The organism is Roseburia sp. OM02-15, from assembly GCF_003481835.1.
In the GTDB taxonomy this organism is placed as follows: Bacteria; Bacillota; Clostridia; order Lachnospirales; family Lachnospiraceae; genus Eubacterium_I; species Eubacterium_I ramulus_A.
On sequence record NZ_QULX01000013.1, the window covers coordinates 1 to 57,671 of the forward strand.

The 57,671-nt window shown below is 42.9% G+C and carries 46 protein-coding genes and 2 tRNA genes (1 of these 48 running past the window's edge); 9 read left to right on the forward strand and 39 right to left on the reverse strand.

Going from position 1 to position 57,671, the window contains the following annotated elements; translation table 11 throughout:
* Window positions 1-180 precede the first annotated feature (180 nt).
* The 10 genes from DXB15_RS17440 to DXB15_RS11845 all read right to left on the reverse strand — a co-directional run bounded on the left by DXB15_RS17440 (window position 181) and on the right by DXB15_RS11845 (window position 11,400).
* Entirely contained in the window at window positions 181-306 is a 126-nt protein-coding gene (locus DXB15_RS17440; protein WP_256385919.1) for a hypothetical protein, read from the reverse strand.
* 128 nt (window positions 307-434) lie between these two features.
* Window positions 435-1,931, reverse strand: coding sequence for a sodium:solute symporter family protein (locus DXB15_RS11805; protein ID WP_109214384.1), 1,497 nt, complete (start codon window positions 1,929-1,931; stop codon window positions 435-437).
* 117 nt (window positions 1,932-2,048) lie between these two features.
* Window positions 2,049-2,648, reverse strand: coding sequence for a nuclear transport factor 2 family protein (locus tag DXB15_RS11810; protein ID WP_109214385.1), 600 nt, complete (start codon window positions 2,646-2,648; stop codon window positions 2,049-2,051).
* A gap of 12 nt (window positions 2,649-2,660) precedes the next feature.
* On the reverse strand, window positions 2,661-3,875 hold the full coding sequence (locus DXB15_RS11815; protein WP_118703055.1) for an MFS transporter: 1,215 nt from the start codon (window positions 3,873-3,875) through the stop codon (window positions 2,661-2,663).
* Window positions 3,876-3,903: 28 nt separating this feature from the next.
* Window positions 3,904-5,094 (reverse strand): MFS transporter, encoded by a 1,191-nt coding sequence (locus DXB15_RS11820; RefSeq protein WP_181369241.1) that lies wholly within the window; start codon window positions 5,092-5,094, stop codon window positions 3,904-3,906.
* Between the two features lie 170 nt (window positions 5,095-5,264).
* Complete coding sequence (locus DXB15_RS11825; RefSeq protein WP_158582261.1) at window positions 5,265-5,984, reverse strand: cupin domain-containing protein; 720 nt, start codon at window positions 5,982-5,984, stop codon at window positions 5,265-5,267.
* A 67-nt stretch (window positions 5,985-6,051) separates the two neighbouring features.
* The gene (locus DXB15_RS11830; protein ID WP_109214389.1) at window positions 6,052-7,056 is read right to left on the reverse strand and encodes an NAD(P)-dependent oxidoreductase; all 1,005 of its coding nucleotides are present in this window, start codon (window positions 7,054-7,056) and stop codon (window positions 6,052-6,054) included.
* Window positions 7,028-8,266 carry a M24 family metallopeptidase gene (locus DXB15_RS11835; RefSeq protein ID WP_109214390.1) on the reverse strand — a complete coding sequence of 413 codons (1,239 nt, stop codon included), beginning with the start codon at window positions 8,264-8,266 and terminating at the stop codon, window positions 7,028-7,030. The genes DXB15_RS11830 and DXB15_RS11835 overlap by 29 nt, the downstream gene beginning before the upstream one ends.
* Before the next feature lie 332 nt (window positions 8,267-8,598).
* Window positions 8,599-9,603 carry an amidohydrolase family protein gene (locus DXB15_RS11840; RefSeq protein WP_109214391.1) on the reverse strand — a complete coding sequence of 335 codons (1,005 nt, stop codon included), beginning with the start codon at window positions 9,601-9,603 and terminating at the stop codon, window positions 8,599-8,601.
* 294 nt (window positions 9,604-9,897) lie between these two features.
* Window positions 9,898-11,400, reverse strand: coding sequence for a sodium:solute symporter family protein (locus DXB15_RS11845; RefSeq protein ID WP_109214392.1), 1,503 nt, complete (start codon window positions 11,398-11,400; stop codon window positions 9,898-9,900).
* A gap of 297 nt (window positions 11,401-11,697) precedes the next feature.
* On the opposite strand from DXB15_RS11845, the gene DXB15_RS11850 reads away from it, so the two are divergent.
* Window positions 11,698-13,707, forward strand: coding sequence for a sigma-54-dependent Fis family transcriptional regulator (locus DXB15_RS11850; protein WP_118703056.1), 2,010 nt, complete (start codon window positions 11,698-11,700; stop codon window positions 13,705-13,707).
* A gap of 333 nt (window positions 13,708-14,040) precedes the next feature.
* Here DXB15_RS11850 and DXB15_RS11855 read toward each other — a convergent pair whose 3' ends face one another.
* The 9 genes from DXB15_RS11855 to tig form a co-directional block, all read right to left on the reverse strand.
* Window positions 14,041-16,149, reverse strand: a complete 2,109-nt coding sequence (locus tag DXB15_RS11855; RefSeq protein ID WP_118703057.1) for a SulP family inorganic anion transporter — start codon at window positions 16,147-16,149, stop codon at window positions 14,041-14,043.
* An 8-nt stretch (window positions 16,150-16,157) separates the two neighbouring features.
* Window positions 16,158-16,967, reverse strand: coding sequence for a metal ABC transporter permease (locus DXB15_RS11860; RefSeq protein WP_109214395.1), 810 nt, complete (start codon window positions 16,965-16,967; stop codon window positions 16,158-16,160).
* Window positions 16,968-17,804, reverse strand: a complete 837-nt coding sequence (locus tag DXB15_RS11865; RefSeq protein ID WP_330427517.1) for a metal ABC transporter ATP-binding protein — start codon at window positions 17,802-17,804, stop codon at window positions 16,968-16,970. It abuts the gene before it with no gap.
* Window positions 17,801-18,793: a metal ABC transporter substrate-binding protein gene (locus DXB15_RS11870; protein WP_118703058.1), complete on the reverse strand. Its 993-nt coding sequence runs from the start codon at window positions 18,791-18,793 to the stop codon at window positions 17,801-17,803. The genes DXB15_RS11865 and DXB15_RS11870 overlap by 4 nt, the downstream gene beginning before the upstream one ends.
* Complete coding sequence (gene yihA, locus DXB15_RS11875; protein ID WP_118703059.1) at window positions 18,783-19,391, reverse strand: ribosome biogenesis GTP-binding protein YihA/YsxC; 609 nt, start codon at window positions 19,389-19,391, stop codon at window positions 18,783-18,785. Before yihA ends, DXB15_RS11870 begins: the two co-directional genes overlap by 11 nt.
* Entirely contained in the window at window positions 19,381-21,717 is a 2,337-nt protein-coding gene (gene lon / locus DXB15_RS11880) for an endopeptidase La (RefSeq protein WP_118703060.1), read from the reverse strand. Before lon ends, yihA begins: the two co-directional genes overlap by 11 nt.
* A 185-nt stretch (window positions 21,718-21,902) precedes the next feature.
* Window positions 21,903-23,162, reverse strand: a complete 1,260-nt coding sequence (gene clpX / locus DXB15_RS11885; RefSeq protein ID WP_109214399.1) for an ATP-dependent Clp protease ATP-binding subunit ClpX — start codon at window positions 23,160-23,162, stop codon at window positions 21,903-21,905.
* A gap of 24 nt (window positions 23,163-23,186) precedes the next feature.
* Window positions 23,187-23,771: an ATP-dependent Clp endopeptidase proteolytic subunit ClpP gene (clpP, locus tag DXB15_RS11890; protein WP_021737465.1), complete on the reverse strand. Its 585-nt coding sequence runs from the start codon at window positions 23,769-23,771 to the stop codon at window positions 23,187-23,189.
* 178 nt (window positions 23,772-23,949) lie between these two features.
* Window positions 23,950-25,296, reverse strand: a complete 1,347-nt coding sequence (tig, locus tag DXB15_RS11895; RefSeq protein WP_118703061.1) for a trigger factor — start codon at window positions 25,294-25,296, stop codon at window positions 23,950-23,952.
* A 350-nt stretch (window positions 25,297-25,646) separates the two neighbouring features.
* Between tig and DXB15_RS11900 the strand changes: the two genes are divergently transcribed.
* Window positions 25,647-27,200 (forward strand): putative DNA modification/repair radical SAM protein, encoded by a 1,554-nt coding sequence (locus DXB15_RS11900; protein WP_118703062.1) that lies wholly within the window; start codon window positions 25,647-25,649, stop codon window positions 27,198-27,200.
* Between the two features lie 17 nt (window positions 27,201-27,217).
* A complete protein-coding gene (locus DXB15_RS11905) occupies window positions 27,218-27,976 on the forward strand; it encodes a TIGR03915 family putative DNA repair protein (protein WP_118703063.1) in 759 nt (252 codons plus the stop codon).
* A 205-nt stretch (window positions 27,977-28,181) separates the two neighbouring features.
* On the opposite strand, the gene deoD is transcribed toward DXB15_RS11905, so the two are convergent.
* Window positions 28,182-28,904, reverse strand: a complete 723-nt coding sequence (gene deoD, locus DXB15_RS11910; RefSeq protein ID WP_109214403.1) for a purine-nucleoside phosphorylase — start codon at window positions 28,902-28,904, stop codon at window positions 28,182-28,184.
* A gap of 453 nt (window positions 28,905-29,357) precedes the next feature.
* Here deoD and DXB15_RS11915 point away from each other — a divergent pair, with 453 nt between their 5' ends.
* Window positions 29,358-30,707, forward strand: coding sequence for a uracil-xanthine permease family protein (locus DXB15_RS11915; protein WP_118703064.1), 1,350 nt, complete (start codon window positions 29,358-29,360; stop codon window positions 30,705-30,707).
* A gap of 328 nt (window positions 30,708-31,035) precedes the next feature.
* Here the strand turns inward: DXB15_RS11915 and DXB15_RS11920 are convergent, their stop codons facing one another.
* The 11 genes from DXB15_RS11920 to DXB15_RS11970 form a co-directional block, all read right to left on the reverse strand.
* Window positions 31,036-31,227: a zinc ribbon domain-containing protein gene (locus tag DXB15_RS11920; protein ID WP_330427518.1), complete on the reverse strand. Its 192-nt coding sequence runs from the start codon at window positions 31,225-31,227 to the stop codon at window positions 31,036-31,038.
* A 35-nt stretch (window positions 31,228-31,262) separates the two neighbouring features.
* Window positions 31,263-31,335 (reverse strand) — tRNA-Gly (locus tag DXB15_RS11925).
* Between the two features lie 573 nt (window positions 31,336-31,908).
* Window positions 31,909-33,747 carry a glutamine--fructose-6-phosphate transaminase (isomerizing) gene (gene glmS / locus DXB15_RS11930; RefSeq protein WP_118703065.1) on the reverse strand — a complete coding sequence of 613 codons (1,839 nt, stop codon included), beginning with the start codon at window positions 33,745-33,747 and terminating at the stop codon, window positions 31,909-31,911.
* 362 nt (window positions 33,748-34,109) lie between these two features.
* On the reverse strand, window positions 34,110-35,384 hold the full coding sequence (locus DXB15_RS11935) for a S41 family peptidase (protein ID WP_118703066.1): 1,275 nt from the start codon (window positions 35,382-35,384) through the stop codon (window positions 34,110-34,112).
* A gap of 244 nt (window positions 35,385-35,628) precedes the next feature.
* The gene (gene ftsX, locus DXB15_RS11940; RefSeq protein ID WP_118703067.1) at window positions 35,629-36,537 is read right to left on the reverse strand and encodes a permease-like cell division protein FtsX; all 909 of its coding nucleotides are present in this window, start codon (window positions 36,535-36,537) and stop codon (window positions 35,629-35,631) included.
* Entirely contained in the window at window positions 36,527-37,213 is a 687-nt protein-coding gene (ftsE, locus tag DXB15_RS11945) for a cell division ATP-binding protein FtsE (RefSeq protein ID WP_109216722.1), read from the reverse strand. The genes ftsX and ftsE overlap by 11 nt, the downstream gene beginning before the upstream one ends.
* A 144-nt stretch (window positions 37,214-37,357) precedes the next feature.
* Window positions 37,358-38,440: a PucR family transcriptional regulator gene (locus DXB15_RS11950; RefSeq protein ID WP_109216721.1), complete on the reverse strand. Its 1,083-nt coding sequence runs from the start codon at window positions 38,438-38,440 to the stop codon at window positions 37,358-37,360.
* 164 nt (window positions 38,441-38,604) lie between these two features.
* On the reverse strand, window positions 38,605-39,483 hold the full coding sequence (locus DXB15_RS11955; RefSeq protein WP_109216720.1) for a YitT family protein: 879 nt from the start codon (window positions 39,481-39,483) through the stop codon (window positions 38,605-38,607).
* Between the two features lie 118 nt (window positions 39,484-39,601).
* Window positions 39,602-40,288, reverse strand: a complete 687-nt coding sequence (locus DXB15_RS11960) for a WecB/TagA/CpsF family glycosyltransferase (RefSeq protein WP_118703068.1) — start codon at window positions 40,286-40,288, stop codon at window positions 39,602-39,604.
* 331 nt (window positions 40,289-40,619) lie between these two features.
* A complete protein-coding gene (locus DXB15_RS11965; protein WP_109216718.1) occupies window positions 40,620-41,603 on the reverse strand; it encodes a C40 family peptidase in 984 nt (327 codons plus the stop codon).
* A gap of 239 nt (window positions 41,604-41,842) precedes the next feature.
* Complete coding sequence (locus DXB15_RS11970) at window positions 41,843-44,410, reverse strand: transglycosylase domain-containing protein (RefSeq protein WP_118703069.1); 2,568 nt, start codon at window positions 44,408-44,410, stop codon at window positions 41,843-41,845.
* Window positions 44,411-44,727: 317 nt separating this feature from the next.
* On the opposite strand from DXB15_RS11970, the gene DXB15_RS11975 reads away from it, so the two are divergent.
* The 5 genes from DXB15_RS11975 (at window position 44,728) to DXB15_RS11995 (ending at window position 48,481) form a co-directional block, all read left to right on the forward strand.
* A complete protein-coding gene (locus tag DXB15_RS11975; RefSeq protein ID WP_109216716.1) occupies window positions 44,728-45,369 on the forward strand; it encodes a YigZ family protein in 642 nt (213 codons plus the stop codon).
* 185 nt (window positions 45,370-45,554) lie between these two features.
* A tRNA-Gln gene (locus tag DXB15_RS11980) sits at window positions 45,555-45,626 on the forward strand.
* Window positions 45,627-45,756: 130 nt separating this feature from the next.
* Window positions 45,757-46,461 (forward strand): acyl-[acyl-carrier-protein] thioesterase, encoded by a 705-nt coding sequence (locus DXB15_RS11985; RefSeq protein WP_118703070.1) that lies wholly within the window; start codon window positions 45,757-45,759, stop codon window positions 46,459-46,461.
* A gap of 143 nt (window positions 46,462-46,604) precedes the next feature.
* Window positions 46,605-47,438: a CvfB family protein gene (locus DXB15_RS11990; protein ID WP_109216714.1), complete on the forward strand. Its 834-nt coding sequence runs from the start codon at window positions 46,605-46,607 to the stop codon at window positions 47,436-47,438.
* Window positions 47,438-48,481, forward strand: coding sequence for an acyltransferase family protein (locus tag DXB15_RS11995; protein ID WP_118703071.1), 1,044 nt, complete (start codon window positions 47,438-47,440; stop codon window positions 48,479-48,481). The genes DXB15_RS11990 and DXB15_RS11995 overlap by 1 nt, the downstream gene beginning before the upstream one ends.
* A 78-nt stretch (window positions 48,482-48,559) precedes the next feature.
* Here the strand turns inward: DXB15_RS11995 and DXB15_RS12000 are convergent, their stop codons facing one another.
* The 8 genes from DXB15_RS12000 to hprK form a co-directional block, all read right to left on the reverse strand.
* A complete protein-coding gene (locus DXB15_RS12000; RefSeq protein ID WP_118703072.1) occupies window positions 48,560-50,674 on the reverse strand; it encodes a glutamine synthetase III family protein in 2,115 nt (704 codons plus the stop codon).
* Window positions 50,675-51,042: 368 nt separating this feature from the next.
* Complete coding sequence (gene fba, locus DXB15_RS12005) at window positions 51,043-51,906, reverse strand: class II fructose-1,6-bisphosphate aldolase (protein WP_118703073.1); 864 nt, start codon at window positions 51,904-51,906, stop codon at window positions 51,043-51,045.
* A gap of 156 nt (window positions 51,907-52,062) precedes the next feature.
* Complete coding sequence (locus tag DXB15_RS12010) at window positions 52,063-52,956, reverse strand: diacylglycerol/lipid kinase family protein (RefSeq protein WP_109216709.1); 894 nt, start codon at window positions 52,954-52,956, stop codon at window positions 52,063-52,065.
* Between the two features lie 2 nt (window positions 52,957-52,958).
* Window positions 52,959-53,924, reverse strand: coding sequence for a DNA-binding protein WhiA (whiA, locus tag DXB15_RS12015; protein WP_109216708.1), 966 nt, complete (start codon window positions 53,922-53,924; stop codon window positions 52,959-52,961).
* A gap of 13 nt (window positions 53,925-53,937) precedes the next feature.
* The gene (gene rapZ / locus DXB15_RS12020; protein ID WP_109216707.1) at window positions 53,938-54,813 is read right to left on the reverse strand and encodes an RNase adapter RapZ; all 876 of its coding nucleotides are present in this window, start codon (window positions 54,811-54,813) and stop codon (window positions 53,938-53,940) included.
* 94 nt (window positions 54,814-54,907) lie between these two features.
* Window positions 54,908-55,816, reverse strand: coding sequence for a UDP-N-acetylmuramate dehydrogenase (gene murB, locus DXB15_RS12025; RefSeq protein WP_118703074.1), 909 nt, complete (start codon window positions 55,814-55,816; stop codon window positions 54,908-54,910).
* Between the two features lie 13 nt (window positions 55,817-55,829).
* On the reverse strand, window positions 55,830-57,227 hold the full coding sequence (locus tag DXB15_RS12030) for an aminopeptidase (protein WP_109216706.1): 1,398 nt from the start codon (window positions 57,225-57,227) through the stop codon (window positions 55,830-55,832).
* Between the two features lie 279 nt (window positions 57,228-57,506).
* Window positions 57,507-57,671, reverse strand: the final stretch of a protein-coding gene (hprK, locus tag DXB15_RS12035) for an HPr(Ser) kinase/phosphatase (RefSeq protein WP_109216566.1). It continues 774 nt past the right edge of the window; the window shows 165 of its 939 coding nt (coding positions 775-939); the start codon falls outside the window, past its right edge; it ends in the stop codon at window positions 57,507-57,509.

Sequence of the window (57,671 nt, forward strand, 5' to 3'; positions counted from 1 at the left end):
TGGTCTTTTTGTGATGTCCTTAATGGAATGGATATCCTCTACTATTCTTTTTCAACCTTACTACCTGAAGATATTGAAAGAATCCGGTAATCGCCCAGATTACTCCTACAACAATAATAATGTTCGAAATTGTATAAATTGATATATGTCCCATATCTTTCACCAGCCTTTTTCAAAATTCTATTTCGTGTTTTCCTGTTCTTTTCGTTTTTTTGCTTTTCCAACTCCAATCAGGCAGCTCACTGCAAAAAATGCCATAATGCACATTACACCTATCATATATACCTGAGCAACACTATCTGCCATAATATGTTCTCCTTCCTGTTATTTCTTTCTGTGTGTCAATGTGTAAATTAACTGACCGCATGCACACAGTACAAGAATTAATACGATTGTAATAATAAAAAGTTTTAAAAACATCCTGTACCTCCTGTCTAGTTCTGCTGCTCTCTCATTTTTGCTTCTGCGATCTTGTAATATCCCGGCTCGCCGTTTTTACTTACAAGATTACCGATCACGAGAATTACGATTGTCAGAATGCATGTTACATATGCATTCGGTAAAGTTACGCCGATTGCACCTGCAACAGCTGCCTGAATACCGGTAAAGGACCATAAAATGTTTGCAATCCAGGAAACTGCCAGTGCTGCGATTGCAACTTTTGAATTTCTTTTCCAGAACAGTCCAAATGCAACCAGGAAGAATACCGGAATTACCCATGAGAATACCCATCCGATCGCATCAAGAATCGTCGGTAATGCAGTTGATGTGATCATTGCACATACCGCCAGAATGACGATGAGGATTCTTGTCACATTTGTTGCCTGTTTCGGAGTTGCTTTCGGATTAATATAACCAAGATAAATATCATTTACCCAGATAGTGGACGGTGTTAAACTTGTCATTGCAAAGGTTGAAAGAATTGCTGCCAGCAATGCTGCCAGTAAAACAGCACTGATCCAGCCTGGTAACAGATCAACCAACATTGTCATAGCTGCTTCTTTTGCTCCGGCTGCCGCATATTCCGGAATCGCACGTGCTGCCAGACCAAGAATGACCGCAAACACACCGAATAAACCATTTAATGGAGCTGCCAGCCATACCGAACGACGGATCGTTTTCTCGTCCTTCGCACTCATCATCGTCTGCATCAGCATCTGGGAAATACCCTGACAGAATGTAACTGCAATAATCTGACCTACTGCAAAGGATATAAACAGGTTTGCATTTCCAAACACATTTGTCATAAATGATTCTTCACCTGTAAATGTATCCATAATAAAGTTAAAGTTTCCACCCGGCATCTTAAATGCTACTGCTACTGTCGCAATAATCAGACCAATATACATCACGGTTGCATTTACTACGTTTACAGCACCAAGCTCTTTCATTCCCGCAAAAACAACCCAGAGAATACCGATAATCGCACCTACAATAATAGAATTCTGAAGCGGCCATCCCGTCAGTGCGGTAATAACAATACCCATACCCTGACATTCCAGAACAAGTACACCCCAAACCTGTCCTGCCATCGTACAGGAAATAGCCAATGCCACTCCAGGACCATACATATCTTTTAAAAGTTCCGGTACTGTGGTGATACCAAAATGGCGAACCCACTGTCCGGTTGCAAAACAGGCTACAACAACCATTAAAACATGCGCCAGGCTGAACCAGATTGCTATTGCGCCCATTCCGTAAGACATTTCAAATACACCTGTAATATGTGCCGAACCTAAAACCGTCAACGCAATCGTCGGTGCCAGTGTAATAACTCCCATGTTACGACCTGCCAGAAGGAAGTCTTTATCATCCCCACTTACTGCTGCAGTATGGGCTTTCTTCTTTTCTACCGCCTTTAAAACTATTGAGACGATTGCTACCACTGCTATTTCATATATAATAACAGCAAGAATCAATCCAACTTTCATTTTCTACCTTCCTCTCCTTAACAAGAAAATTTTTTTAAAGAATTAGCGGACTCAGATAGAGTGCTAGAATATACACTTATGATTGATTCAAACATTGACACAGAGGAGCTACGCCAATTAATCAAATACTTTACCTGGATCCGGGATTGGATATTCTCCCTTCAGAATATTGTCACGTTGACCGGACCACCAGGCAACATTATTGTCTATCGCTTTTACAATTAAGTCCCAGTTTCCATCTGCCATATCGTAATAATATGCCAGACTGTCGTTCACTGCATCAATTTCGCAGACCTTGCCATCACGGAAGCGCCAGTATTCCACGACCCGCATTTCAACACGCATCCCTTCTCTGCGTTCGCCTTCCAGAAAGCCAGCGTATGCACCAATTGGGAATTCACCGGACCATATAAATTCCCATACTAACAAGTCCTCTGTTTCTACTGCAGATTTGTCCGTTATTTGAACATTTTTCCATCCGTTTCCATCTGCCCGGAAATAACGCGACATGGTTTCAACTGCAAATTCACCATCCATCCACCCCTGTTTTTCAACAGGATTAATCATATGGAATTCCGGCGTTCTATGCCGATAGTCTTCGGTACAACAATCCTTGAATACATCTTTATCTCCTGCAAACATTCTGTTTACCATGGCTTTTGCAAATTCCAATTTGCTTGTAGATTCTGTTGCTTTGATGACTTTTACTTCGTTCATTAAAAACCCTCCTTAATGTGTGGAATATTCCGATAAATCGTAATTGTGCTTTGGTTTAATCACAAAGGCCAAAATCATGGCAAGAGCACCACACACAATGTATAAAATTCCTCCAACAACACACTGTGTCCTTCCATCAAGTCCAAAGCTATTGAAGATAAATGGGGAAAGGAATCCACCAACGCCTATCATAAAGCTCACAATGGATATTGCCTTTGATTGATTTTTATATGGAGTCAAGCTACCATTCTTTGCATAAATACTTGGCATCAGAAACGCGGATCCGGCCCCCAGACAAATAGCACCTATAATAAAGACCCCGGTTGTAACTGCATTCGAAGCGATCAGTAACGCAACACCGCCAAGCCCCATGCCAATAAAAAGGGTGACATATTTAATCTTTTGGAATACTTTACCGAAAATCAGACCAAAAATAATGGTTCCGACATTAATGAACGCATAAATCATGCCGCTCTGAGCCGGCGTAGCAATCTGTTCACTGATAACAATCATTGCAACGTTTGTGATGAACACATAGAAGAAAATCCAATGTAATAAGGCAAAGATTGAAAACAACCAAACAGACCCGGGGACTTTGACATCCACGCTTTGATTACCCAGAACTTCCTTTTCAAATTCCATCTTGGCTTTCCGGTCAGGCTCCGGAAGGAAAATAAGAGGTATTGCGATAAACACAAAACCGAGAAGCACTGCCCAGAAGCAATAATACCATTGAATTCCTGCAAGCCAGCCTCCAATCAGCGTAAACGCTGCCCCACCAAGGCTATTAAAGGTATCTCGCATTCCTGTCAGCGTATGCTTTTCCTTTCCATCAAAGAAATCCACAATAAGGTCAATAGACAAAATAGTACAGAACCCAACTGCAAATCCGAGTATGATTCTGAAAATCAGAATTACATAAATGTTTGTATGGAAAACTGCAGGTCCTAAACCTCCAACCAGCAACAACACTGCACTCAGCCATAGAATCGATCTTTTCCGCACATGAGTGATGAGTGGCGTATAGAAAAATGGAACCACAGACATGATTAACGGTGGAACCGTTGAAATCATGCTTACGACAGTATAACTTGCGTCCGGAAATATACTCGCAATGGTTCCAAGTGCGGACGTCGCAGAGCCCATAACATTATTAAGCATTGCTACACAAAGTATTGCCAACTTAAGTGTCGCGTTGTTTTTTCTTGTTCTTTCATGTACTTGCATCTTTTTTCTCCTTTAAAAACTATAGTACCTATATGTCTCTTTTCACATCGATCCTCCTGTTTACAATGAACAGAAAAACCGCTGTTGCTACGAATAATATGGCTGTTAACCACATTTGCCCTCTTGCATCCAATCCGATATTATTGAAGATGTACGGCGAAATGAAGCTGCCGATTCCCAGAAACAGATAGGAAACAGAAACGGCTTTTGTTGCTCCTTCATAACGAACCAAACTGGTATTACGTTCCATAATTCCCGGAGTTACAATTCCACTACTGAAACCCAATAGAAACATTGCAACAATAAAACTCCCGATAGAACGCGCCATGAACGCAGTAAACATTGAAACCGCCGCCACCATCATTGCTAGTGGAAGAATGATATATCCCATTTTTTCGAGCAATTTCCCGAAAAAGGCAGAACTGATTACTGTACCCAGCGTCATAAAGGAGAAAATCAATCCTACCTGTGATTGCGCTGCGATTCCCTCAGTGATTAACACCGTTGATGCATTGGTAATAATTACATAAGCAAACAGCCAGAATAAGCACAGAAAGAATCCGGTAATCCAAACAGAAAAAGGAGTTTTGACCTTTTGGTGCGTTATATTTTGGTTTTCTACCTTCCGGTTCGCCAATTTTTTCTCTCGCATCGGTTCCGGTAAAAAAATAACTGGAAAAAGAAGAAAGATGACTGCTACGAGATAGGCAAAAAAGCAATAACTCCAATGATAGCTTGCTAAATATCCTCCTAATGTCTGGAACAGAATCCCACCAAATCCAGTAAAAGTAGAAGACCATCCAACCATTTTGGCACGTTCGTTTCCTTCAAAAAAGTCTACAATCAAGTCGATGCACAGCGGCATAAAGATCCCGCAAGCGACTCCAACCAGTAATCTGAGGAGCAAAATGATAAAAATATTAGAATTGATAAAGGCCGGACCAACACCTCCAACCAAGAACAGCACAGCTGTAATGATTAGTATCCAACGTTTTTTAAACAGCTGAACCAACTTGGGATAAAAGATTGGCATAATAGCCAACATAAGCGCAGGCAAAGTTACTATCATGCTAATCAATTGATACCCGGCATTCGGGAAAGCCTCGGAAATGGACTGCAATGCAGGTGTCGCTGCTCCCATTCCATTATCCTGCAAAGCAATCAGCAGAATCAGTATCTTTAGTACATTTCTGTTAATACCTTTTGTGTGCAAAGCCATACCTCCTTCTACATTTTTTCGTGTTGTTGATTCCTTGAAGTGTCTGTAGGACACAGACATGTTTACTTTATACATAGTATATCATGTTAAAAAAAACGGCAGACAAGTCATAATTTATAGATTTGTCTGCCGCCTTTTTAATACCTATGTTTGTTTGTAAAAACTGTTACCTAACGGCAAGGGCTTAATGATAAAGCAAAACGTACGCACTGTTTGCTTACATTTTCAATCTCCCATTTTGCTCCCATTGGAATAACAACAGCATCTTCCTGTCTGTTCATTTCCAGTTTTTCACCATCAACAGTTGCTACACACTGACCATTGTACATATATGCGATCACGTCAGATTTCGGAGTATCCAATGTCAGTTTTGCACCCGGATATACATCAACAATATGGAATTCCTGTGTCGGAGAACCTGTTATTTCTTCATCTGCCAGTGTAAAGAAAGTTACGCCTTCTTTTTCTGTTACTTTTGCATCATTTACGTTCTTGATATACGGCTCAGACTGTTTAAATCCTCTTGGACAGAGTGTAACAAGGAATTTCAGATTTGCTGTTCCGTCCGGATACATCTCATGGTCATAATTACCTGGTGTCCACATGATATCGCCTGCTTTGTAAGCATAACGTTTTCCGTTCATCATGGAATATCCTTCACCTTCCAGAATGTAGAAAATGTGATCTGCCGGACCGTGGTTTGCGATTAATGCAGCTCCGCCATATGTAATCTCACAGGTTGAAAAATACTGATATGTCCACTCTGTTCCTGCCGGATCATAGCCCATCTTTGCCGCATTTGCAAACGGTCTGGAATGTGCGCCTACGTGCTGAACCGGTGCCATATCTCTCATATCATAAAAATTCTGTACATATGCTTTAAAGCTCATAATAATATCCCCCATATCATCTTAATCTTTTTATTCAATATTTCCTGTTTTGTTTATCTGTTACCTGTTATCTCTTATATCCACATGCATCTTCCAGAACCTGTGTCAGAATAGAGAAATCTTTCTCTGCTCTGCCTGTTGCAGAAGCTGCCTGAAGCTGCTGTCTTGTGATTGCTGTAGCAGGCATGGATACGCCATACTGTTTTGCTGCATCAAACGCAAGATCCAGATCTTTCATCATCAGTTTTACAGTAAATGCCGGTGCATATTCGCCCTCTGCGATTAATTTTGCTTTATATCCGCAAAGTGGTGAACCTGCTGCAGAACCTGCAATAACTTCACAGACCTGAGCAACATCCAGTCCTGCTTTTTCGGATAATACAACTGCTTCTGCTTCAATCTGCATGGTAGATGCGATCATTGTATTGATTGCAAGTTTCAATACAACAGCCTGCTCTGCATCGCCAAGATAGAACTGGTTTTTGCCAAGAATTTCAAAATAAGGAAGCACAATATCATAAGTATCCTTATCGCCGGAAGCAAGAATACCAAGTGTTCCGTTCTGTGCCAGCATAGTACTTCCTGTAACCGGTCCACGGATCAGTTTACATCCTGCGCCTTCTACTGCAGCATTCAGTTCCTCGGACTCAGCCGGAGCAACAGTACTCATGTTGATCACGATTTTTCCTGCTGTCAATCCTGCAACTACACCATCCTCGCCCTGTGTTACGGATTTTAATGTAGGCCCGTCAGAAACACAGATGAAAATAATATCGCAATTTTCGCCGATTTCCTTTGGTGTTGCCGCAAGTTTGGCACCTTTTGCTACCAGTTCATCTGCCTTGGATGCAGTACGATTCCATACTGTAAGATCCTTTCCTGCATCAAGCAGACGATTGCTCATTGGCTTACCCATGTTTCCAAGTCCAATGTAACCTAATTTTGCCATTTTTTTATCCTCCTTTTTATATGAAGGAACTGTTATACCTTTTTCTGATTCCCCCTGATATAACAGTCCCTGCGAATCATTGAAACGTTTTGTTTTACGGGAACATACAGCCTGCAAAACCACAGGATACGATCTCGTCAGATGGGAAGTGTGTGATCACTTCGTGTCCGGTTTCTGTAACAACGATTTCTTCCTCGATTCTTGCGGAACCGGTACCGTCTTCTGACGGGCACCAGGTCTCAATTGCAAATGTCATACCCGGTTTGAACTCTAATGGATTATCCAGTGAGAACAGACGGGAAATTGCCGGATTCTCCCAAAGTCCAAGTCCGATGCCATGTGCAAACTGAAGCAGGAATGCCTCTTTTTCATCGTTAAATCCAAGTTCCTGTGCGGATGGCCATACTTTTGCAACATCTGCTGTCGTAGCTCCCGGTTTGATCTGGTCAATACCGTCACGAATCCATTTCAGTGCTTTTGCATACGCTTCTTCCTGTGCTTTTGTCGGTCTTCCACAGGAGAATGTACGGTAATAGCAGGTATGATATCCGTTATATACATTTCCTACATCAAAGTAAACCAGCTCACCCGGTCGGATCATACGATTGGATGTTGTATGGCTGTGTGGATTTCCACGCTGACCGGAAATACAGTTTACAAACTCTACAGACTCAGCTCCCCATTTAAATAGCTGATGCTGGATCAGTGCTGCCATCTCATTCTCGGTTGCACCCGGACGAAGGTTTTTCGCAACATCCCAGTATGCAGCATCAACCATTGCTGCTGAGCATTTCAATAACTGAATCTCGTCATCTGTCTTAATCATTCTCGCATTGACCATAACAGCCTGACCATCACCAATCTTGACACCTGCTCTTTCCAGCTCCTGATATAATGGAATATCCACAATATCAATTCCAAGCGGCTGATCAAAAACATCATGTTTTTTCAGGTAGCTGATAATTTCTTCTACTTCCTGCTGTACCATACCGACAGAAGCCGGAATGGAACCTCTCATAGAACCAACTGCAGGCATGATGTTTTCCGGACGAATCCATGAAACACGCTGTCTCTTGGACGGGCAGGCCGGATCAAACAGAATCGGCTGATCATATCCGTCAATCAACAAACAATGACGGTTCATTTTATTTCTGTTCCACTCGCCTACATGTGTACCTGTAATGTAGCGGATATTGTCAAAATCATAGCAGAGCAATGCTCCAAATTCTGACTCATGTAAAAATTTCTTTGCTCTTTCGAGTCTCTCTGAGTGAAGTCGCTCAAAGTTAATATTATCCTCGAAATCAACCCCGTTAAATCCTGATCTTGGCATAACTTTTTCTCCTCCTAATTTAATTTTCGGTTATGTGTTCTTCATGGCTTTATCCTATCCCCCCATCCTGCTATAAGGTCAATCACAAAGTCTCCACAAAAATAAACATATTTTTGCACAGTTAATCTTGTCTATTTCTTTGTTTTTTATACACATTGCACAATTTTATGTTTTTTAAGCTATAACATCATGCAACGCCAAACCTTATAGTCGACTATAGAGTTGTGATAACTAACTGTATTTCCAAACAAAAGAGAGCATCCAACAGCTTACACACGCCGTCAGATGCTCTCTTTTCCATGTTCAGACTGATTCTCTGCTCTATTTTTGTTTTATAAGTATAATCCTAATTTCTCTGCATTTTTATAATACAGTTTCTCTTTTTCTTCTTCTGTCATCGGACAGGTTTCCAGATATCCCACACATTCTTCCATATGCTCAAATGGATAATCTGTTCCCAGCATAATACTGTCAATGCCAATTGCAGCTCGTGTACACTCAAATGCCGGTATGGATGTATTTCCTGAAGTCGTCACAAAAATATTCTTTCCCCAATAAGCTCCCATCTGTTCCTTATTTTTTTGTTTTGGATTCGGCAGCCAGCTAAAACGATTCTCCATTCGTTCCATCAAGAATGGAAGTGCTTCTCCAAAATGTCCCAATACGACTTTCAGATCAGGGATCTCATCAAAAATTCCAGACAGGATCATGCGTACAATACTTCCCATTGTATCAATCGTAAACCCAAGTCCCGGTGCCGCCATTGCATAACCATATTCGTTAAACTTTGGCTGATGTGATACAGTCGGATGTAAATATGCAAAAATTCCAAGATCTGCAACTTTTTTCCAGACCGGCCAGAATTTTTTCTGATCCGGATCAATACCTGCACCATAATTGGAATGCGTCTGCCACATTACAAATCCATAGTCTTTCACACAATGTTCCAGTTCTTCCACTGCCGCATCTACATCCAGTATCGGTAAGATGGCTGATCCCAGAAACCGTCCCGGAAATTCCTGCATCACTTTATATAAAGCATCATTTGCCTTTTTGCAGGCAATGCGGCTTTCTTCCGGCGGCAATGCCTCAATACCCGGTGCCAGAGAAATGACTGCTTTTTCAATTCCAAGTTCATCCATTATCTTTAATCTGATATTTGCAAAATCCAGCAGATTTTCATAAAATTTATCCTGACACATCGCGATTCCTTCCAGCCAGTGAATCGTATTTGTTTCCTTATCCCAGTATGGATAATCTCCTTTTGCCCTGGACTGTAATGCCTCCACGGAACTAATGTCATAAAAATGGTTCTCCAGATCAATCTTCTTTATCATCTTATTCTTCTCCTTTTTCCTACTGCTTATTTTTTATTTCCTGCATTGCAGATAAATCCTGCGATCAGATAGATGGCAGGTACGATCATTACCAGTGCCATATACTGAACTTCTGCTATTTCATAGATAAATGTCATCTTCCACACTCCTTCTACTGTTCATCGTAATCTTTGATAAACACTCCGGCAATTGTTGCTGCAACTGCCAAAATGACACATACTCCAATTCCTTTTAACATAAACGCTGCAAACCAACTCATATTTACGCCTCCAATTCCATAATTTGCATGCATACTTATCTGATTCCATGTTCTTCCTTCCAGAGTATCATGTATCCTCGCTCACCTTTTGTTACTGCATAGGAGATCACTCCTACTACAATACAAACAATCAAAACAATATAAATCAGTGGCAGAGTAATGCCAAGTACAGATGGTAACGGTGTAAATGTATAAAGCAAAATTACGATCCACGAAACGCCCATCGTCGCTGCTGCACCAACCCGGCTCTGTTTCCAGAACAGACCAAACACCAATGTGAAAAATAACGGGGTAATCCATGCAAAGGACCAGTTTGCGCTGTTAATGATATTCGGAAGTTTGGAAGCAATTGCCATTGCAACAACACCGGTAATAACAATCATAATGCGTACAACCATTGTTTTCTGTTTTTCTGATGCGTCCCGATGTTTCAGAATATAAATATTATTTAAAAATATGGATCCAAGTGCCATGGTAGTGATTGCAAAAGTAGAAAGAATCGCTCCTAAAAATGCTGCCAGTAACAGACATACTACCCACCCAGGCATCATCTGTATAATAACCTGTGTACCAATTGCCTGTCCTGTCGCTTTCACACCTTCCGGAAGTGACAGATTTCCTGTTTCTACCATATATTTTCCTGCCAGTCCCATTGTCATGGTAATCAGTCCGAAAATACCATTTACCGGTGCTGATACAAGAACGGCCCGCTTAATATCTTTTTCACTTCTTGCAGCAATTGCAGACTGCACACCCATCTGTGAAACGGATTGTGCACAAAGCAATGCCAGAATATTATTTAGCGCAAATGAGAAAAATACTCCAGGTGCGCCAAAGAAATTTAACATATGCTCCTGACCGCTGCTCATAAAATATGCTTCAAAATCGCTCCAGCCATTTCCCGGAAGTACATGTCCTAAAATAATTGCTGCTGCGATCAGACCAACATACATTACGATTACATTCACAACATTGACCATACCGACTTCTTTCATTCCTGCTATGATCACATAAAAAATTCCAATGATTCCACCGATGATCGCTCCCATTGCAACAGATACCTTACCGGCAGATAATGCATTAAACACAGTTCCAAGCCCCTGCGTTTCGATCGTAAGAATAACAAATGTCTGAAGTGCTATTACCGCACACACAAATAACCGGATTTTCTGACCATACATTTTTCCAAATAATTCCGGCATGGTGGCAACTTTCAGTCTTCGTACCCATCGCCCGGTTCCAAGCGATATCATGATCAGTGGAAATATCGTTGCTATGGAAAACCATGCTACAACCGCCCCAAGATTAATCGCCTGCTGCATGATACCAAAAATTTTTACAGTACCCAGTAATGACAATGCCAGTGATGCCCCTACCACAGGCCATGTCATACTCTGTCCCCCTGTTGAGAAATCGTCTCCGGCCGCAGCCTGTCCGCCCTTATTCTTTCGCTCTTTCATCTTAAGGTATAGCGCACAGCCTCCGATTGATACGATTTCATACAAAATTACTACCGCTATGATTACCGAAGTGTTCATATCCTGTTTTCCTCCTTTCCAAGTCCCATACAGTCATTACATTTCCTTCCTCCTCTCTGTTTTTATATTCTTATTTATGCAACTTACATGCCAGTTTCTATTTTTACTTTTTGACTGGGTATTGCGCACGCTTTTTCTTTTTTGTGTCATTTTGTGCCATTTTGTGCCATTTTGCGACTGCCTGACGCATATTTTTCCCAATTATGACACATTTTGGCACACTCTTTCTGGCATATTTCTTGCAATGAACTATACTGACACTTATTTTCCATCCACAACAGAAGGAAGGGTATTTATATGTTATCTGAAAAGTATGAAAAATATATCATTTACGATCAACCGCTGCCGGAAGCAGACAAGGATATTTCCCCTCAGGTACTTGAAAGCTGGAAACGGTCAAAAAATTTCCAGCTTCCCTGGCAAAAACTGAAAGAATATCACTTATCGTCCCAGGTTCTGCAGGATATTCTTTCCAAAAACCAGTTTTTGCTTGAAACAGGTCATTCCTATATGACTACCTTATATCAGTATTTGAAAAATACCGGGATTCTGCTTTCCCTGACAGATGCACAGGGAACAATCATTGATTTTATCGGCGATAATATCACTCTGTCAGATATTACAGAACATACGAATCTGTATCTTGGTGCCATGCGCGATGAAAAACATGCCGGAACTACGGGGATCGGGCTTTGTCTTGTCACCCAATCTCCAACACAGATTCAGGGCGCGGAACATTATTGCCAGACCTTTCATCATTATATCGGAACCGCTGCACCAATCCGCGATCGCAACGGTCAAATTATTGGTGTTCTCGGTTCCGTTGCCCCCATTGAACAGGCCAACCAGAATTACATTCTGGCCATGATCTGTTCCGCTGCTGACAGCATCAGTAAAGAATTATCTATGGAGCAGAGCCTCAATCATGTCCGTAAAGTCAAAAATCAGCTCTCCGCCACCATAGAAGCAATTCCTAGCGGGATCCTGTTTACAGACACTCTCGGTGTCATTTTACAGCACAATCGGATTGCCTCACAATTGCTTGAATCCTATCAGAATCTCAAAGGTGAAAAAATAGATCAGCTTATTTTTCCAAAGGCTTCCGGGCAAAAAATAACGGATCTGACACAAAATATACATAATGTCGAATATAATATTATCGGATACTCCAAGCGTAAGAAATCCATTTCCATATCAACGTCCTTTGTATATGATCTGCACCACAAGGCAATCGGAAAAATCATTTTATTGGATGAAACAAACAAACTGCATCAGCTGGCCGGAAAACTCAGCGGACTACATGCCACTTACACCTTTGATTCTATCATAGGTTCTTCCCCGGAACTGTCAGCCGCAATCACCCTTGCGCGCACTGCTGCGGATTCATCCTCAAACGTTCTGATTCTGGGGGAAAGTGGAACCGGCAAAGAACTGTTCGCTCAGGCAATACACAATGCCAGCAATCGTGCAGATTTTCCTTTTGTAGCCATTAACTGTGGCTCTTTACCCAAAGAACTAATTGAAAGCGAGCTGTTCGGTTATGTTCCAGGAGCCTTCACCGGTGCTTCCAAAAATGGTCAGCCCGGAAAATTTGAACTGGCTAATGGCGGAACTATCTTTCTTGACGAAATTGGCGATATGCCACTTGCACTGCAGGTATCTCTGTTACGTGTCCTGCAGACAAAAACAATTACACGCTTAGGAGACACACCCGAAAGAAAAATTGATGTACGGGTTATCACTGCCACCAATGTTAACCTGATGGAAGCTGTTCATAACCAGACATTTCGAAGTGATCTTTACTACCGGTTAAATGTTCTTTCCATCGAAGTTCCTCCTCTGCGCGAGCGAAAAACAGATATTCCCGATCTAATTCATCACTTTATTGCAGAAAAAAGCCGGAATCTTGAGAAAAACGTCACAAAAGTCAGTCCTCCTGCTATCGAAGCACTATGCAGTTATACATGGCCCGGAAATATCAGGGAACTGGAAAACATCATTGAGCGTGCTGTAAACCTGGCAGACCAGGATTTTATTACACCGGAGCACCTCCCCCGTCAGATTTTTGAAGATCTGTCAAACACTTCATCCAACAACTGTAAGGATTCCAATGAAAAACCGGAATCTTCGGTCCTGACTTATCCTGCACAGAGCAACCTTGACTTATTTCTACAGGAACTGATTCAGGTTCTTCATGATGAGAAGGGAAATATTTCACAGGCAGCTAAACATTTTAATATCTCCAAACGGACACTTTATCGGAAAATAAATAAATATCAGATTAATTTGAAAGATTTTCGTTTTTGAACATTGGCTTCCCGGAAAGTTATGTTAAGGGGAGCAGAAAAACTTACCTTTGCAGCTAACAATCGCTTGCCAAGGAAAGTTTTTCCGCTCCCTTATCTCTGTTATGATACCAATATCTATCATTTTATTTTAAGATTTTGTAAAACGAAAAAAAATGCACATCGTATGGCACGTAGTGCAGGGTGACGTAAAAAATTTACGATATTCACTGTGTAACTTAAGAACTCCGGCAATTTTTTCTCAAGGAGCGATTGTTAGCGACTGAGACAAAATTGCCGGAGTTCTTATTAAAACCTAATATAGTAAATTTTTAAGTCACCCTAAAACAAGAAACTATTGTTCACGTTCCCGTAGTTTTTCGATCAACGTAAACACCTCCGGATGCCGTTCTTTCAAATGTTCATCCAGCACATGTTTCCGCTCCCGGAAGCGCTCTGCCAGTTCCGGATGTTCTTTTGCGATCCGTTCATGGATTTCCTGACGGTGCTGCTCGATACGCAATGCCAGCGCATGTTCGTCTTTGCCGGAAATATTGACGATTTCTTTTAAATGTTCTTCCAGATGTTCTAACCACTCATCCATATCCCATTCATCCATATGAGACCAGCTTCCGTGTAATAATTCTTCCACATCTTTTGTTTCTTTCAGGTGCTCGATCTGCCGTATGATCTGGCGCTCCATCTCTGCTTCTGCATCAGCACCAAAAGCCCATACAAATTCCTGCACGCGGTTGTCCGCACGCTTACGCGATGCACTGCGCTCGATATTTTCCACACCGCCTTCCAGCGGATATGGACGATTATAACCGATATCTTTCAACGCAATATGTATCGTCCGGCGGACATTTCCGTTTTCGATCAAATGTCCCAGACCTAATTTTCGCATCTGGGTATTCAATCCGGAAATATGCTCTGTAACGTAAAAACGGATTCCTTTTTCCTTCAGTGATTCACTCAGCAGATTCAGGCGGTCTGCTGCCGTAATATCCATGCTTCCGATACCGCTGGCATCCAGAATCACCGCTTTTGTATCTTCTTTCAGCGCTGCCTCAATTTCCCGCTGCAATACGGAAATATTTGCAAAAAACAGGTTGCTGCTGAAACGGTAAATGATTACACCGGATATCGGATGGATCTGCTGTCCTTCTTTCAGATCCCGAAAATGCTTATGACCTGGTTGAATTCCAAGGAAGCAGGTTGCCGGTTTTGCTGTTCGGATGATCATTTCCGTAAAAGATAAAATAATGCCGATCAGTACGCCGTTGATGGTTCCAAGGAATAACACACCGAAAAATGCCCCCAGAAAAATAAAACATTCTGTCCGGCTGACTTTCCAGAGTCGTGGTATCAATTCAAATTCTGTTGCGCCAAGCAGTGCAGAGATCACGATTGCGGTTAAAACCGGAATTGGAAGATAGCCGATAAATCCAGTACAAAACAGCAACAGAATGATCATGGAACCACCTGCTACCAGCCCAGTCAACTGTGTTTTTGCCTGATACTGTTCACCCATGGCAGTTCTCGATACGGAACCATTGATCGGACAACATCCGGTAAAGGCTGCCGCAAAGTTTCCAAGGGAAAATGCCAGAATTTCCTGATTATCATTGATCTGATATCTGTTTTTCTGTGCAAAGCTGTTTTCCGCCAGCAACGTTTCCGCCATGATCACGACTGCCACCGACAAACTGATGGTAACTGCTTCTTTTAATGGAACTGCTGAAAAATTCGGCAGACTCCATTTCGGAAGTCCCGGATCAACTGCTGCCAGTGTTTGAATTCCCCAGTCGCGCAATGGAAGTACCGCTGTCAATACCGCTCCAGCTGCCATAAGCACAACTGCCATCGGGAATTTCGGCATAATTTTTTTCGATAGTAATAAAATGGCAAGGGCAATCACGCCAAGGATAACGGATGGAACACTGATCGTTTTTGCTGTTTCTGCAATATGCTCTGCCAGTTCCAGAAATTCTCCGACACCTGCCGTTCCGCCCATCAGTTTCGGTACCTGCATTAGAATGATCGTGGTACAGATACCTGTGATAAATCCGCCCATGACTGGTGCAGAGATATAATTGACCAGTTTTCCGGCTTTTAATAAAGAAAATATCAGCAGCCACAATGCCACGAAAAAGGTCAGCATCGGAACTGCCACCAGTGCTTCTGTCGAACCGGCTGTGATATTCAATCCTGCCAACGCCGATCCAATCAGTGCCGCCGGAGCCGCATCCACCCCAAAGATAAACTGCGGTGATGTAGAAAACAGTGCAAAGATCAAAATTGGAAAGACGGATCCATATAGTCCGTACACTGCCGGTAAGCCCGCAATCTGTGCATATCCCATGGAAATCGGGATGGAAACTGCCATAATGATCAGTCCTGCCAGAATGTCCTTTCCAAGATTTTTCTTATCATAATTTCGAAGTGTATGTGCAAATTTCATAAGTCATCCTACCGATTTCTGCCATAAAAATACGTTGCAAAAAATATCACCGATGCAATGATCACGATCATTGGACCAGTAGCTACATTTGTATAATAAGAAATAAACAATCCTACAATTCCAGAAAACATTGAGAACAAAATCGAAAAGAAATGGTACTCTCTCAGATTTTCTGAAATATTCCGGCTGGATGCCGCTGGCAGGATCAGCAGTGCATTGATGATCAGAATACCAACCCATTTAATGGACAGCATTACCATCAAAGCAATAAATACGGAAAACAGATTTTCAATCAACCGAATCCGAATATGTTTACTTTTTGCCAGTGTCCGGTGCAGACTGATTGCCTGTAGACGGTTATAGCACACGATCCAGAATACAATGGTGGCAAGAAATATCAAAAACAGATACACGATCTCCCTGCGTGTAATACTCAAAATATCGCCCACTAACAGACTGGAATATTTACTGAAGTTTCCGCCACGGGACAAGATTGCCAGACCAATGGCGATACAGCAGGAAGAAAACACGGAAATGATCGTATCCGTGGATGCTGTACTCTTGCTTTTGATCCAGTTTAACAATAACGCAAAGGCAATACCGAAGATCACCATGGACAGATTCGTATCCGGGATTCCAAATACTACTCCGACCGCAATTCCCGTCAAAGCTGAATGTCCCAGCGCATCAGAGAAAAACGCCATCTTATTGTTGACGATCATTGTTCCCAATATACCAAACAACGGTGTAATGATCAGTACCGCAATAAACGCACTGACCATAAAGTCATACTGAAATAAGGAGGTAATTCCACTCATTTACTCTTCCTCCTTCCATAAACCATGGCTGTGTTTCGGCATGGTGATCTCTTTTTTCTGCTGTTCTTTCACCTGACGGCTCGGTTTGTAGTTTTCCAGATCAAATCTGCCAAACACCTGTCGAAATTCTTCGCTCTCGTACACCTGACGCACGGTTCCCTGTTTTTTCACGGTTCCATCAATCAGAATAACCTGATCTGCGTACTGTGCCACATAATCCAGATCATGTGAAATCAGAATAATAGCCAGATCATAATGCTTCTTCAGCTCGGAAATCGTATGGTAAAACAGATCCATACCGTTCTGGTCAATACCGGAAACCGGCTCATCCAAAAGGAGCAGGTTCGGCTCATCCATAACCGCCATGGACAGCAGTACACGCTGCAATTCACCACCGGACAGATTGCACACCTGTTTATCAATCAGATCTTCTGCCTTAAAAATTGCCAAATGTTCTTTTATTTTTGCATATACTTTTTTGCTCTTTTTCCAGAAAACCGGATAACGGCTCTGGTAGCTTGCGATCATATCATACACACTGATCGGTGTCTTTTTTTCGATATTCAGCGACTGCGGCACATAACCGATCTTCATTTTCTGCATGTGACCGTTTTCGCGGTCTTTGAACTCAATAGTTCCGCTGTGCGGAATATCACCAAGAATCGCCTTGATCAGCGTTGATTTTCCCGCACCGTTTTTTCCGATAACGGCTGCCAGTGTTCCACAGTGGATATGCAAATTTACATGCTGCAAAATCGTATGGTCACCGATGGTCACACCGATATCCTGCATTTTGATACAATGCAGACCACAGGGCTGTATAATTTTTTTCATCATTGGAATGCCTCTTTTAATTGTTCAATATTGCTTCTCATGCCTTCCAGATAACTGTCTGCTGAATAGTCCCCCCGTGTCAGGGTATCCAGATAAACGACTTTTACGCCACTTTGCTTCGCCACCATTTCTCCCATATCCGTGCCATACAGTTCTTCCGCAAGCACAACAGAAACATGATTATCCTCAATGGAATGCAGAATATCAGCTACTTCACCGGCGCTAACCTGTCGTTCTTCATCCAGGTTCATTTCTCCTGCCAGTTGCAATCCGTATTCCTGCACGATATATTCGTATGCCTCGTGGAAAATCACCACTGGCTGTGATGCGATCTGTGACGCAAGTTCTGCTGCCTCCTGCTGCAATTCCTGCACTTTTCCCTGATAGGTCTGTGCATTTTTGGCATACTGCTCCGCATGGGCGCTGTCAGCTTCGGAAAGTCCGTTACAAATGTTCTGTATCTGAATCTGATAATCCGCTAAGTTCATCCATACATGCGCATTTTCATCCCCATGAGAATGCTCGGAATGGTCATGATCATCATGGTCAGCATCCTCATTGGAACTTAAATCGTTATGAGATTCCCCTGTTCCTTCTGCGGACTCAAGTAAATCAATGCCATCACAAGCCTGAACAATCTTCAGATCCGGATAGGACTCTGCCACATCGGATAAAAAGCTCTCGATACCACCGCCATTTACGATAAACACATCTGCTTTGGACAACAGTTTCATATCCGCCGCCGTGAGCTGATAATCATGCAGACAGCCGGTTTGTGGTTCGCTCAAATTTTCCAGCGTCACACCTTCCACATCACCAATGACATTTTCTGCTGCAACGTACATTGGATAAAAAGATGTCACCACCAGCAGATCTTCGTCTTTCGCCTGTTCCTTCTTCTGCTCCGCCCTGACATAAGCCATGGTCAACACACTTCCAACAAACAGGATCATCGCCAGCAAAACTGCCGTAAATACATATTTATTCTTCATCTGTCTCTCCTGAAGATGCTAAAATCTGGTCCACTAGATCCCAGATTTCCTCTCTTCCCTGCTTTGTCTCAGCCGAAAATGGAATCAGGATGGCTCCTTTTTCTGTGTTCAGTCCCAGACGGATCACTTTTAACTGTTTCTGCAGCTGGCTGCGTTTGATCTTATCCGCCTTTGTGGCAATGATGATCGGGTGGAATCCCTGATATACCATCCACTCGTACATCATTTTGTCATTTGCGGAAGGCTCATGACGGATATCCACCAGCAAAAATACAGCACGCAGCTGTTCGGAACTGTTCAGATAATTCTCGATCATGGTGCCCCATTTTTCTTTTTCCTTCTGAGATACTTTTGCAAAACCATATCCCGGAAGATCAGTCAGATACAGTTCGTCATTGACATTGTAAAAATTAATGGTCTGTGTCTTACCCGGCTGACCGGAAGTACGCGCCAGTGCCTTGCGGTTCATCAATGCATTGATCAGGGATGATTTTCCCACGTTTGATTTTCCTGCAAAGGCAATTTCCGGCTTCGTATTTTTTGGTAATTTGCTGGTATAACCACATACCGTTTCCAGTGAAACATTTTTAATGATCATTGTTTTCTCCATTCATTGCTATTTTCAGCACATCTTCCATTTTTTTCACGTAACAAATCTGCAGACCTTCTTTGATTTCCTCTGAAATCTCTGCCACGTCCGCTTCATTCTGCGCCGGAACACATACGGTACGGATTCCGGCTACTTTCGCTGCCAGCAGTTTTTCCTTCAAGCCACCAATTGGCAGTACACGACCACGCAGTGTAATTTCTCCGGTCATCGCCACATCCGCACGCACCGGTTTCTTTGTGATGGCAGACAGCATTGCCGTTGCCATGGTAATACCGGCAGACGGACCGTCTTTTGGTACCGCTCCTTCCGGAATATGAATGTGAATATCATGTTTTGTAAAAAACTCTTCCGGAATGTCATACTGCTCGCCTACAGAACGGATATAACTGATACCCGCCTGTGCAGACTCTTTCATCACATTGCCAAGCTGACCGGTCAGTTTAAATTCACCTTTTCCCGGCATTACATTTACTTCGATCTGAAGCGTATCTCCGCCCACACTGGTCCATGCCAGTCCGCGCACAATACCGATTTCATCCTGATCGTTGATGCGATCCACATGGAAACGCTCTTTTCCAAGATAGTTCTCCAACTGATCCTTTTCTACATGCACTGCGGTACAGTTTCCTTCATAAATTTCTCTGGCTGCTTTTCTGCAGATCTCACCCAGTTTTCGCTCCAGATTACGCACACCAGCTTCTCTGGTGTATCCGCTGATAACCTGATGCATCGCCTCATCAGTAATCGTAAGCTGCTCTGTCGACAGACCGTTTTTCTCTTTCTGTTTTTCCAGCAGATGTTCTTTTGCGATATGCATTTTCTCATTTTCGGTATAACTGGACACTTCAATCAGTTCCATACGATCCAGCAACGGACGCGGAATCGTATGTACATCGTTGGCTGTCGCAATAAACAGCACTTCGGATAAATCCACTGGCATATCTACATAATGATCGATAAACTTGGAATTTTGCTCTGAATCCAGTACTTCAAGCATGGCAGAAGACGTATCGCCCTTGTAATCGCTGCTCATTTTATCGATCTCATCCAGCAGCATCAGCGGATTTTTCACGCCCGCCTGACGGATTCCCTGAATCAGTCGTCCCGGCATGGCACCTACATAAGTACGGCGGTGTCCGCGGATTTCCGCTTCATCTTTCACGCCGCCCAGACAAATGCGTACATATTTTTTATCCAGTGCGCGGGCAACGGAACGGGCAATACTTGTTTTTCCGGTTCCAGGAGGTCCCACCAGACAGATGATCGGGCTCTCACCGCTCTTGGTCAGTCCACGAACTGCCAGAAATTCCAACACACGCTCTTTTACTTTTTCCAGACCATAATGATCATCATTCAAAATTTGCTCTGCATTTTTCAGATCGGTATTATCCTCTGATTTTTTATTCCATGGAAGATCCAGTAACGTCTCGATATAACCGCGCACAACGCTGCCCTCGGACGGACTGTTTGCCACATTTTTAAAACGGGCAATTTCTTTTCGAATCCGTTCTTTGACAGACTCATCTGCTTCCAGTTTTTCCAGAGCTTCCTCAAACTGCTTGATATCGGAGGTGGTATTATCCTCTCCAAGTTCCTCCCGGATGACTTTCATTTCTTCCCGAAGAATGTACTCTTTCTGATTTTTATCTACCCGCTCTTTGACTTTTTCCTGCAGTTCATTTTTGATCTGCATGATGTTTGTCTCATACAGCAGAATCTGCATCAATGCTTCGTACTGCTCTGTCACGGATTCTGTCTCTAATAATTTCTGTCGTTTTTCAAAACTGATCGGCAGATTTCCGGCTACGATCCGGATAAAGCTATGCAGTTCATTTAATCCATCTGCCTGCTTTTTCAATTCTTTCCCGATTTTCGGATTGGAAGCACAATATTTCAGCAATTCTTCCTGCAATGCACGCAGCATTGCTTCCTCTACTTCCGGTGCAAGCACTTCTTTTTCTTCGCTTTCCTCTGCCAGCACAACCTGTGCTTTCAGCAATTCATCATTGTCTATAAAATAAGCCAGCTCGGCTTTTTCTTTCGCCTCAACAATTACCCGCACGACATGATTCTGCATTTTGACAATCTGTTTGATCTCTGCAATGACACCGATTGCATACACATCATCCTGTGTCGCATGCTCGGTCTGCATATCTTTCTGTGTTACCAGAAAAATGCAGTTGTCTCCGTTCATTGCCTCTTCCACTGCATGAATGGATTTCCGGGCACTGATATCAAAATGGGATACCACCCCCGGCAGCAATACAGAACCACGCAGGATCACGGCTGGTAATTCTTTCAAAATTTCACCCATGTTATTCCTCTCTCTATTTCCAGACTTTCCCAAAAGTCTTTGTTACATTCCAAGCATTTTCTTATCTCGCACATCTCTTTTCTTTCAATTATGTACTATAACGAAAATGCTACAAGGGGCGGCGCCATATATCTGACCCCGCCCTTGCAAAACGGAAAACACTTTTTAGCTGTATTTCCCTCTTTTTATTTCTCAGTTTCAATCGCACCATTACGATACTCAAGGATTGCTTCTCCTTTTCCTTCTACCATATCTTTTGTAATCGTGCATTTCTTAATATTTTTATCAGACGGAATCCGATACATCAGATCCATCATGACATTTTCCATGATGGCACGCAGACCACGCGCACCTGTCTTCCGGTTGATGGTCAGATCTGCCACTGCATCCAAAGCATCATCCTCAAAAACAAGTTCTACCTCGTCTAAGGAGAACAGTTTCTGATACTGTTTTAACAAAGAGTTTTTCGGCTCTTTTAAGATGCGGATCAGATCCTCACGCTCCAGTGCTTCCAGAGAAACCGTGATTGGCACACGTCCCATAAACTCCGGGATCATACCGAATTTTACAAAATCCTGCGGAAGCGCGTCTTTCAGAAGTTCACTGATATTTTTATCATTCTCTCCTGCCAGTTCTGCATTAAATCCAATGGAACCACGATCCATACGGTTTTCGATAATACGATCGATGCCTTCGAAGGCACCACCACAGATAAACAGAATGTTCGTGGTATCGATCGGGATCAGTTCCTGCTGTGGATGCTTTCTGCCCCCCTGTGGTGGAACAGACGCAATGGTTCCTTCCAGAATCTTTAACAATGCCTGCTGTACACCTTCACCGGAAACGTCTCTTGTGATAGACGCATTTTCGGATTTACGTGTGATCTTATCAATCTCATCAATATAAATGATGCCGTATTCTGCTTTAGACACATCATAATCTGCCGCCTGAATGATCTTCAGCAGAATATTTTCCACATCCTCACCGACATATCCGGCTTCTGTCAATGTGGTCGCATCTGCGATTGCGAACGGCACATTCAGGATTTTCGCTAATGTCTGCGCCAGTAATGTCTTACCGGAACCTGTCGGTCCAAGCATCAGGATATTACTTTTCTGCAGTTCTACATCCAGGTCCGGCTCTGCCAAAATTCGTTTGTAATGATTGTATACCGCTACGGATAATACTTTTTTTGCCTCATCCTGACCAATGACATAGTCATCCAGAAATGCCTTGATTTCTTCCGGTGTCAGCAAGTTAATATCCATATGGTCATTTTCTTCGTAATCCTGCATTTCCTCTTCCAGAATCTCGTTGCAGGTCTCGATACACTCATCACAGATATAGATGCCTGCCGGTCCCGCGATCAGTTTGTGTACCTGATCCTGGGTTTTATTACAAAAAGAGCAACGTATTTTATCGCCCTGATTTATTCTTCCTGCCATTCAATCTTACTCCCACGCTACATTTTACTGTCTGTTTGTGATTACGGCATCAATCAAACCGTAAGCTTTTGCTTCTTCTGCAGTCATATAGTTATCACGCTCAGTATCTGCAGCTACTACTTCGTAAGGCTGGCCTGTATTTTCAGATAAAATACGGTTTAAGCGTTCTTTTGTCTTCAGAATGTTCTCTGCTACGATCTGAATATCCGTAGCCTGTCCTTTTGCTCCGCCGGACGGCTGATGGATCATGATCTCAGCATTCGGAAGTGCGTAACGTTTTCCTTTTGTTCCGCCTGCCAGTAAGAATGCTCCCATGCTTGCTGCCATACCGATACAGATTGTGGAAACATCGCATTTGATGTACTGCATCGTATCGTAAATAGCCAGACCACAGGAAACCACTCCACCCGGAGAGTTGATATATAACTGAATATCTTTGCCCGGATCTTCAGACTCAAGGAACAGAAGCTGTGCTACGATCAGGCTTGCTGTTGTCTCATTTACTTCTTCTCCCAGGAAAATGATTCTATCTTTTAACAATCTGGAATAAATATCATAATTCCGCTCGCCTCTGCTTGTCTGCTCAACGACGTAAGGTACTAAACTCATATTGCTACCTCCTACTATTTTTTATTTTCTTTCAGAATTTTCACTTCTACACATATATTTTTATCAATCACGATTATTCTGAAAAAACATGAAAAGCAGACCGGCCTCGCCGGCACGATCTGCTTTTGTATTATTCACTTTGTGATACAGGACTTAATTTTCCTGCCCTGTCAGAGAATTATTCAGCTGTTTCTGCCTCTGCTGCTTCAGCTTCTTTCTCTTTTTTTGTTTTTGCTTTTGCACGAGGTTTTACAGATTCTGTGATCAGCTCAACTGCTTTCTGAACTGCCAGATCCTGTTTCATGTTCTCTTTCTCATCCTCGCCCATGTACTCTTTGAGCTTGTCAGCTTCCATGTTGTACATTTTAGCCATTTTCTCGATCTCAGCATCTACATCTTCATCTGTGATCTCGATGTTCTCTTCTTTTGCAATCTGCTCAAGAACAAGGCTGCTCTTGATACGTGTGATAGCGTCCGGACGAACCTGCTCTTTTAACTGGTCAATTGTCAGACCTGAGAACTGAAGGTACTGATCCATGGACAGTCCCTGCTGTGCCATCTGCTGTGCGAACTGGTTGATCATGTTCTCGCACTGTGTATCGATCATTGCATCCGGAAGTTCCATTGTGGATTTATCTACGATCTTATCGATTGCTTCATCCTGATATGCACGTTTGATCTCGTTCTGTTTTTTCTCTTCTAATTTAGCTTTTACATCAGCTTTGTACTCATCAACGGTATCGAACTCAGATACATCCTGAACGAACTCGTCATCAAGCTCCGGAATCTCTTTTGCTTTGATCTCATGAATTTTAACTTTGAATGTAGCTTCTTTTCCAGCGAGATCTTCTGCATGATACTCTTCTGGGAATGTAACGTTTACATCTACATCATCACCGATGTTTTTACCAATCAGCAGCTCTTCAAATCCCGGAATGAAGCTTCCAGAACCGATTTCTAACGGATGATTCTCACCTTTTCCGCCTTCAAATGCAACACCGTCTACAAATCCTTCGAAATCAATTACTGCTGTATCGCCGTTCTCGATTGCACGATCCTCAACGTTGATGATTCTTGCATTTTTCTCAAGCTCTTTGTTGATTTCTGCTGTTACATCTTCATCTGCTACTGTTCCGTCTACTTTAGTAACTGTTACACCAATATATTTTCCAAGTGTTACTTCCGGTTTTGTAGCAACTTCTGCTGTGAAGATAAACGGTTTGCCTTTCTCGATCTGAGTAATATCAACAACCGGTCTGGATACGATATCCTCTCCACACTCTTTTGCTGCATCAGCATATGCCTGCGGAATTAATGCGTTTGCTGCGTCTTCATAAAATACGCCTGCGCCATACATTTTCTCTACCATAGCTCTCGGAACTTTTCCTTTACGGAATCCTGGCATGCTGATATTTTTCTTCTGTCTGTTATATGCTTCCTGAAGTGCTTTCTCCAGTTCTTCTGCTGCAACTTCAATGGTAAGCTTTACTGTATTTTTTTCTAACTTTTCCACCTGTACGCTCATTCTGACAATTTCCTCCTTTATATATATGTAGTCACGTGTAATTTCTTTGAAAAAGGTATACTTCAACTACTTACAGTCATTTTTGAATTATAACACACTGGTTTTATAATTGCAAGTGATATTCCATTTGCGCTGTTAGTATTTCGAACATTGGTTCGTTTTTCCAGTTGCATTCTCTCATTTTTTGTGTTATGCTATTTTTGCAATCGAACATGTGTTCTGCATTTTATTTAAAAATAATACTATAGCACATAAATATTGTCAATATAGAAAACACACAGACATTGCCTCAAACTTTCCAAACATGAAGCACTGAGGTAAATAACTGCGGATTTGAGGTGAAACAGATTATGGAACTTTATGATACAACACTTTCTTTACACGAAAAACTGGAAATATTATCCGATGCCGCAAAATACGATGTTGCCTGTACTTCCAGTGGCATTGACCGCCGTGGCAAAAAAGGGCATCTCGGCAATTCCTGCGCTGCCGGAATCTGCCATAGCTTTGCCGGTGATGGCCGCTGTATCTCTCTGCTAAAAATTTTACAGAGCAACGACTGCATCTACAATTGTAAATATTGTCTGAGCCGTGCAGACAATGACTGCCGCCGTGCCACCTTCACCCCGGAAGAAATCTGTACGCTGGTGATTGAATTTTATAAACGCAACTACATTGAAGGGCTGTTTTTAAGTTCTGCGGTATGCAAAAATCCAACCCACACGATGGAGCTGATGTATCAGACACTTTACCTGCTTCGTAACAAATATTGCTTCAATGGTTATATCCATGTAAAAGCGATTCCACACGCTCCCGATGAACTTCTGGAACAGGCAGGCTATCTGGCTGACCGTATGAGCATCAATCTGGAACTTCCAACCGCCGAAGGACTTTCCATGCTGGCACCGCAGAAAACACGCGCCTCCATTCTGACTCCCATGCGCAGTATGCAGCAGCGAATCAGCGGATATCGGCTTGCTATTGGGAAAAGTGCTGCCATGGATCGTCATCGGGGTAACCGTTATCTGGATCACAGTATCTTTACAGATGCTGTGCATATTGGTAATTCGTCCGCGCATACTAACTCACGCAACACTGCTGATCTTACACACATTACCCCAGATATGCATGCGCTGCTGACAGAAAACACTCCCATTTCCGTTCACTCACAGCACCGCTTTTCTGACCATAATAAAACTGATTTAGATGCATTTTCGATATCGTCCACATCGGCTGCTTCTCCCCAGAACATGTACGGTCATCCGGATCGTCCTTTTGCCCCTGCCGGGCAGAGTACCCAGATGATCATCGGAGCAACCGGTGAAACAGATTTTGAAATTTTATCTACCACGCAGGCACTTTATCAAAATTTTGACCTGAAACGTGTTTTTTACTCCGCTTATATTCCATTAAATGAAGATGCCCTGCTTCCTGCCATTGGGACACTGCCACCGCTGCTGCGTGAACATCGGCTTTATCAGGCAGACTGGTTACTGCGCTATTATGGATTTCATGCTTCCGAACTGCTGACCCCGGATCGACCAAATTTCAATCTGGCACTTGACCCGAAATGTGATTGGGCGTTACGCCATCTGGAACAGTTTCCGGTAGAAGTTGCCTGTGCAGATTACTCTACGCTCATGCGTGTACCTGGCATTGGTGCAAAATCAGCACTGCGTATTCTGAAAGCCCGCCGGCTCGGTCCGCTGTCCTTTGACAGTATCCGAAAAATGGGTGTTGTCCTGAAACGTGCCCAATACTTTATTACCTGTAACGGAAAAATGCATGTACCGATCCGCCTGGACGAAAGTTTTATTACCCGACAGCTTACGGCAACCGATGCCAAAGCCAATTATATGATTGCCGCTTCTGGAGAAATTTATGAACAGCTATCTCTATTTTGATTATTATGGAGGCAATGATGACGATCTATACTTGTGAAAATACATTTGAAGCAATGATGACGTGTATCTATGATGCATGGGCATCCAAAGAAGGACATCAGAATATCCGTCTGAAAGCAGAACCAGTAGGCGATATGGAATTATTCTGTGAATACCGCCCGATTCAGGCAGATACGGAAAAAGCGAAGAAAGTTGTCCGTTCCATCCAGAAAAAACTGTCTTTCTCCGCATATATTATGATTTACCGTTGTGCTATGTCCGAACATCCGGATAAGCTCGACCGGATCTATCGCTTCCTGCTTCTGGGATTCGCTTATCCTGATAAAATCACGGATATGCTGCAGCATCCTTATGTCAGTGCCGTATTTGAATTAAGCCGAAGCGTCATGAATGAAGCTCATATATTCCGGGAAATTGTTCGTTTCCAGGCGCTTCCTGACGGAGTTCTGGTCGCACATATTGAACCAAAGTCGAATATTCTAACCCTGCTCTATCCTGCTTTTGATGATCGGATGCCTTCGGAAAACTGGCTCATTATAGATGATACCCGTTCCATTGCAGCCATTCATTCTGCCGATCAGGAAACTTATCTTACTACCTTGTCTACAGATGAGTTGCAGCGATTAAAACATACCGAAGATATGACAGATCCATTTATCGATATGTGGAAATCATTTTTTCATCATATTGAAATTGCAGAGCGGAAAAATCCAAGTTGTCAGCGTACGCATTTACCAATTTGGTACCGGAAACATGCAACCGAATTTCTTGATTAAGGTGGCTTAAAATTTACTATTTAAGTCTTAATAAGAACTCCTGCTATTTTTTCTTGGCAAATGATAAAAGTAGAATGGTATAAATTGAGAAAAGTAAATTAAGCGCCAGTCAGGCAATCTTTCCTCAGCGAGCGATTGTTAGCCGCAGAGGTAAGATTGATGACTGGCGCTTTCACAACCTAAATCTTGACCACAAAAGAAGCTATTACAGACTTCTCCATGCAGTTTCAAGTGCGATCTCAATCATCTCATCAAAGGACTCCTGACGCTCTAAAGCAGTCAGTTCCTCATGACGGAACATATGATCAGAAATAGACAGAATACTTAAAGCTTTCTTATGAGAAGCTACTGCTTCCCAGTAAATTCCTGCTGTCTCCATTTCTACACAGAGCATTCCAAGATCACGGCACAGTGACGGAATATTGGAATCTGCATTGTAGAATACATCTGTTGTAAATACATTTCCAACTTTTACGCTTGCTTCTCTCTCATTGCAGATATCAACTGCATCTTTCAGCAGATCAAAATCAGCAGTCGGAGCAAGTGTTCCCGGGAAACCATACTGTACATCAAATTTAGAGTTTGTAGATGCGCTCATAGCGATAACAACGTCACGTACTTTCATATCATCACGAAGTGCACCTGCAGAACCTACACGAATGATAGAATCTACATCAAAGAAGTTATACAGTTCATGTGCGTATAATGTCATAGACGGAATACCCATACCGCTTCCCATAACAGAGATGCGTTTTCCTTTATATGTACCTGTATATCCGTACATATTACGAACAGTGTTGAATAATTCCGGATTCTCCAGATATTTTTCTGCAATATATTTTGCGCGCAGCGGATCTCCTGGCATCAGGACTGCTTTTGCAACTTTTTCCTTATCTGCAACGATGCATGCGGAAGGTGTTGAAATCATAATTGTTTCCTCCTTGAAATGAAATAATTTAATTTTACTTGTTAAGCGGAAGTCATCTGTCAAAACGACAAATTTCCGACTCATGATGAGCTAAAATCCGCTTTATTATCTTCATATAACAGCTTAGCTATATGCCAACTTGTTACCTTAAACACTATACGTGATGAAAAATAAATTGTCAAACGAAATGTATCCACCGCCTATTACAAGAATGCCCACAACATTCTTGCTGCTCACCACCTATAGAGGTGGAAGTCATCTTTCATCTGATATATCTTTTATCTAACCTTCGTAAAGCAAGCACATTCAAGTCGAACGCACGTGAGACTTGGTGCGTGATTCTGATCAGCGCAAGCTGACATCTTCTTATCAGGTAACCAAAAAGTATGTATTGCTTTTTGCTATTCTAAGTCGTATACTCATGGTATACCAAAATTCAAAGGAGATTATGTTATGAAACAGACACAGCCAAATACAACTGCAAACAAACATGGCATGCTCTATGATCTGGAAGATAAAGTTCCTGCCGGACAATCTGTCATCTATGGTGTACAGTATCTGGTTTACTTTCTTGCCGGAAGTGCCATTATGCCAGTTATCATAGGCGCATACCTTGGTCTTGATCAGGCTGAGATCGCCCAAATGCTGCAGAGAACTTTCTTGCTCAGCGGTGGCGTTTCCATTTTGCAGGCAATCCTCGGACACCGTTATCCTATTATTGATGGACCAGCCGGTCTCTGGATGGGACTTCTGATCATTCTTGCAGAGACCTGTACCTCTTTCGGTCAGGATCTTGCCGTTTTACGAACCAATATGGAAATGGGTATGATCATTGCCGGTATTATGGTTATTATTGTTGCCCTGACCGGACTGATAGATAAGATTCTTAAAGTATTTACCCCTATTGTAAACGGAACATTTCTTATCCTCATGGTTATGCAGATGAGTGCCACCGTCATTAAAGGCGCAACCGGTATTTCTTCTGGATACAAAACAATCCAGCCAAAATTCCTTGCGGTCTTTCTGATCACAACCGCAGTAATCTTAGTGATCAACCTGAAAGCCAAAGGATTTTTGCAGTCCATCGCAACCCTGATCGGTGTTGTGTGCGGCTGGATTCTGGCATACGCGCTTGGCATTTCACCGGATTTCATTTCATCCGGTAATGGTTTCCTGGCCATCCCTCAACCCTTTGCCTGGGGAACACCAACCATTTACCCAAGTGTTATCATTACCTGTCTGATTGGTGAATTTATGCTTTTTTCAAACTTTGCAACCAGTCTGAATGGTATGTCAGAATTGCTGGAAGTAGAAAATACTCCAAAACAGGTGAAAAGAAGTACGGTTCTCTTTGGCTGTACCGCTATACTTTGTGGTGTATTTCCGGTTACCGGATTCGTACCATTTGCTTCCGCACCAAGTACTACCAAACTGACACGAGTTGCTGCAAGAGGACCTTTCATCATCGGTGGACTCTTTATGATGCTTCTTGGTGTGATTGCTCCAATCTGTACCTTCTTTGCGGCGATTCCTCCGGCAGTTGGATATTCTGCCATGATGATCGTATTTGCCATGATGCTGCAACAGGGTATTCAGGAATTTAAGAAAGTAGAACTGACCAATCGTGAAGGCTTCATTATCGGAATTTCCTTTATGATTGGTGCAGGTATTATGTTCCTGAATGCGGATGCATTTATGACATTACCTCAGATGCTGCGTTATATCGTCTCCAACGGACTGATCATGGGATTGATTGTAGCGCTTTTGATGGAACACATACTGCTGCGAAAAAAAGTTAAATAATAGTGAGGCGGCAACAATTTACATAGTGAATCAAAAAACCACTTTTAACATCACACGGGCTAAAATGCCCGCTTAGATGTTAAAAGTGGTTTTTCTCTTTTTAACTTTACTAAGTTGCCGCAGATATATTACATAAGTTTTCTCAGTTATTTATGATCCTTAGATACGTGACATGCTCCCACCACTTAAATCACAGATTTTGAAGTGGGGGCTTCTTGCTCAATGGCTCTACTGAGCCAAGTATCTACAAGCTATCCTCGCGTGCCCCGCGATTTATTTTTTACCCAATCAGGGGATATCTTCCGGTCTGGTTACAGACAGTTTCTGTCTATCCTGCCAACAGCATACGACGTGCTTCTTCACGGATATTGATTGCTGCATTCAGATCACGGTCCATCTGATTTCCACACGCACAGATGTATACTCTGTCCGAAAGTTTCAGTTCTTTTTTTACCCTGCCACATTTACAGCACTTTTTACTGGATGGAAAAAAGCGGTCCACCCGTACAAATTTGTACAAAAAAATAGGTATCCAACTGGATACCTATTTTTCAGAGCGCGAGACGGGACTCGAACCCGCGGCCTCGACCTTGGCAAGGTCGCGCTCCACCAACTGAGCCACTCGCGCATTTCTTATTGTTTTGTGCTCTTGCTGAACACAAGACATAATATACAGGATAATCCCCTTTCTGTCAACGCTTTTTCCACGAAAAATTAAAGTTCGAAATTATATGCTTTTTTCTGAAAATTCGCACATTTTGATAATCCTACAGAAAGCCATTACCTACCAAATACTTTACGGAGCATTTCGCCTCAATCAAAGGTTACACTTCTACTGAAACTAACTTGTTATTACGATTAAACACCACCTTTAAAAGTACTAATCGGCTCGGCAATATTCAAGTCGAATGCACGTGAGACTTGGTGCGTGATTCTGGTCAGCGCAAGCTGACATCTTCTTTTCAGAATCACTGCACTCTACACTCCGTTCCGGTCGGCGCAAAACCATTGTCTCCCAGACAATGTGCGCCCTCGCGGAGCATTTATCTCAGTCGGAGATTGAACTCCCACTGAGAAATACTTGTTACTACTCACCACTTGCAGAAGTGGGAGTCTCAACTCAGACTGAGATAAAACAAACCCGGATACGAAATCTTCCGCATCCGGGCTTACTGAAATCTTTCTGTTCTTTTAAATCTGTTTACTCTACTGTTACAGATTTTGCAAGGTTTCTCGGTTTATCTACATCCAGACCTTTTGCTACGCTGACATAGTATCCCAGTAACTGTAACGGAATGATTGCCAGACTGGTTGCAAAATGCGGATCTGTCTTCGGTACATAAACAGAGAAATCTGCGGTATCTTCGATACCATAGTTGCCATATGTGGTCAGTCCCATCAGATATGCGCCACGGCTTTTTACCTCTACCATGTTGCTGATGGTTTTCTCATAGAGGTTGCTCTGAGTCAATACACCAACAACCAGTGTGTTGTCCTCGATCAGACTGATGGTTCCATGTTTTAACTCACCTGCTGCATATGCCTCAGAGTGAATGTAGCTGATCTCTTTCATCTTCAGGCTGCCTTCCAGACTGATGGCATAATCCAGACCACGTCCCAGGAAGAACATATCTTTTGCGTTTGCATATTTGCTTGCAAACCACTGAATACGCTCTTTGTCATCCAGAATCTTCTGAATCTTGGCAGGAAGCTCATTTAACTCTGCGATCATCTTTGCACAATCTTCTTCACTGAGCAGACCTTTTACCTGTGCCAGACGCATTGCAAACAGATACATCGCGATCAGCTGTGTGCTGTAAGCTTTTGTTGTTGCTACAGAGATCTCCGGTCCTGCGTAAGTGTACAGAGTATGATCACTCTCACGGGCAATGCTGGAGCCTACTACGTTTACAACGCCAAGAACAGCTACGCCTTTCTCTTTTGCCAGACGAAGAGCTGCCAGACTGTCTGCGGTCTCTCCGGACTGTGAAATGATGACAACCAGTGAATTTTTCACCAGAATCGGATTACGATAACGGAACTCGGACGCGATGTCAATCTCAACCGGAACCTGTGTCATATCTTCCAGTACATATTTTGCGGCCATAGCTACATGATAAGCAGAACCGCAGCCTACGATATAAACACGCTCAATATTTGCCAGCTCTTCATCCTTCAGACCAATCTCAGAAAAATCAACAGCATTGTCTTTTACATATGCGCCAATCGTATCCTGAACGGCTCTCGGCTGCTCATGGATCTCTTTTAACATGAAATGCTCATAACCGCCTTTTTCTGCTGCCTCAGCATCCCATTTGATCTGAACCACTTCTTTTTCGATTTCTTCTTCATCCATGTTGAAGAAATGAATCTCGTCTTTTGTCAGCTCTGCGATCTCCATATTGTCGATGTAATATACATTACGTGTCTGATCTAAGATCGCCGGTACATCAGAACCGATCAGTGTACCATGCTCGCTCTTTCCAATGATCAACGGGCTGTCTTTTCTTGCTGCAAAAATCTTGTTCGGGCAGTCTTTGAACATAACACCGAATGCATAAGAACCTCTGATGTGAAGCATTGCTGTCGCAATTGAAGTCAACGGTGACTCTGTCTTTTTGTAATAATAATCAATCAATTTTACAGCTACTTCTGTATCTGTCTCAGAATAGAATGTATAGCCACGTTTTACTAATTTCTCTTTCAGTTCCTGGAAGTTTTCAATAATTCCATTATGAACCAGAACAACGTTTTTATCATCAGAGCAATGCGGATGTGCATTGTTCTCAGACGGCTCACCGTGTGTTGCCCAACGTGTATGTCCGATACCGCTGGTACCGATTACAGAATGTCCGTCATCTGTTTTCTCGATCAGGGTACGTAAACGACCTTTGGCTTTTACTACTTCAACATTTCCGGTGGACTCATCACGAACACAGATACCGGCTGAATCATAACCACGGTATTCCAGTTTTGAAAGTCCTGCAAGTAAGATCGGTGCTGCCTGCTGCTCACCAATATATCCTACGATTCCACACATATGACTGTTTCTCCTTATCTTTCCATTTTTCTTCTATGCAAACTGCACATTTCATCTCAGTCGGAGTTGAGACTCCCACTTCTGCAAGTGGTGAGTAGTAACAAGTATTTCTCAGTGGGAGTTCAATCTCCGACTGAGATAAATGCTCCGCGAGGGCGCACATTGTCTGGGAGACAATGGTTTTGCGCCGACCGGAACGGCGTGTAGAGTGCAGTGATTCTGAAAAGAAGATGTCAGCTTGCGCTGACCAGAATCACGCACCAAGTCTCACGTGCGTTCAACTTGAATTTATAGTTGTTTTTTCAACAATTTAAGTTGTTTTTTCAATAATAGTTACCGCCTTGTATCATACCATACTATACTTATTGTTGCAATACATCCAGTGCTTTTTGAATCTGATTATCGTATTCTTCGCTATATTTTGCATCCTCCGGACCGGTAAATTCGTATTCAATCTCCACATCCGGCTGGATACCAATGCCCTGAATGCAGGTTCCGTTTGGTGTAAAGTAACGGCTGGTTGTCAGTTTGAAAGCACTTCCATCTTTCAGAGACAGAATCGACTGCACAACACCTTTTCCATAAGTTGTAGTTCCGATAATCGTGCCCGCTTTTCGATCCTGGATCGCACCTGCAAAAATCTCCGATGCACTGGCACTATTTCCATTTACAAGAACCGCCAACGGCAGATCCAATGATTTATCATCTGTAGAATTATAATCCTGACGGTTTCCGTTTTTATCTTCGGTATAGACTAACAGGCCTTCCGGCAAAATATCATCCAGCATACTGCATACGGAAGTGAGCATACCACCCGGATTGGAACGCAGATCGACGATCAGCGCGGTCATACCTTCCTGCTGTAATTCAGACAGTGCATCCTCAAACTGCTCTACCGTATGTTCGGTAAACTCTGTTACCTGTATGTATCCGGTCTGGTTTTCCAACATCTTCTGGGTAACCGTGGGAAGCACCAGATTTTTTCTGGTAATGTCAAATTCCAGATAATCTGATTCTCCGGATCGTGCGATCACCAGATGCACCTGTGTACCTTCTTCTCCACGGACGTGTGTGATAAACTCGCTCAGATCTGTGGACGCTGCCTCATAAGAATCTGCGGAAACGATCACATCGCCTTCCTGTAATCCACTCTCCTGCGCCGGTGAACCATCATACACATGCATGACCGTAACAACCTTTGTGTCTGCATCCTGCTGCAGACTTGCTCCGATTCCGCAATAAGTACCGGATACATTGGTATCATACAACTGTTGTGCTTCCTCTGCCGTATAATACTGGGAATAGACATCCAGATTGTCAAACAATCCTGCATACAGTCCTTCCTGCAGAGTACCCGTATCTACATCCTCATAATAATTCGACTGAATATAAGCTGCCAGTGTCTGAAGTTTTTTTGAAGTCGTGCGGTCTAACAGTCCAGTTCTGCTTACCGAAACACCAGAAACATACTCATACACACCAAAAATAACAACAGAGAGAAGTGCCATTACAATGACCCCGGCAAAAAATCCCTTTCCAAACCCGTTTTGTTTCTTCTTACGCTTCTTTTTTCCTGATTTTGTTTCGAAAGATTCCTCTGGCTCTTCCACCACAAAATCTCGTTCTTCCTGATTCATTGTCAAATCTCCTTTATTTTTTTCTAAAATCAGCAGAAGCGCCGGCACTTTCGGTTATCATTCCGAAACGTGCCGCCGCCAATATTAATCCCACCATATTAGTGCTGCGATTTGTCTGGATGTTTTTTCATCATCAAATCTCCTATTTTTCTGCTATATTATATGATATAAACTGCTATTTATATCAATTATTTCCATCTTCAGCACTGATTCAAAAATTGCTATTTTTTGCATCTCACGTATCTTATACATTGATGTGCTTTCTTACGGTTACACGACTGCCAATGTATCCGATTCCAACGCCAAGGATCAGACCAACCGGTAATAAGATCTGGAATACAGTATCTACCGGAAGGAACGTCAGCAGGTTGTTCAGGAATCCAAAACGATTTGCAACATATTCAATAATTCTTCCATACATAGCATGAAGAATGATCAGCGGAATAGCTGCTCCGATCAGACCGATCAGAATACCCTCCACGATAAACGGCGCCCGGACGAAATAATCCGTCGCTCCGATGACCTTCATAATACCAATTTCTTCTTTTCGAACAGCGATACCGGTACGAACCGTATTACTGATCAGGAATACGGCAACGCAGATCAGGATCAGGATAATAACCGCAGATACAATACTTACCAGTCGGTTAAAATCAGTCAATGTATTTGCAACCATCTCTGACTGACGGACTCTGCTGACATGATCTAAGCCTTCCAGATAAGATACCAGACTGCTCTGCTGCGAAATGTCCTCCATATAGATCTCATAGTTGGATTCTCCTGCCAGCGGGTTATCTGTACCAAAACTTGCTGCCGCTGCCTCATCACCGTCAAAATACTCTAATTTGTATTCTTCCCATGCTTCCTCGGCAGAAACATAATTGAAACTGGATACTTCCGGTCTCATTGCGATTTCCTGACCAATGGCATCGATCTGATCCTGTGTCGTACCATCATCGAAGAATACGGTGATTGCTACGCCGGACTCCACATCTTTGACTACATGCTGGAAGTTAATTACGATAGAATAAAACATACCAAACATGAAAATACATGCCGCCATCGTTGCGATGGACGCAATGGAAAACATTTTATTTGTCCATATATTTTTGATACCTTGTTTGATGGTGTATCCAAATGTACTAATTTTCATCTTCTTCACCGCCCATCTGTACATCACTGACTACATGTCCCTGCTGCAGTGTGATGACACGTTTCTTCATTGCCTCAACGATCTCCATGTTATGGCTGACTACCAGAACGGTTGTGCCACGTTTGTTGATCTCGTCTAATAATTTCATGATCTCCCATGCATTATTTGCATCCAGGTTACCGGTCGGCTCATCTGCCAGAAGAATCTTCGGCTCATTGATCAGCGCTCTTGCAATTGCCACACGCTGCTGCTCTCCACCGGATAACTGGTTTGGTTTGGATTTATATTTTGCTGCCAGACCTACCAGAGAAAGCATTTTCGGTACTTTTTCTTTGATAGAACGCGCCGGTGCAGAGATGATCCGCTGCGCAAATGCCACATTCTCGTATACATTACGGTCTTTTAACAGACGGAAATCCTGAAACACACATCCGATATTTCTGCGGAAACGCGGAACCTGCCGGCGCGGAATCTCAGAAAGGATCTTGTCATTTATGATAATGGATCCGGAAGTAGGCTCCAGTTCTTTTAACAACAATTTGATCAGTGTTGATTTTCCTGATCCACTGTCACCTACTACGAATACAAATTCGCCTTCTTCAATCTGAATATTTACATCAGCAAGTGCCGGGACGCCTTCCACGTATGACTTGCTTACGTCTTTTAAAGTAATCATTTTATCCTCCTTCGAAATCACTTCAAACCATACTTCAACTTATCTGTTTCCAACTCTATTTGACAGAAAAACTTCATTTTTCCTGTTAGGCAAAAAAAGGGGCACGAACGCTTTCACCATCTGTGCCCCCAAACACTTAGCAACTTAATAATCTAATGTTTCCATATATTTCATGTATTTTACAACCATTAATGCAATCTTGAATGTGATCGCATCCTCGAACACACGAAGATCCAGTCCCGTGCTCTTCTGTAACTTATCCAGTCTGTATACCAGTGTATTTCTGTGAATGTACAACTGTCTTGATGTCTCAGACACATTCAGGCTGTTCTCAAAGAATTTATTGATGGTTGTCAATGTCTCCTCGTCAAAGTCATCCGGAGATTTGCCACCGAAGATCTCTTTGATAAACATTTTACAAAGTGGAATAGGAAGCTGATAGATCAGACGACCGATTCCCAGTGCAGAGTACGCAATAATGTTGCGATCCTCGAAGAAGATCTTTCCAACATCCAGTGCCATACGTGCTTCTTTGTAAGAACGGGATACTTCTTTGATCTCTCCCACCACAGTACCGTATGCGATATGCACCTCTGCATCACCTTTGAACAGACCAAGAATTACTTCCGCGGTCTTATCCAGATCCTGATTGCTGTCCATCTCGTCTACTTCTTTGACAACAATGATATTTTTCTCATCTACTGCCGTAACAAAATCCCGGTTCTTGCCCTCAAAGATACTGCGTACCTTCTCAAGCTCATTTCCCTCTTTGTCACGGTTGGTCTCTATAATATATACCACTCTGCGCACATCAGTTTCAATATGCAGTTTTTTGGCACGATTGTAAATATCTACCAGAAGCAGGTTATCCAACAGCAGGTTCTTGATAAAATTGTCTTTATCAAATCGTTCCTTATATGCAACCAGCAGATTCTGAATCTGGAAACTTGCGATCTGTCCAACCATGTAAACATCATCACTGTCGCCGTTTGCCAGCAATACATACTCTAACTGGTGCTCATCAAACACCTTAAAGAAATGACATCCTGATACTACCTGACTGTCGGCAGGCGAATCTACCAGTGCCATCGCCGGACTGACATACCGATCTGCCTCGGAAAATGTCGTTGCCAGGATCTTGCCTTCCGTATCAATGATACACAAATCTATCCTTGTTATATTTTTTAATCCATCAATTGTATTCTGCAATATCTGATTTGAAATCATAATGAAAAGCCCCCCTGTACACTTCCTTATACAACATTCACAATAACTAATTCTCTTTTTCGCGTATATTTTTACTGTGCATCCTTATTTTAAGACAAAACACCCAAAAAAGTAAAGAGGAAATGCAATTTTTTTTATGCATTTCCCCATATTTCACACTTTTTTTAGATTTTCTCCGAATACGACTGAAATCCTTCTCCCCATACCTCTCTTGCATCGCATATAATCAGAAAAGCTTTCGGATCAATTTCCATAACGGTCTCCTTCAACCAGACGATCTGCTTGCGGGATACCACACACAACAGCATACATTTTTCCTGTTTTGTATACATGCCCTTCGCCTGAATACCAGTCACACCACGATCCATCTCCGACAGGATCACATCAGAAATTTTCTGCGTCTCGTCAGACAGGATATAAACCGCACGTGACACGTCCAGACCTTCCAGCGTGATATCGGACACTTTTGTGGCAACGGCGATAGAAAAAATCGCATACAATCCACTTTTCCATCCAAACAGATACAAACCACTCACCACGATCAGCGCATCAATGATCTGAATCAGGCGTACCACGGAAAACTGTTTCCATTTGCTGTGGATCAATACTGCCAGCATATCCGTTCCACCGGTGGTGCAGTTTGCCCGGAGCACCAGACCGATTCCAAGTCCCATCAGGCAGCCTCCAAGGATCGTGCCAATGACGAAATCATTTTCTGCCATATCAATTGGCGGAATGATCACTAACCATACAGACAGCAACACCATTGCAAGAAAGGATTTTCCGACAAATTCTTTTCCTTTCTTGATATATGCCGCAATAAAGATCGGCACATTTAATACAAAAGAGGTTACTCCCAGCGGGATTCCCCCTGCAACGATCCAGGATGTCAGCGCCTTGATAATGATTGACAAACCGGAAAATCCTCCGGTAACCATATCCAGCGGATCATAAATACATTTGACCGGCAAAGCCGTCAGACCTGATCCGATAATGATCAGCAGCAGATCCTGAACTGTTTTTTTACCAGCTAACTGTTTCATAACACTTCCCCCTTATCTGAATTTTAATGCCCCTGCAGTCTGTCAACTGCCAAAGGAACAAAAATATCTCAGTGAAAAACATTTCTCCACTGAGATAAAAACTACGCAAATTTTACGATCAATCTGTTTTTTCCTCTGATTCATAAGACTGGATCTGACGCTTCATCTTATGGCGCGCCAGCAGTTTTTTACAGATTCCCACTGATTTCTTCTTTCCATTGACGAAGGTATTCTCGCTTCCCACGCCAAACCAGAGCCGCGCATTCAGCATCTGTCTGTGCTCTGCCAGAAATTTTTCCTGGCGTGGAGTGGATAGCATGGAAAAAATCATATGTGGCGATACCGCATTGATCTCATTGACGATCTGTTCTGCATCCTCACCTGCTTCTTCCCAGACTGCATCACCACAGACATACGGCGCATTTCCAAAGGAATTTTCCAGAAATTCACAAAGGGTATCCATCTGCGTCCGTGTCTCATACAGCAGATATACACTGTGTTTCGCCCGGATCACCCCTCGCAGAGTCTCGGAGACAAACCGGTGCTCCCGCGCCTCATCCAGCCACTTTCTGGATGTCACCCCAAGTTCCATCAGGATTTCCTTATCCGAAGGGATCACCAGATCCATATCCTCCAGACATTGTCTGACCTGTTCATCCTCTCCTGCCGTCACCACCGTTTTCATAGAAACGGTTTCCACCGCATGAAGTCCTTCTGATGCAAGATAATGTTCGATTTTATGAAGTGCTTCCCGCAGGCTGCAGATATCGATCCGCACTCCTGCCAGTTCTTTTCTACTACTCATTTTGTCCCATTTCTTTTATACTTATTCGCAGTGATTTCACACATTTTTTCTGTGTCAAATCATCCTTTTTATTTATAATTACCAATCAGAAATCAAATCTCCATTGAATCTTTATACAATAATTGTTCCCATCCGTCAAGTATATTCCCTCTGCCAAACAAAATGAATGATAAAAAAAGTCAAACTTTCTTAATAAAATAACAAAAAGAGGATCTGATTTCCACGTACCTTCAGATCCTCTTTCTGACCGTTATAAACAAGGTTATGCACATTATCCACAAAATCCGATCATTCTGTCCAAATTATGCCAAACCTCTGTATTTTATCCGAATTATCCTAACACTCTGCGGACTGCAAGAATATTTGTATAAGTTGCCGGTGAAATTTTAATTCCATCACTTGGATTGCTTGCATGGATGATCTGACCGCCGCCAATATATAATGCAACATGTCCGCTATAGCAGATGATATCGCCCGGCTGTGCTTCGGAATAACTTATGCCACGTCCTACACTGCGTAATGCAGATGAAGAATGTGGAAGGGAAATTCCATAATGTGCATATACCTGCATTACAAATCCGGAACAGTCTACACCGTTTGTCAGGCTTGTACCGCCCCATACATACGGATTACCAAGGAACTGGCTCGCATAGCTGATCACGGAGCTTCCGGAACTGCTCTGTGCACTCTCTACTTCCGGTTTTTCTGCATACTGATAAGTATCTGCTACCTCTGCATATTCTGTGGAAATATATCCCTCACCGTCAGAAGTCTCAACTTTTACCCATCCCGGTGTCTGCTCATCAGTAACCGTAAGCTGTTCGTCCTGTCCTGCTAAAGTTACGACGGAAGCATCTGTGCTTGCTTCGCTTCTTACTTTTAAAGTCTCTGTCTCCACGGTAGCTGTTCGTGTTTTAACAGAATCCAGTAATGCCTGATCTCCAACAGTTAAATATTCTGCTTTGATATATCCGCTGATAGAACCGGATGTGATCTGGTACCATCCATCTTCTGTACCGGTAACAGTTGCTACCGCATTGTTTTTCATAATACCAACGATCTCACTGTCTGTGGTTGCTTCCTTGCGGATATTGATATAACTGTCTGTCTGTGTCACACCAAGATTTGCAGCTGCTGTCTGCTCTGCGGTATCTGCCTGTGCAACAAGAAGTGAAACTCCTGAAGCCGGTGCTGCAGTGGTACTGATTGCTGCTGTATTATCTGTCTCTGCTGCCTGTGCACTTCCTGCTCCCATGGTCAGTACTAAGGTGCTTAATAATAAACAGGCTGCAAATTTTCTATTTCTGGTTCTCATATTGTCCTCCGTATGTTCCATACTATTTTTTATTGTTACTTTTTATCTCAATTATTACAAAATTGTTACATTCAACATGTCCAATTATAACAAATCAGTATCATAGTGTCAATATAAGTTTCCGTTCTCAACGTTCATTTCACTGTTTTTTCACCTTATTTTTACAAATTCAGAACTTATTCGCAGGCAAAAAAAGAACACAGAATTGTAACATTTTCTGTGTTCTTTCTTAATTTGTTTTAATGTGATGCATTTTGCGTATTCTGCGTACCGGACGTGTTAGAATATGTCTGGGCATCCTGTCCACTGCGATTCGGTGTCAACGCATCGATCAACGGCTGTAACAGTCCATGGCTTGTATGAACATCACATACCTTCGTCGGCATTGCATCTTCCCCGGACGCATCTTTTACATAAGTTTTTTTCACCTTGCTGCTTTCCGGGCAATATTCTCCTGCAAGCAATCCGGAATCCTTACAGATCACCGCAGTCTCATGCAGATCACATTTTTCCTCCGGTTCGGTTCCATCCGCAAAATATTCCGTCACGGTCTTGGAGCAGACACCCGGGATTGCAATCTTGCCAGAGGTTGCACACACGGTATATTCCTGCACATCATCCGGCATCTCAAAATCTTTGTATTCCAGTCCTTCGTGAAGTTGTCCCATAATACGGTTCCACAGGATCTTCGGATATTTGGTAGATTCCAGTTCTGAGTAATCGTCATAACCGCCCCATACCACACAGGTGTAATATGGCGTAAAACCTGCAAACCAGGCGTCACGGGCTGCTTCCGTCGTTCCTGCTGTACCGGTTTTTCCGGCAATCGGCATGGTACCAAAATCTGCCAGTTTTCCGGTTCCGTATTTTACAACATCTTCCATGGCTGAGGTCAGCAGATATGCGGTACTGTCCTTGATCACAGTGTGTGTCTTCGGAGTCTTGTCCAGAAGAACATTTCCATCCTGATCCAATATCTTCGTATACAATACCGGTTCCTTATATTTTCCGCCATTCGGAATAACTTCAAAAGCTGCTGCCAGCTCCAGATTGCTGACTGCACCGACACCAAGTGGCAATGATTCCACAATATCGTCCTTTGTCAGCGTAGATATACCAAATTTCTTTACCATCTCATAGCCGGTCTTTGGTGTGATATCTTCCACCGTCTTGATCGCCACTACGTTGACGGAATCCTGAATCGCCTCCCGGATGCTCGTATAGCCACGATACTTGCCATCTGCATTGTGTACGGTCTGACCGGATGAATATGTGATCGGTTCATCCAGTACCGCTGTTGCCAGCGTGTATTTTCCACTGTCCAATGCCGGAGCGTAAGCACTCAGGATCTTAAAGGTAGAACCAGGCTGTCTCGTCACCCCGGAAGCTCTGTTTAACGTCTTACTTGCCGTCTTTTCACCTCTGCCGCCAACCAGGGCCTTCACCTGACCGGTGCTCTGATCGATGATCGTTACCGATGTCTGCGGCTGCACGGTAAATGTCACATTTTCCCCAAGCACGGTTCCCCCAGCACTGATCATGGCTTCCCGGTACTCATCAATCGCATCCTGTGCAGATGATTCACTCTTATAATTCAGATCATAGGTTTCGTACTTCTTCTTATAATAAGAAAGCAGATTCTGCTCACTGTAATGTTCCACAGAACCATCCGTCTTTTGAACGGATAATGCATAGGAAAAAGAAACTTTTTTGGCAATATCAGAATAATTACTGTCATCATTTACCTGATCATCACAAATCTTCTGGATTTTCGGATCCTGTGTCGAATAAATGGTCAGACCACCGCTGTACAGTGCTTTATATGCCTGCGCTTCCGAATAATCTAATTCATCCTGCAGATCCTGTACCACTTCTTCTGTCAGGGAATCTACAAAATAAGATGTGATATTGGTATCACTGCTCTGCCACTTGGTATTGTTATCCTGAATCCGGTCGTATACCGGATCTTCCAGTGCCTCCTGATACTCATTCTCATCAATATACCCCTGCTCTTTCATATTTAAAAGAACTTTCTCACGCCGGGCTGCATTGTCCTCCGGATGAGAAATCGGGTTGTATTTGGACGGATTTTGGGTAATTCCTGCAATTACTGCGCACTCTGACAACGTCAGCTCTGAGACATCTTTTCCAAAATAACGTCTGGATGCTGCCTGCACGCCTAACGTATTCTGTCCCAGATTGATGGTATTCAGATAATTTTCCATGATCCAGTCTTTGGAAACTTTCTTTTCCAGCTGTACTGCCAGATATTGTTCCTGCAGTTTTCGCTCAATACGCTGTGAGGAGTCCTCTGTCGTCCATCCCTCAAACACATTATTTTTCAACAGCTGCTGTGTGATCGTGCTGGCTCCTTCTGTGAGATGTCCGGTGGTCAGTCCCTTTGCAACTGCCCGGGCTATTCCCCTCAGGTCAATGCCGTTGTGATCATAAAAACGCTCATCTTCGATTGCCACAAATGCATGCTGCAGATCCACCGGAATCTCATCCAATGTCACATAGACTCGATTGGAACCGGTTCCAACAAGCTGCGCGGTCACATTTCCGTCTGCATCCAGAACTGTGGACATATATCCGGAAGGTGTCGCATCAATCTCATTAATATCCGGTGCTTCTGCAATTATTTTTTCCACAAAACGATAGCCCTGATAACCGACATATCCAAGTCCGGAAACAAACAACAGCAGCACGATCAGTAACGTCAGCGAAGAAAGCTTCCTGCGCATGACCGTTCCACGGGAGGTCAGCTCCCATTTCCTGCGCGCAGCATTTTTTCTGCCATAATTCATAGATTCCCTCCATTCAAGAATGCCCTCATCATTCTTGCTGCTCACCGCCGCTAAAGACAGGAGCCTTTTCTTATCTAATACAATTCTTCTCTATTAAACGAAAAGTCAAACAACTATATTGCTTATATTACCATTAATGCGATATACTGTCTACATTAGATGTGGATACCTCGCATCTGGCAAAAATATAAAAACAATATAATTGTAAAAACAACGATCTTTAAAAATCAATTTTTCAAAAAATAAAAATCCTATTGATTTGTAGATCTCTAGATTCGTAATATTGATTTGTAGATTCATATATAGAAAGGAACATCATGAGTTATAAAGTATTATATCAGGCCGGTCAGGATGAAATCGAAGAAAAAAAATCCCGTTTCATCGCACACACGCTCCCGGTCACCTCGGAAGAAGAAGCAGTTGCCTTCTTAAATAAGATAAAAAAGGAATATTGGGATGCACGTCACAACTGTCATGCCTATACCATCGGGAAAAACAATGAATGTACCCGCTGCAGTGATGACGGAGAACCTTCCGGTACTGCCGGTCGTCCGATTCTGGATGTACTGCTCCGGGAAGGGATTCACAACTGCATCGTTGTTGTCACCCGATATTTTGGCGGCACTCTGCTTGGCACCGGTGGACTGGTGCGGGCGTATCAGGCAGCTACTCAGGCAGGACTTGCTGCAAGTACCATCATTGAAAAGCAGTTCGGGCACAAATTACATGTCACTACAGATTATAATGGCATTGGAAAACTGCAATATCTGGTAGCACAGAACCAGATTTTTACACTGGATACCCAATATGCCGATAATGTTACCCTTGATCTGATGGTTCCTGAGGAAAAATTCAAGGATTTTTGTGTTCAGATCACGGAAGCAACCAGTGGACGCGCTATCATGGATTCCGAAGATTTAGAGGAATTCGGTATTGTTGATGGTGAAATCATTTTTTAATTGATATTTTTCTTTCATTTTACATTTATTTTTAAAATGTCAGATTATTATCAAAAATAAGTTAAAAATTCAAACGTAGTTTTTTCAAAAAAGGGGTTGCAATCCTTGGAAACTTGCCCTATAATAACACTTGTCGACAGGACATGAGGCAAACACCTCAAAGCAAAGCCTTCGGCAACAAGTAATGGCCCATCGCCAAATGGTAAGGCAACGGACTCTGACTCCGTCATTTCAAGGTTCGAATCCTTGTGGGCCAGTTATCAGAAAGCACCATGTAAATGGTGCTTTTTTGTTTAGCAGGAAATTTCATATAATTTCCTGGCATTTCTTTTTTTAACAAAACTGCGGACGATCCGCTATCCTGTATTTTTAAGGAGGACGATTTTCATGTATCAGTTTAAAAGCCGCGTCAGATTCAGTGAGGTAGACAGTCACCTCAATATGACACCGCCATCCATTATCAACTATTTTCAGGATTGCAGTACTTTCCACTCCGATTCTATCGGACAGAGTATCGAAGTCATGATGGAACAGGGATATGCCTGGATTCTTTCTTCCTGGCAGATCATCATCAACCGTTATCCAAGATTTGGTGAAGAAATCACGATCAGTACCTGGGCACACGGCTGGAAAGCTTTTTTCGGATACCGTAATTTCAAAATGGAGGATGCAGAGGGCAATATTCTGGCTTATTCCAACACAAACTGGATCTACATGAATATCAAAACCGGTCGCCCGGAACGGATTCCAAAGGAAGTCAGCGACCTTTATGCCTGCGAACCGGCAATTCCTATGGAAGAAGCATCCCGCAAAATTGCCCCTGTCACAGAGGGCATTAGCCTTAGCCCGATTCAGGTGCACAAATACGACATTGATTCCAACAATCATGTCAACAATGAGCGCTATGTGCCAATGGCTATGGAATGTCTGCCGGATGGTTTTATCATCCGTCAGCTTCGGGTAGAATATCGTAATTCCGCCGTACACGGCGATACGATTTATCCATTCTATCATCAGGAAGGTGATACCCTGAAAGTGTCCCTGAATGATGCGGATGGCATACCTTATGCCATTGTAGAATTTCAAAGCTGACATATATGCAGAATATATATATGTCATATTTAAAACATCTTTCTATATGATATAAGTAATGCAACGTACGTATAGAAATAAAATAAGAAATAACATATAATTATCAAAATATTTTACGCCACCAGAAAGGACGGATACACAACATGAAATTAGGAGAAAAACAGACACTTACCGTAGTAAAACAGGTAGACTTCGGCGTTTACCTTGCAGAGCAGCAGGATGACGAAACCCGCGTACTGCTCCCGGCAAAACAGGTTCCGGAAGGAACAAAGCTGCACGACAAACTGGAAGTCTTCTTATATAAAGACTCCAAGGATCGTCTGATTGCCACTACAAATGAGCCAAAACTGACACTGGGCGGTTTTGCCGTTCTGAAAGTTGTTCAGGTAACACAGATCGGCGCATTCCTTGACTGGGGACTGGAAAAAGATCTTTTGCTTCCTTTTAAAGAACAGCTTCGTAAGGTCAGAGAAGGCGACGAAGTACTTGTTACTCTTTATATAGATAAAAGTAATCGTCTCTGTGCCACCATGGAAGGTATTTACCATCTGCTCTCCACTGATTCTCCATACAAAAAGGGAGACACGGTAACCGGTCGTGTATACGAATTCAGTGACAACTTCGGTACCTTCGTCGCAGTAGATGACAAATATTCTGCCCGCATCCCGGGATTTGAGAACACTACTGCATTAAAGATCGGTGATATCATCGAAGCAAACGTCACAAACCGCAAACCGGATGGAAAACTGGATCTGACCATTCGCGCAAAAGCTTATGTTCAGATGAACAAAGATGCTGAAGATGTATTAAGAATCATTGATGAGTACGGCGGAGTCCTTCCATTTAATGACAAAGCTTCACCGGAGATTATCAAACGCGAAGCTCACATGAGTAAAAACGCATTTAAGCGTGCCGTAGGACATCTTTACAAAGAACGTCTGATTGAATTTACAGATAAAGGAATCCGACGGGTATAATGAATCAATCAAATAACAGACCTGTAGAAAAATACAGTCTGGATCTGTGTAAATTTATCATGGCATTCGCAGTCATTGCAATTCACACGGATCCACTGGTTGACTGCAGCAATACTGCCATGTCCAGAATCGGATACCTGTTTCTGTCCATGGCAGTTCCATTTTTCTTCCTTGCCTCCGGATATTTGCTGGCAGCCAAATTGCTGTTCCCATTTTCCAGACAGGAAGACCTTTCAAAAATCAGACGTTATATGACAAAGATCTTAAAAATGTACCTGCTTTGGACACTTTTATATCTCCCAATGGCACTCTGGCATTTTGTTGCCACCGGAAAAACATTGCATCGTGCGATTCAGCTCTACATTCAGGGATTCTTCTTTGTCGGTCAACAGTATAATTCCTGGCCGTTATGGTATCTTCTGTCGACTTTTTATACACTTGGAGTTTTGTATCTGCTGTTAAAATGCAAAGCTCCACCTGTAACATTTTTGCTGGTAAGTGGAATTTCCGCGGTCATCAGTTTTACCATTGACGCACTGATCGCTTCTCCGGACCACTTTCCGACAACTATGCAGGCACTTTTACCGATTATACACAATACGGTACAGCACGGACGTATTTTTACCGGTGGAATTTATCTTCCTCTGGGAATGTTGCTTGCCTACCGAAAACTTCCAGCTCTGCTGAACAGAATCCTGCTTCTCGCCGGATGCATTGCCAGCTTTCTGATCCATGTATCTGTTGTCGATGCCTGTCTTCTGGTTATTATTTCCGTCAGCTTTTTTGGTATTGTAGAAAATCTTTCCCTAAAAAAGCACCGTATTTATCATTTTATGCGGCATTCCAGTATGATCCTGTATCTGATTCACATGTATGTCTGGAGCATTTACTATAAGCTGCTGTATAAACATAAGGATCATGGCATTGACGATTTTCTGATCACCTCTGCGCTCAGCTTCGCACTGGCTGCACTTTATATCTTATTAAAAAACAGACGTTTAAAGTTAAAATCAGAACCTTTCACAAAAGTTTCTGCCAAATGAAAAAGAACCGGAATTTGACTTCCGGTTCTTTTTCGATTGATGTATATACTAACTAAGGGGATTAGATAATACCGTTTCTTAAACCTCAAAGATGAGATCGCCATAAGATGGCATTGGCCATACTTTCTTGTCCACAATAATCTCCAGTTTATCAATCGGCGCACGAAGTTCTGCCATTGCAGTTGTAACTTCATCCCGATAATAAGCTGCACGCTCAGCACCATCTTCCATGGTCAGACCTTTGTCTGTCACTTCTTCCAGTTTTGCCAGCGCCACTTTTGCATCAGATAATAATCCGGATGCTTCCTGAAGCAGTTCTGTCTGTACACTGATATCGCAATCGCAGGCTGCTTTTACCGCATTGATGGATTCTGCCAGAGATGTGATATATTTGATCACTGCCGGAATCAATGTCTTGTTTGTGATATTGATCATCGCTCTTGCTTCAATATTGATCTCTTTTGCATAGATTTCATACTGAATCTCTTCACGGGACTCTAACTCAGCTTTTGTAAATACGCCGAATTTTTCAAACATATTGATTGCTTTATCTGTGGTCAGTGCAGGAATTGCATCAACCATAGATCTGATATTTGGTAAGCCTCTGCGCTCTGCCTCAGCTACCCATGCATCAGAATATCCGTCACCATTGAAGATAATTCTCTGGTGCTCTGTCAGATATTTTTTAATCAGATCATGTGCTTTTTCGTTGACATCTTCTGCTGTTTCCAGTTCATCACAAACTTCCTCAAATGCCTCTGCCACGATGGTATTTAATACAACATTCGGTGCAGAGATAGAATCCTGGGAACCAACCATACGGAACTCGAATTTGTTTCCTGTAAATGCAAACGGTGATGTTCTGTTTCGGTCTGTTGCATCTTTTGCAAGATCCGGCAGAGAAGCTACACCTGTCTGTAATACACCACCTTTTAAGGAGTGTGTAGCAGAACCGGTACTGATCAGCTGAGAAATCACATCGTCAAGCTGCTCGCCAAGGAATACGGAAACAATGGCAGGCGGTGCCTCATTCGCGCCAAGTCTGTGATCATTTCCAACATCTGCTGCAGACCAGCGAAGAAGATCAGCATGATTATCGACTGCTTTTAAGATGCAGGCAAGTACCAGAAGAAACTGAATGTTCTCATGCGGCGTTTTACCAGGCTCTAATAAGTTGATACCATCATCTGTTGTGATAGACCAGTTATCATGTTTACCGGATCCATTGACACCGTCAAATGGTTTCTCATGAAGCAGGCACTGAAGTCCATGCTCGTTTGCTTTCTTTTTCAGTACTTCCATAACCAGATGGTTGTGATCCAGAGCCAGGTTACAGGTCTCATAGATCGGTGCCAGCTCATGCTGTGCCGGAGCAACCTCGTTATGCTGTGTTTTTGCCGGAACACCCAGTTTCCACAGTTCTTCATTAACATCTTTCATAAATGCAGCGATACGTGGACGGATGCTTCCGAAATAATGGTCATCCATTTCCTGTCCTTTTGCCGGCATGGAACCAAATAAGGTACGACCGGTGTAGATCAGGTCTTTTCTTCTTAAATATTTTTCTTTATCTACCAGGAAATACTCCTGCTCGGAACCAACAGATGGAGTAACTTTTTTAGAAGTTGTATTTCCGAATAATTTCAGTAAACGTAATGCCTGTGTGTTGATTGCCTGCATGGAACGAAGCAGTGGTGTCTTCTGATCCAATGCCTCACCTGTATAGGAGCAGAAAGCTGTCGGAATACAAAGTGTTGCACCTGCTGCATCATGTCTTACAAATGCATAGGATGTACAATCCCAGGCTGTATATCCTCTTGCCTCGCATGTCGCACGAAGTCCTCCGGACGGGAAAGAAGATGCATCCGGCTCACCTTTGATCAGCTCTTTACCGGAAAAGCTCATCAGTACTTTACCCTGCTCATTCGGAGCAGTGATAAATGAATCATGTTTCTCTGCTGTCACACCGGTCAGCGGCTGGAACCAATGGGTATAATGTGTTGCGCCCTGCTCGATTGCCCATTCCTTCATTTCATGTGCAATAATGTCTGCAGTTGCAAGATCCAGATCTGTTCCCTCTTTGATGGTCTCCTGCAATTTCTGATACACTTTCTTCGGAAGTCTTTCCTTCATCACAGTATCATTGAATACATTTTCACCGAAAATATCAGTGACTTTGAAATATTCACTCATCTTCTTGATTCCTCTCTTTTCTCATATTTTTACAGTCCCCTGAGTATATACTGATCTGCCCGTTCTCATCTTTTTATGTATCCGGGACAATTCTGCTATAAGTAAGCGTTTTTCCATCCGCTTATGCTGCCTGTTCATATCCGAAATAACTATTCATCAGATTATTTGGCTAAATGATCAATTTTATCTTTTTATAGCAGAAAAGGGTATTCCACCATTTGTTGGAACACCCTTGTTCAGCACGTATTCATGTCTTGCAATTAACATAGTACAAAATTCTGAAAATTGCAAGAGGCCAAAAACATTTTTGTCCATTTCAACAATTATGAGTTGTAAAATGCTAATTTTTCGTAACTTTTTACAAATTCTCAGGCTTTGTCGATAGAACCAAAAATTTCCATTTTCTCTTTTACTTTAGCTTTGATAGCCTCAAAACCTGGAGCAAGTACTTTTCTAGGATCGAATCCTTTACCTACTAAGTCTTTGCCCTCTTCGATATATTTTCTTGTAGCTTCAGCGAATACAAGCTGGCACTCTGTATTTACGTTGATCTTTGCAACACCAAGAGAAATTGCTTTCTTGATCATGTCATCCGGAATACCTGTACCACCATGAAGTACTAACGGCATATCGCCTGTCTTCTGCTGGATAGCATCCAGAGTCTCAAAGCTTAAGCCTGCCCAGTTTTCCGGATATTTTCCGTGAATGTTACCGATACCTGCTGCAAGCATTGTTACCCCAAGATCAGCGATTGCTTTACACTCTTCCGGATCAGCACACTCACCCATTCCGATTACGCCGTCTTCCTCGCCACCGATGGAACCAACTTCTGCCTCAAGAGATAATCCTTTCTCTTTGCAAACAGCAACAAGCTCTTTTGTCTTGGCAACGTTCTCCTCGATCGGATAATGAGAACCGTCAAACATTACAGATGAAAAACCAGCGTCGATACATTTGTAGCAAGCTTCATAGCTGCCGTGATCCAGATGTAATGCAACCGGAACTGTGATATTTAACTCTTCCAGCATTCCGTTTACCATACCAACAATCGTCTTGTAGCCTGCCATGTATTTGCCGGCACCTTCAGATACACCAAGAATAACCGGAGAGTTATTCTCCTGAGCGGTTAACAGAATTGCTTTTGTCCACTCAAGGTTGTTGATATTGAACTGACCAACTGCATAGTGACCTGCTTTTGCTTTTTCAAGCATTTCTTTTGCTGAAACTAACATAATGAGATCCTCCATTTGTTTAAAAAAATATTGTTAATATAATAACATTATAACCTTATCAGATAAAAAATGGAAGTCCTATTTTTTACCTGACATATAAAAATCTATCAAAATGCTGCCGTTCACACGCGCCATTCGCAAAACGTCCTTTCAAGATTACTCTACCATAAAGGTAATTCTGCGACAGTGGTTATAAATTTCTACCTCTTTATGATCTCCGCCAAACTCTCCATCCAGCGTCCACGGTACATAGTCTTCGCATTTTAATCGAATATGATCCGTCTTGTAAGTATAAATATAAGGTGTCTCTATATCCTTCGGCATCACCAGATTAGACAAGATCTCATTTAACTGGATCGGATTCTGAGGCATCCTGATCAATGTCACCTCGAATTCACCGTCATCCAGTTTTACGTTATTTCCTGTCATGTTTTTCATGCCGCCTACAGAAACAGAATTTGTGATCATACCATAGATAAACTCGTCCCGGATCGTCTCACCATTTACTTCCACTTCCAGATAGTAGGATGGAATATCGTACAATCGTTTTGCGCTCTCCAGAATATAAGCCACATGCCCAAAAATATTTTTCAGCTTCTGGTTTGTCATATAAGACACATCTGTAAATAAGCCGAAAGCTGCAATATATACAAAATTATCCTCATTGAAAACACCTACATCACAGGGAAACTGCCGGCCACTGACGGCAATCTCAGCTGCACGCAGCATATTTTTGGGAATTTTTAAAGACTGGGCAAAATCATTGGTACTTCCCGCCGGAATATAACCGATGGGAACGATGCCATCACATCGCATCATGCCGGTAACAACCTCATCCAAAGTTCCATCACCGCCACTGCACACAACCAGATCATATTCTTCTGCCTGTTCTTCCACTTTATGGACTGCATCTTCCTTTTCCTGTGTCGGATAGATGGTAACCTCATATCCATTTTTGACAAAAGTATCAACGATGGACACCAACTGCATTCGAATCTGTCCTTTTCCGGAATGCGGATTAAATATAAATAATAATTTTTTCTTATCCATTTCTATTCACCCTCCTCAGTCCTTAAGCCTTCTGCAATCTCTTTCAGTTTTCTCAGCCGGTGGTTCACGCCTGATTTTCCAACTGGCGGATCCAGATAGGTTCCAAGTTCCTGTAAAGATACATCCGGATTATCCAGACGTACCTGCGCCATTTCCCGTAATGCCGGGGCAAGCTGCTCTAATCCGATAGTTTCCTCAATATACCGAATGTCTTCCACCTGCCGCGCTGCCGTACGCACCATTTTATTAATATTGGCAGAGTCACAGTTGGACTGCCTGTTTGCACTGTTTCGCATTTCCTTGATAATACGAATATTTTCCAGTTCCATCAGGGACTTGTGTGCTTCCATCACATTCAGGATCTGAATGATCTCCTCACTGTCTTTCAGATACAAAATGTATTTCTGCTTTCGCAGAATAATCTTTGCATGTACAAAAAATGCTGCCATCTGTTCTTTTAAAAATGCTGCTGTCTGTTCATCCTCGCAAACAATCTCAAAGTGATAGGATTTGCCCGGATCACTCATAGAACCGGCACAAAGAAATGCCCCTCTGATATAAGCACGCTTGCTTCCTAACGTCTGCAGCAAGTCCCGCGGTTCTGCCTGTGCACTCCAGATACAAATATCCCGCAGCGCCTGCTGGAGTTTCTGCCGCTCCGGAAGTTCCTCCGAATAAAGCATATCCTCCGGTCGCTCCGACAACAATATAAAATACTGATTATTTTTTCCGGCTCCATGTCTGCGTATCTCCAGCTGCACCTGAATGTCAAATGCTTTCTTGATCAGTTTTACAAACGTCTTTGCCAGTGCCACATTTTCCGTTTCCACCAGAACCGCCACACTGTCCTCCAACCGTATAATTCTTCCACAGAAACGAATAATGGCGGAAAGTTCTGCCCGTACATCCGCTTCCTGCATCGGAATCAGACGGGCAATCTCCTCCTTCATCTCTCCAGAAAAAGACATATTACTTCCTCAACTACTTTCCACGCTTTGCGTCTTTATCAATATCGCGGTGTTCTACCCGCAAACCATATTTCTGATTTTTCTTTAATCTCTCGTAAAGTGCATTCGTCAATGTAACCGAACGGTGCTTTCCACCGGTGCACCCAATCGCAATCACCAGGCGATTTTTCCCTTCTTTGATATAATTAGGGATCAGGAAACGCACCATATCTTCCAATTTGTCCAAAAATTCTCCCGCCTCCGGGCTATTCATAACAAACTGCTGAATCTCCGGATCATTTCCGGTTTTTGGACGCAGTTCTTCCAGATAATAGGGATTCGGCAAAAAACGCACATCAAATACCAGATCTGCATCTGCCGGAATCCCATACTTGAATCCAAAAGACAGGATTGTCAGATAGATATTGTCATATTCCTGATGTCCAAGGAAAATATCACCGATGGCAGCATTTAATTCTCTGGTCAGGAGCTGACTGGTATCAATGATATAATCTGCCATCTCCTTCAGGAATTTTACCTGCTTACGTTCCAACTCGATTCCTTTTTCCACCCGGTCAGTTCCTGCCAGCGGATGTGCCCGACGGGTTTCCTTGTATCGTTTGACCAGCACTTCATCCGATGCATCCATAAATAAAATCTGCACACAATTTCCCCGTGCACGCAGATTCTGAATGATTCCGGATAACTGCTGTAATGCCTCTCCATTTCGGATGTCCATACCAAAAGCGATCCGCTGAAACTGTGTTTCCCCGGAATCAGCAAATTCCACAAACTTTTCCAGCAGTGGGATAGGAAAATTATCCACGCAAAAATATCCGATATCCTCCATAATTTTTAACGCAGTTGATTTTCCTGCCCCCGACATTCCTGTCACGATTACATATTCCATACTGTTCACCTTACTCCTGATGTCCTATTTTCCAGTCGTCCTGACTTTCACGAATCTTGTTCGCCAAAAACTTCTTTCCGACTTTTCTAACGTGCTAAAACTCCCCGATTTTCTTCACTTCTGCTTCCAGACGCACACCGAATTTTTCAAAAACAATTTCAGAAACCTGATTCATCAAATTACAGATATCTGCCGATGTGGCATGATCCCGGTTGATCACGAATCCACAGTGTTTTTCGGATACCTGGGCGCCGCCTACCTGAAAGCCGCGAAGTCCCGCATCCTGAATCAGTTTTCCTGCAAAATATCCTTCCGGACGTTTAAACGTACTGCCTGCACTCGGATACTCCAACGGTTGTTTGCTCACACGTTTTTCTTTCAGATCTTCCATGACCGCACGAATTTCTTCTGCTTTGCCCGGATGCAGCTCCAGAACAGCAGATACCACCAGATATCCACGTTCCGGAATGATGCTGTGCCGGTAAGACAGATCCAGTTCTGCCACCGGAAGCGTCAGAAACGTTCCCTCCGGTGTCAGCACCGTTACTTCTGTCAGAACGTCCTTCATCTCTCCGCCGTAAGCGCCTGCATTCATCACAACTGCTCCGCCAAGGCTTCCCGGAATTCCGGATGCAAATTCCAGACCGGTCAGTTCCTGCGCGGCAGCTTTTGATGCGATGGCAGAAAGCATCGCACCTGCTCCTGCTGTGATTTTTGTTCCCTCAATGGAAATCTCTGACATCTGTTTACCGATTTCCAGAACAATGCCGCGGATACCGCCATCGCCCACCAGCAAATTACTTCCGTTTCCGATCACCGTCCACGGAATCTGTTTCTCTTTGCACAGGGCAAGAATCTCACTGATCTGTTCTGCCTTCGGTGTCACCAGAATATCTGCCGGTCCACCGGTTCGAAATGTCGTATGCCGGCTCATAGATTCCTCACAAAATACCTGTTCGGAACCACAGATCTGACATAACGTTTCATATATTTCTTTTTTCATACTCTGCTCCAATTTATGCATCTTTCAGGAATGCTTTATATCCGCATTTTGCTTCATACAGATCTGCTTTGCTGATGATCTCCCAAGGTGCATGCATGTTCAGTACTGCCACACCACTGTCGATAACCTGCATATTATAATTTCCAAGGATATAAGCGATGGTTCCGCCGCCGCCCTGATCTACTTTACCAAGTTCTGCGGTCTGGAAGTATACCTGATTGTCATCCATGATCTTGCGGATCTCAGCTACATACTCAGCACCGGCATCGTTGGAACCGGATTTTCCTCTGGAACCTGTATATTTGTTGAATACCAGACCTCTTCCAAAGTATGCAGCATTTTTCTTCTCCATGACACTTGGATAGTTCGGATCAAATGCAGCACTTACATCAGAAGAAAGTACTTTGGAATTCTGCAATGCACGGCGCAGTTTTAATTCACAGTAATCGCCGCAGGCATTCATTACTTCTGCAGTCATATTTTCGAAGAAACGGGACTGCATTCCGGTTGCACCAACGCTTCCGATCTCCTCTTTATCTACCAGCAGGCATACGCTTGTGCGCTCCGGTGCTTCCATCTCCATAATAGCAGAGAAGGACGGATATGCACACACGCGATCGTCATGACCATAGCCCATGATCATACTGCGGTCAAAACCATAATCTCTTGCCTGACCTGCCGGAACGATCTCGATTTCAGCAGAAAGGAAATCTTCTTCCTCCACACCGTAAGTCTCTTTTAAAATTTTCAGCACGTTTGCCTGTACCAGAGTTTTTACTTTCTTCTCTTCCTCTGTCTTTGCTTCCAGCGGCATGCTTCCAACTAAAATATCAAGTGCCTCACCTTCGATGACTTTTGCACCTTTTTTCTCCATCTGGTCTCCGGAAAGGTGGATCAGCAGATCGCTGACACCAAATACTGGATCTTCCGGTTTCTCACCGATGTTGATCTCTACGACAGAACCGTCTTTTTTTGCAATCACACCGTGCATTGCCAGTGGCAGTGTTACCCACTGATATTTTTTTACACCGCCATAGTAATGAGTATCCAGCAATGCCATATCAGTATCTTCGTACAACGGATTCTGTTTCAGATCCAGACGCGGGGAATCGATATGTGCGCCAAGGATGTTCATACCTTCCTGCATTGGTTTCTTACCGATGATATACATAGCAAAACTTTTACCTTTGTTATCTGCAAATACACGGTCTCCGGCTTTCAGAGTGATGCCATTTGCGATGACATCTTCCATATCCTGAAATCCTGCTGCTTTTGCACGTTTCTTTAATTCTGTGACACACTCGCGCTCTGTTTTGCAGTCAGAGATAAACTGACGGTACTCTTCACCGTAAGCAAATACTGCTGCTTTTTCTTCCTCTGTATATTTTTTCCATGCGTTTTTTCGTTCCATATTGTTACACTCCTTTTGAATGTGCTCCGTAAAGGGAAGCAGACATTCTAATTTTGTTTTATTAAAAAATATCATTCAAAATCCCTTATCCTCGTAAAAACAGGGGACTTCTTTACATTGGGTCAAGCGGATATTCGCAATCCGCTTCGCTACTTGCTCATAACCGAATAACTGCTCCGCAGTTTATCAGAAGGAGCCTGCACTCCTCCTGATACAAGCAAGTCCCCACCCACTGCTTATTGCTTTTCGCAATTGAAGCAGGGGACTTACTTGATTCGGTTAAATTTCCGTAGAATTTCCGTTTTTCAGGTTATTTTCTACTCTTCGATACAATTCTTTTGCCGCATTATAGCCCATCTTTTTCTGTCTGTGGTTTGCAGCTGCTGCCTCACAGATGACTGCCAGATTTCGTCCCGGACGAATCGGAATGGAATGACACACGAT

What these genes read in the sequence shown, in the direction of transcription:
- rapZ (WP_109216707.1), bottom strand. Translation starts at nt 54,813, where the DNA reads ATGGAATATGTAATCGTGACAGGAATGTCGGGGGCAGGAAAATCAACT.
- DXB15_RS11905 (WP_118703063.1), top strand. Translation starts at nt 27,218, where the DNA reads ATGACGATCTATACTTGTGAAAATACATTTGAAGCAATGATGACGTGT.
- clpP (WP_021737465.1), bottom strand. Translation starts at nt 23,771, where the DNA reads ATGAGTTTAGTACCTTACGTCGTTGAGCAGACAAGCAGAGGCGAGCGG.
- DXB15_RS11915 (WP_118703064.1), top strand. Translation starts at nt 29,358, where the DNA reads ATGAAACAGACACAGCCAAATACAACTGCAAACAAACATGGCATGCTC.
- DXB15_RS11970 (WP_118703069.1), bottom strand. Translation starts at nt 44,410, where the DNA reads ATGAATTATGGCAGAAAAAATGCTGCGCGCAGGAAATGGGAGCTGACC.
- DXB15_RS11840 (WP_109214391.1), bottom strand. Translation starts at nt 9,603, where the DNA reads ATGATAAAGAAGATTGATCTGGAGAACCATTTTTATGACATTAGTTCC.
- DXB15_RS11985 (WP_118703070.1), top strand. Translation starts at nt 45,757, where the DNA reads ATGTATCAGTTTAAAAGCCGCGTCAGATTCAGTGAGGTAGACAGTCAC.
- ftsX (WP_118703067.1), bottom strand. Translation starts at nt 36,537, where the DNA reads ATGAAAATTAGTACATTTGGATACACCATCAAACAAGGTATCAAAAAT.
- DXB15_RS11975 (WP_109216716.1), top strand. Translation starts at nt 44,728, where the DNA reads ATGAGTTATAAAGTATTATATCAGGCCGGTCAGGATGAAATCGAAGAA.
- DXB15_RS11990 (WP_109216714.1), top strand. Translation starts at nt 46,605, where the DNA reads ATGAAATTAGGAGAAAAACAGACACTTACCGTAGTAAAACAGGTAGAC.
- DXB15_RS11835 (WP_109214390.1), bottom strand. Translation starts at nt 8,266, where the DNA reads ATGCCAAGATCAGGATTTAACGGGGTTGATTTCGAGGATAATATTAAC.
- DXB15_RS11810 (WP_109214385.1), bottom strand. Translation starts at nt 2,648, where the DNA reads ATGAACGAAGTAAAAGTCATCAAAGCAACAGAATCTACAAGCAAATTG.
- deoD (WP_109214403.1), bottom strand. Translation starts at nt 28,904, where the DNA reads ATGATTTCAACACCTTCCGCATGCATCGTTGCAGATAAGGAAAAAGTT.
- DXB15_RS11820 (WP_181369241.1), bottom strand. Translation starts at nt 5,094, where the DNA reads ATGGCTTTGCACACAAAAGGTATTAACAGAAATGTACTAAAGATACTG.
- DXB15_RS11855 (WP_118703057.1), bottom strand. Translation starts at nt 16,149, where the DNA reads ATGAAATTTGCACATACACTTCGAAATTATGATAAGAAAAATCTTGGA.
- DXB15_RS11935 (WP_118703066.1), bottom strand. Translation starts at nt 35,384, where the DNA reads ATGAATCAGGAAGAACGAGATTTTGTGGTGGAAGAGCCAGAGGAATCT.
- whiA (WP_109216708.1), bottom strand. Translation starts at nt 53,924, where the DNA reads ATGTCTTTTTCTGGAGAGATGAAGGAGGAGATTGCCCGTCTGATTCCG.
- DXB15_RS12000 (WP_118703072.1), bottom strand. Translation starts at nt 50,674, where the DNA reads ATGAGTGAATATTTCAAAGTCACTGATATTTTCGGTGAAAATGTATTC.
- DXB15_RS11965 (WP_109216718.1), bottom strand. Translation starts at nt 41,603, where the DNA reads ATGAGAACCAGAAATAGAAAATTTGCAGCCTGTTTATTATTAAGCACC.
- DXB15_RS11900 (WP_118703062.1), top strand. Translation starts at nt 25,647, where the DNA reads ATGGAACTTTATGATACAACACTTTCTTTACACGAAAAACTGGAAATA.
- DXB15_RS11865 (WP_330427517.1), bottom strand. Translation starts at nt 17,804, where the DNA reads ATGATGAAAAAAATTATACAGCCCTGTGGTCTGCATTGTATCAAAATG.
- DXB15_RS11860 (WP_109214395.1), bottom strand. Translation starts at nt 16,967, where the DNA reads ATGAGTGGAATTACCTCCTTATTTCAGTATGACTTTATGGTCAGTGCG.
- DXB15_RS11955 (WP_109216720.1), bottom strand. Translation starts at nt 39,483, where the DNA reads ATGAAACAGTTAGCTGGTAAAAAAACAGTTCAGGATCTGCTGCTGATC.
- DXB15_RS11870 (WP_118703058.1), bottom strand. Translation starts at nt 18,793, where the DNA reads ATGAAGAATAAATATGTATTTACGGCAGTTTTGCTGGCGATGATCCTG.
- DXB15_RS11995 (WP_118703071.1), top strand. Translation starts at nt 47,438, where the DNA reads ATGAATCAATCAAATAACAGACCTGTAGAAAAATACAGTCTGGATCTG.
- clpX (WP_109214399.1), bottom strand. Translation starts at nt 23,162, where the DNA reads ATGGCAGGAAGAATAAATCAGGGCGATAAAATACGTTGCTCTTTTTGT.
- DXB15_RS11825 (WP_158582261.1), bottom strand. Translation starts at nt 5,984, where the DNA reads ATGAGCTTTAAAGCATATGTACAGAATTTTTATGATATGAGAGATATG.
- DXB15_RS12030 (WP_109216706.1), bottom strand. Translation starts at nt 57,227, where the DNA reads ATGGAACGAAAAAACGCATGGAAAAAATATACAGAGGAAGAAAAAGCA.
- DXB15_RS11805 (WP_109214384.1), bottom strand. Translation starts at nt 1,931, where the DNA reads ATGAAAGTTGGATTGATTCTTGCTGTTATTATATATGAAATAGCAGTG.
- glmS (WP_118703065.1), bottom strand. Translation starts at nt 33,747, where the DNA reads ATGTGTGGAATCGTAGGATATATTGGTGAGCAGCAGGCAGCACCGATC.
- DXB15_RS17440 (WP_256385919.1), bottom strand. Translation starts at nt 306, where the DNA reads ATGGCAGATAGTGTTGCTCAGGTATATATGATAGGTGTAATGTGCATT.
- fba (WP_118703073.1), bottom strand. Translation starts at nt 51,906, where the DNA reads ATGTTAGTTTCAGCAAAAGAAATGCTTGAAAAAGCAAAAGCAGGTCAC.
- DXB15_RS11845 (WP_109214392.1), bottom strand. Translation starts at nt 11,400, where the DNA reads ATGAACACTTCGGTAATCATAGCGGTAGTAATTTTGTATGAAATCGTA.
- tig (WP_118703061.1), bottom strand. Translation starts at nt 25,296, where the DNA reads ATGAGCGTACAGGTGGAAAAGTTAGAAAAAAATACAGTAAAGCTTACC.
- yihA (WP_118703059.1), bottom strand. Translation starts at nt 19,391, where the DNA reads ATGATCATTAAAAATGTTTCACTGGAAACGGTATGTGGTTATACCAGC.
- DXB15_RS11960 (WP_118703068.1), bottom strand. Translation starts at nt 40,288, where the DNA reads ATGAGTAGTAGAAAAGAACTGGCAGGAGTGCGGATCGATATCTGCAGC.
- DXB15_RS12010 (WP_109216709.1), bottom strand. Translation starts at nt 52,956, where the DNA reads ATGGATAAGAAAAAATTATTATTTATATTTAATCCGCATTCCGGAAAA.
- DXB15_RS11815 (WP_118703055.1), bottom strand. Translation starts at nt 3,875, where the DNA reads ATGCAAGTACATGAAAGAACAAGAAAAAACAACGCGACACTTAAGTTG.
- murB (WP_118703074.1), bottom strand. Translation starts at nt 55,816, where the DNA reads ATGAAAAAAGAAATATATGAAACGTTATGTCAGATCTGTGGTTCCGAA.
- ftsE (WP_109216722.1), bottom strand. Translation starts at nt 37,213, where the DNA reads ATGATTACTTTAAAAGACGTAAGCAAGTCATACGTGGAAGGCGTCCCG.
- lon (WP_118703060.1), bottom strand. Translation starts at nt 21,717, where the DNA reads ATGGGTGAAATTTTGAAAGAATTACCAGCCGTGATCCTGCGTGGTTCT.
- DXB15_RS11950 (WP_109216721.1), bottom strand. Translation starts at nt 38,440, where the DNA reads ATGATTTCAAATCAGATATTGCAGAATACAATTGATGGATTAAAAAAT.
- DXB15_RS11850 (WP_118703056.1), top strand. Translation starts at nt 11,698, where the DNA reads ATGTTATCTGAAAAGTATGAAAAATATATCATTTACGATCAACCGCTG.